This window comes from Bradyrhizobium sp. Arg237L, assembly GCF_029990105.1.
Lineage (GTDB): Bacteria > Pseudomonadota > Alphaproteobacteria > Rhizobiales > Xanthobacteraceae > Bradyrhizobium.
The window spans coordinates 1-56701 of record NZ_JAQMIL010000065.1; the positions used below are offsets into that span (position 1 = coordinate 1).

41 protein-coding genes and 1 pseudogene are annotated in these 56701 nt (G+C 61.9%); 15 read left to right on the plus strand and 27 right to left on the minus strand.

Annotation, left to right across the window (positions count from 1 at the left end; all coding sequences use genetic code 11):
- Positions 1–151 precede the first annotated feature (151 nt).
- Positions 152–769: a LysR family transcriptional regulator gene (locus OZ411_RS31520; RefSeq protein WP_282531083.1), complete on the minus strand. Its 618-nt coding sequence runs from the start codon at positions 767–769 to the stop codon at positions 152–154.
- A 155-nt stretch (positions 770–924) separates the two neighbouring features.
- Here OZ411_RS31520 and OZ411_RS31525 point away from each other — a divergent pair, with 155 nt between their 5' ends.
- Positions 925–2142: an MFS transporter gene (locus OZ411_RS31525; protein ID WP_282531111.1), complete on the plus strand. Its 1218-nt coding sequence runs from the start codon at positions 925–927 to the stop codon at positions 2140–2142.
- A gap of 437 nt (positions 2143–2579) precedes the next feature.
- Here the strand turns inward: OZ411_RS31525 and blh are convergent, their stop codons facing one another.
- From blh to OZ411_RS31545, 4 genes are all read right to left on the minus strand, one after another.
- Positions 2580–3905 (minus strand): bifunctional sulfur transferase/dioxygenase Blh, encoded by a 1326-nt coding sequence (gene blh, locus OZ411_RS31530; protein WP_282531084.1) that lies wholly within the window; start codon positions 3903–3905, stop codon positions 2580–2582.
- A gap of 77 nt (positions 3906–3982) precedes the next feature.
- Complete coding sequence (locus OZ411_RS31535; RefSeq protein WP_282531085.1) at positions 3983–4387, minus strand: hypothetical protein; 405 nt, start codon at positions 4385–4387, stop codon at positions 3983–3985.
- 62 nt (positions 4388–4449) lie between these two features.
- Positions 4450–5313, minus strand: a complete 864-nt coding sequence (locus OZ411_RS31540; protein ID WP_282531086.1) for an alpha/beta hydrolase — start codon at positions 5311–5313, stop codon at positions 4450–4452.
- A 79-nt stretch (positions 5314–5392) separates the two neighbouring features.
- The gene (locus tag OZ411_RS31545) at positions 5393–6181 is read right to left on the minus strand and encodes an SDR family oxidoreductase (RefSeq protein ID WP_282531087.1); all 789 of its coding nucleotides are present in this window, start codon (positions 6179–6181) and stop codon (positions 5393–5395) included.
- A gap of 105 nt (positions 6182–6286) precedes the next feature.
- Between OZ411_RS31545 and OZ411_RS31550 the strand changes: the two genes are divergently transcribed.
- Positions 6287–7183, plus strand: coding sequence for a LysR family transcriptional regulator (locus OZ411_RS31550; RefSeq protein ID WP_282531088.1), 897 nt, complete (start codon positions 6287–6289; stop codon positions 7181–7183).
- 395 nt (positions 7184–7578) lie between these two features.
- Here the strand turns inward: OZ411_RS31550 and OZ411_RS31555 are convergent, their stop codons facing one another.
- From OZ411_RS31555 to OZ411_RS31565, 3 genes are all read right to left on the minus strand, one after another.
- Positions 7579–7935: an MTH938/NDUFAF3 family protein gene (locus tag OZ411_RS31555; protein ID WP_130581670.1), complete on the minus strand. Its 357-nt coding sequence runs from the start codon at positions 7933–7935 to the stop codon at positions 7579–7581.
- A gap of 123 nt (positions 7936–8058) precedes the next feature.
- A complete protein-coding gene (locus OZ411_RS31560; RefSeq protein WP_282531089.1) occupies positions 8059–11679 on the minus strand; it encodes an autotransporter domain-containing protein in 3621 nt (1206 codons plus the stop codon).
- A gap of 92 nt (positions 11680–11771) precedes the next feature.
- A complete protein-coding gene (locus OZ411_RS31565; RefSeq protein ID WP_282531090.1) occupies positions 11772–12872 on the minus strand; it encodes a helix-turn-helix domain-containing protein in 1101 nt (366 codons plus the stop codon).
- 713 nt (positions 12873–13585) lie between these two features.
- Between OZ411_RS31565 and OZ411_RS31570 the strand changes: the two are divergent.
- Both OZ411_RS31570 and OZ411_RS31575 read left to right on the plus strand, forming a co-directional pair.
- Positions 13586–13672, plus strand: a pseudogene (locus OZ411_RS31570) (N-formylglutamate amidohydrolase); the annotation flags it as partial.
- 167 nt (positions 13673–13839) lie between these two features.
- Positions 13840–17202, plus strand: a complete 3363-nt coding sequence (locus tag OZ411_RS31575; RefSeq protein ID WP_282531091.1) for an adenylate/guanylate cyclase domain-containing protein — start codon at positions 13840–13842, stop codon at positions 17200–17202.
- Positions 17203–17270: 68 nt separating this feature from the next.
- On the opposite strand, the gene OZ411_RS31580 is transcribed toward OZ411_RS31575, so the two are convergent.
- Both OZ411_RS31580 and OZ411_RS31585 read right to left on the minus strand, forming a co-directional pair.
- Positions 17271–18563 carry a patatin-like phospholipase family protein gene (locus OZ411_RS31580; protein WP_282531092.1) on the minus strand — a complete coding sequence of 431 codons (1293 nt, stop codon included), beginning with the start codon at positions 18561–18563 and terminating at the stop codon, positions 17271–17273.
- 716 nt (positions 18564–19279) lie between these two features.
- Complete coding sequence (locus tag OZ411_RS31585; protein ID WP_130580644.1) at positions 19280–20893, minus strand: B12-binding domain-containing radical SAM protein; 1614 nt, start codon at positions 20891–20893, stop codon at positions 19280–19282.
- Positions 20894–21193: 300 nt separating this feature from the next.
- Between OZ411_RS31585 and OZ411_RS31590 the strand changes: the two genes are divergently transcribed.
- On the plus strand, positions 21194–22036 hold the full coding sequence (locus OZ411_RS31590; RefSeq protein ID WP_130580645.1) for an alpha/beta hydrolase: 843 nt from the start codon (positions 21194–21196) through the stop codon (positions 22034–22036).
- A gap of 47 nt (positions 22037–22083) precedes the next feature.
- On the opposite strand, the gene OZ411_RS31595 is transcribed toward OZ411_RS31590, so the two are convergent.
- Positions 22084–22749: a DNA alkylation repair protein gene (locus OZ411_RS31595; RefSeq protein WP_282531093.1), complete on the minus strand. Its 666-nt coding sequence runs from the start codon at positions 22747–22749 to the stop codon at positions 22084–22086.
- Positions 22750–23261: 512 nt separating this feature from the next.
- On the opposite strand from OZ411_RS31595, the gene OZ411_RS31600 reads away from it, so the two are divergent.
- A complete protein-coding gene (locus tag OZ411_RS31600) occupies positions 23262–26597 on the plus strand; it encodes an adenylate/guanylate cyclase domain-containing protein (RefSeq protein WP_282531094.1) in 3336 nt (1111 codons plus the stop codon).
- Here OZ411_RS31600 and OZ411_RS31605 read toward each other — a convergent pair.
- From OZ411_RS31605 to OZ411_RS31615, 3 genes are all read right to left on the minus strand, one after another.
- Positions 26594–26848 carry a hypothetical protein gene (locus OZ411_RS31605; RefSeq protein ID WP_282531095.1) on the minus strand — a complete coding sequence of 85 codons (255 nt, stop codon included), beginning with the start codon at positions 26846–26848 and terminating at the stop codon, positions 26594–26596. The genes OZ411_RS31600 and OZ411_RS31605 overlap by 4 nt on opposite strands.
- A gap of 291 nt (positions 26849–27139) precedes the next feature.
- Positions 27140–27349 (minus strand): PRC-barrel domain-containing protein, encoded by a 210-nt coding sequence (locus OZ411_RS31610; RefSeq protein ID WP_130580648.1) that lies wholly within the window; start codon positions 27347–27349, stop codon positions 27140–27142.
- A 45-nt stretch (positions 27350–27394) separates the two neighbouring features.
- Positions 27395–27595 carry a hypothetical protein gene (locus tag OZ411_RS31615; RefSeq protein WP_130580649.1) on the minus strand — a complete coding sequence of 67 codons (201 nt, stop codon included), beginning with the start codon at positions 27593–27595 and terminating at the stop codon, positions 27395–27397.
- Positions 27596–27946: 351 nt separating this feature from the next.
- On the opposite strand from OZ411_RS31615, the gene OZ411_RS31620 reads away from it, so the two are divergent.
- Together OZ411_RS31620 and OZ411_RS31625 are read left to right on the plus strand one after the other, a co-directional pair.
- Entirely contained in the window at positions 27947–28123 is a 177-nt protein-coding gene (locus tag OZ411_RS31620; protein WP_282531096.1) for a hypothetical protein, read from the plus strand.
- A gap of 564 nt (positions 28124–28687) precedes the next feature.
- Entirely contained in the window at positions 28688–30001 is a 1314-nt protein-coding gene (locus OZ411_RS31625) for a DUF5107 domain-containing protein (protein WP_282531097.1), read from the plus strand.
- Positions 30002–30010: 9 nt separating this feature from the next.
- On the opposite strand, the gene OZ411_RS31630 is transcribed toward OZ411_RS31625, so the two are convergent.
- The 3 genes from OZ411_RS31630 to OZ411_RS31640 all read right to left on the minus strand — a co-directional run bounded on the left by OZ411_RS31630 (position 30011) and on the right by OZ411_RS31640 (position 36504).
- Positions 30011–35641 (minus strand): DUF4082 domain-containing protein, encoded by a 5631-nt coding sequence (locus OZ411_RS31630; RefSeq protein ID WP_282531098.1) that lies wholly within the window; start codon positions 35639–35641, stop codon positions 30011–30013.
- Positions 35642–35791: 150 nt separating this feature from the next.
- Complete coding sequence (locus OZ411_RS31635; RefSeq protein ID WP_130581274.1) at positions 35792–36034, minus strand: hypothetical protein; 243 nt, start codon at positions 36032–36034, stop codon at positions 35792–35794.
- 293 nt (positions 36035–36327) lie between these two features.
- Positions 36328–36504, minus strand: coding sequence for a hypothetical protein (locus tag OZ411_RS31640; protein WP_165421322.1), 177 nt, complete (start codon positions 36502–36504; stop codon positions 36328–36330).
- A 555-nt stretch (positions 36505–37059) separates the two neighbouring features.
- On the opposite strand from OZ411_RS31640, the gene OZ411_RS31645 reads away from it, so the two are divergent.
- Positions 37060–37602, plus strand: a complete 543-nt coding sequence (locus OZ411_RS31645; protein WP_282531099.1) for an AAA family ATPase — start codon at positions 37060–37062, stop codon at positions 37600–37602.
- Between the two features lie 81 nt (positions 37603–37683).
- Here OZ411_RS31645 and OZ411_RS31650 read toward each other — a convergent pair whose 3' ends face one another.
- The 8 genes from OZ411_RS31650 to OZ411_RS31685 all read right to left on the minus strand — a co-directional run bounded on the left by OZ411_RS31650 (position 37684) and on the right by OZ411_RS31685 (position 50969).
- On the minus strand, positions 37684–38391 hold the full coding sequence (locus OZ411_RS31650) for an ABC transporter substrate-binding protein (RefSeq protein ID WP_282531100.1): 708 nt from the start codon (positions 38389–38391) through the stop codon (positions 37684–37686).
- Positions 38392–38600: 209 nt separating this feature from the next.
- On the minus strand, positions 38601–39800 hold the full coding sequence (locus OZ411_RS31655; protein ID WP_282531101.1) for an adenylate/guanylate cyclase domain-containing protein: 1200 nt from the start codon (positions 39798–39800) through the stop codon (positions 38601–38603).
- A gap of 218 nt (positions 39801–40018) precedes the next feature.
- Positions 40019–42202, minus strand: coding sequence for an ATP-binding protein (locus tag OZ411_RS31660; protein WP_130581278.1), 2184 nt, complete (start codon positions 42200–42202; stop codon positions 40019–40021).
- Positions 42203–42906: 704 nt separating this feature from the next.
- Positions 42907–45132: an alkaline phosphatase family protein gene (locus OZ411_RS31665; RefSeq protein ID WP_349017050.1), complete on the minus strand. Its 2226-nt coding sequence runs from the start codon at positions 45130–45132 to the stop codon at positions 42907–42909.
- Positions 45133–45393: 261 nt separating this feature from the next.
- Positions 45394–46470 (minus strand): LysR family transcriptional regulator, encoded by a 1077-nt coding sequence (locus OZ411_RS31670; protein WP_282531103.1) that lies wholly within the window; start codon positions 46468–46470, stop codon positions 45394–45396.
- A gap of 111 nt (positions 46471–46581) precedes the next feature.
- Complete coding sequence (locus tag OZ411_RS31675) at positions 46582–47049, minus strand: DUF1348 family protein (RefSeq protein ID WP_282531104.1); 468 nt, start codon at positions 47047–47049, stop codon at positions 46582–46584.
- 150 nt (positions 47050–47199) lie between these two features.
- The gene (locus OZ411_RS31680) at positions 47200–50079 is read right to left on the minus strand and encodes a winged helix-turn-helix domain-containing protein (RefSeq protein WP_282531105.1); all 2880 of its coding nucleotides are present in this window, start codon (positions 50077–50079) and stop codon (positions 47200–47202) included.
- Between the two features lie 272 nt (positions 50080–50351).
- A complete protein-coding gene (locus OZ411_RS31685; RefSeq protein ID WP_130581283.1) occupies positions 50352–50969 on the minus strand; it encodes a LysE family translocator in 618 nt (205 codons plus the stop codon).
- Positions 50970–51113: 144 nt separating this feature from the next.
- On the opposite strand from OZ411_RS31685, the gene OZ411_RS31690 reads away from it, so the two are divergent.
- From OZ411_RS31690 to OZ411_RS31705, 4 genes are read left to right on the plus strand one after another with little or no spacing between them, the layout of a single operon-like run.
- Positions 51114–51428 carry a metalloregulator ArsR/SmtB family transcription factor gene (locus OZ411_RS31690; protein WP_130581284.1) on the plus strand — a complete coding sequence of 105 codons (315 nt, stop codon included), beginning with the start codon at positions 51114–51116 and terminating at the stop codon, positions 51426–51428.
- Positions 51421–51882, plus strand: coding sequence for an SRPBCC family protein (locus OZ411_RS31695; RefSeq protein WP_282531106.1), 462 nt, complete (start codon positions 51421–51423; stop codon positions 51880–51882). The genes OZ411_RS31690 and OZ411_RS31695 overlap by 8 nt, the downstream gene beginning before the upstream one ends.
- Positions 51883–51901: 19 nt before the next feature.
- The gene (locus OZ411_RS31700) at positions 51902–52369 is read left to right on the plus strand and encodes an SRPBCC family protein (RefSeq protein WP_282531107.1); all 468 of its coding nucleotides are present in this window, start codon (positions 51902–51904) and stop codon (positions 52367–52369) included.
- A 32-nt stretch (positions 52370–52401) separates the two neighbouring features.
- Complete coding sequence (locus OZ411_RS31705) at positions 52402–52914, plus strand: SRPBCC family protein (RefSeq protein WP_282531108.1); 513 nt, start codon at positions 52402–52404, stop codon at positions 52912–52914.
- A 107-nt stretch (positions 52915–53021) separates the two neighbouring features.
- Here OZ411_RS31705 and OZ411_RS31710 read toward each other — a convergent pair whose 3' ends face one another.
- Complete coding sequence (locus tag OZ411_RS31710; protein ID WP_282531109.1) at positions 53022–54632, minus strand: AMP-binding protein; 1611 nt, start codon at positions 54630–54632, stop codon at positions 53022–53024.
- Positions 54633–55132: 500 nt separating this feature from the next.
- Here OZ411_RS31710 and OZ411_RS31715 point away from each other — a divergent pair, with 500 nt between their 5' ends.
- A complete protein-coding gene (locus OZ411_RS31715; protein ID WP_207234691.1) occupies positions 55133–55423 on the plus strand; it encodes a hypothetical protein in 291 nt (96 codons plus the stop codon).
- A gap of 65 nt (positions 55424–55488) precedes the next feature.
- Here the strand turns inward: OZ411_RS31715 and OZ411_RS31720 are convergent, their stop codons facing one another.
- On the minus strand, positions 55489–56016 hold the full coding sequence (locus OZ411_RS31720) for a DUF4112 domain-containing protein (RefSeq protein ID WP_282531110.1): 528 nt from the start codon (positions 56014–56016) through the stop codon (positions 55489–55491).
- Positions 56017–56224: 208 nt separating this feature from the next.
- Between OZ411_RS31720 and OZ411_RS31725 the strand changes: the two genes are divergently transcribed.
- Positions 56225–56440 (plus strand): hypothetical protein, encoded by a 216-nt coding sequence (locus OZ411_RS31725; RefSeq protein WP_130584061.1) that lies wholly within the window; start codon positions 56225–56227, stop codon positions 56438–56440.
- Positions 56441–56701 lie beyond the last annotated feature (261 nt).

The following is a 56701-nucleotide window of genomic DNA, read 5'->3' on the forward strand; positions in this document are numbered from 1 at the left end:
CGCTTTAGGTTATTGTTTGAGCATGATCTTTTCGGAAAACCGCTTCACACTTTTCCGGATCATGCTCTAGCAATCGGCGTCCAAGATTGAAGGCCGCCTTAGCTGGCGGCCTTCTTCATCACAGAGGCGTCTAAGGGTCCAGAACCGGACATCACCTGGCAAAGGGCAGAAGTGGCGCCTTGATTGTGGTAGCGGGCTCAAGCTCGACGGGGCCATGCAGGCAGGACCGCAGGGTTTCGATCTCCGGACAATCCGAGGTGCCAAGCGGGCCGATCAGGAAGCCGCTTTCCAGAGGCTCGCACCTGTAACCCGGATAGCGCTGCAACCTTTGCGCGATCACTACATCGACCTTGCCCTCGAGCAGCTCGTGCAGACCCGCCGGCTGGCTGAGGCGAATGGCTACCTGTGGCTGGGCCACGCGGAACTGCGCCAGGCGCGTCCGCAACCCATCGACGACGAAGCTCGCATATACCCCAATATGCAACAGACTAGTGACGCCCTCAGGCCTGAGTTCGGCAGTGGCGTCGGCGAGGCACCGAAACGCCTGGCGTACTCCCATGAGATAGGCTTCGCCGGGAGAAGTCAGGATTACCTGCCGCGTCCGCCGCTCGAACAGCTGCACCCCCAGCCGCTCCTCCAGTAGGCGGACTTGCTGGCTGACGGCACCGGCAGTGACGTGCAGCTCGTGGGCGGCCTGCTTGAAGCTGAGATGCCGGGCGGCGGCCTCAAAGGCGCGCAGGGCATTGAGTGGCGGCAGCAGATACGTCATGGCCGGCTCCGAGCGATGCGGTGGGGCGGGAGGATGCATGAGTTTCGCTCGCTCTACAAAAGAGAAATCCTGCTTTGTCGCCGGTGAAGGCGGGCGATACCCCATGGCTGACCTACACGCAAAGCCCGAGGAAACCTGCCGCAGTGCCGCCTGAAATGCCGTCGATCGAGACTTCGTATTCCTGGATTCGCCTCGTCGTCTCCATCACCCTCAGTACACTGGGCTGCGTCGGCATGTGGTCTCTGATCGTGGCGTTGCCAGCCGTGCAGGCTGATTTCAACGTGCCTCGCGCCGACGCGACTCTGCCCTACACACTCACCACCATCGGTTTCATGATCGGCGGCATCATTGTCGGCCGATTGGCAGATCGATTCGGCATCTTGCCACCCCTGGTCGGGGGCACGATCCTGATGAGCCTCGGCTACGTCCTCACTGCCTCCGCTCCGAACCTGTCTGTCATCGCGGTTATCTCCGGCGTCACGATCGGACTCGGCGGCGCAGCGAGCTTCGCGCCCCTGGTGGCCGACGCCTCGCTGTGGTTCGATCGGCACCGCGGCCTCGCCATTTCCTTGGCTACTGCTGGCAGCTCTCTTGCCGGAGTGGTCTGGCCACCAATCGTCCAACATTCCATCGCTGCGGTCGGTTGGCGGCAGACCCATGTCGGCATCGGCATATTCTGCCTGGCAACGATGCTGCCGCTCGCGCTGGTTCTGCGGCGGCGGCCGACATCCCACAAGGCTGCGCTCGAAGCGGCGAGCACCGGCAATACCAACCAAGCCATCGGCCTGGCTCCGAGTGTCACCCAAGGTCTGCTGGCCTTCGCAGGCCTGTGCTGCTGCGTCGCCATGTCGATGCCGCAAGTCCACCTGGTCGCCTACTGCGGCGATCTGGGATACGGCCCTGCGCGCGGAGCCGAGATGCTGGCGGTCATGCTCGGCTTTGGTGTGGCGAGCCGTCTGATCCTCGGCTGGGTGTTGAACCCCATCGGCGGCCTGCCGACCTTGCTGCTGGGCTCGGCGATGCAGGCCATTGCACTCGCGCTTTATCTGCCGTTCAACGGGCTGGTCTCACTCTACGTCATTTCCGCTGTTTTCGGCCTGGCGCAGGGTGGCATCGTGCCGAGTTATGCGGTGATCATCCGTGAGCTGTTCCCGGCGCAGGAGGCCGGCTTTCGCGTCAGCCTCGCCATCTCGGTCACTCTCGCCGGCATGGCGCTGGGGGGCTGGATGGCCGGCGCGATCTACGACTGGACCGGTTCCTACGCAGCGGCGCTGCTCAATGGCATCGCCTGGAACATCGTGAATATGGCGATCGCAGTCTGGCTGCTACACCGCAAGCGTCAGTGTGCTGTCGTCGCTTGCGCCGCGACCTAGACTGTACTTGCGACCTAGCCCGCGCGGTGAATACACGATCAAGAACGCTTGCGTTCAGAGGCGCAAATGCTCGGATCGAAGGCTGCAAAGACCGCAGGGACGTTTCCCTGTGCGAAGTCCTCGTAGGCTTTGCGAATAATCATCGCATTTGATCTGGTCACTGGCTTCTCCCTTGTGTTGGCTCATCTCCATTGCCGCATCCATCCGCCCTCTCGACCCAAGGTACGCTCTGCCTCGTTTATGGCGGGGATGCGGAAGGGGCGTAGGCGCGCCCCAATGTCCGGACGTGGCCCTTGTCAGACTCGCGGGTCCGACCGAATGTCCGCTTTGCGCCAAGAGCTGCTCTCCCCGCCGGGTCGCATTATGACCCCGAGCCGACCTTCACGATTCGGCCGCGTACGTTCTGCCTTTCGTCAAGCAATCCATAAATCCTGCGATCACTGCCCCCACTCCACCTCGCCCAAAGCACCCATCGGAATCTTGAGATAGCGGTGACCGTTGCTCTCGGGTTCCGGAAGTCGGCCCCCACGGATGTTGACCTGTAGGGCGGAGAGGATGAGCTTCGGCATCGGCAAGCTCTCGTCCCGTGCTTTACGGAGAGCGACGAACTTTGACTTACCCACTCCCGCGAGGTGGGCATTTCGCGTCTTCTGCTCTGCGACCGTACTTTCCCAGCGGGGCGCACGACCATCGGGCTGATAATCATGACCGGTAAAGATGCGCGTTTCCTCCGGGAGGGCAAGGATGGCCTGCAGCGAATCCCAGAGCTGCTCCGCATTGCCGCCCGGGAAATCGGCGCGTGCCGTGCCGGAGTCGGGCATGAAGATCGTGTCATGCACGAAGGCGGCGTCGCCAATCACGTAGGTGATCGACGCCAGCGTGTGGCCTGGTGAAAAGAGAACGCGCGCGTCGAGCGAGCCGATAGTGAAGCGCTCGCCGTTCTCGAAAAGATGATCCCACTGCGAGCCGTCGGTCTTAAGCTCGGGCCAGTTGTAGATGGACTGCCACAGAAGCTGGACATCGACCACATGTGCGCCGATCGCGGTCGGCGCGCCGGTCTTCTCATGCAGATAGTGAGCGGCGGAGAAGTGGTCGGCATGCGGATGGGTATCGAGAATCCACTGTACGGTCAGTTTCTCCTCCGCCACGTAGCGCAGGATGGCATCGGCGTTCACCGTGGCGACAGAGCCCGATTTTTCATCGAAATCCAGGACGGGATCGATGATCGCGCATTGTCCGGTCGCAGGATCCGACACGACATATTGCACGCTGAAAGTGCGCGGGTCGAAGAAGCCCTTTACGCGCGTCCGCCGCTCAGCCTCGCGTGCTAGCCATTGGGCGGCAACCGAAAGATCGACGCCCCATTGCCCGCCGAGTGCGGGCAGATTCTCGCGGGCCAGGCGCCCATCCAGCACCTCGCCGATGGCATGCAGGTTCGCGGAGCGGATACCGCTTCTGCAATGCGCGAAGACGGGGCCGGTGCTCTCGGACACCGCCTTCTGGAAGGACCGCACATCGGCTTCGGTGATCGTCGTTGCAGTCACGGGTATGAAATGGAAGGCCATGCCTCCCGCCTCGGCTGCCTGTTGCTCAGCCGCGGGGCTCGGCTGGTCCGGGTGTTCGCCGCCCGGCCGGTTGCTGATGACGCCCTTGAAACCGGCCGCGGCAAGATCGGGGAAGGCGCCGAGCTCCGGCTGGGGAGCAATGAAGAGCTTGTCGGAAATCTGCGTTGCGGACGCAACCGGTGTTACGGCGTCGGTCATTTCACCCTCCTGAGGGTACGGCCGAGCATCATTCGGCCGCTGCTATAAGTCTTCGAGCGTCAGGCAAAATGCCCCGGTCATGGAGAGCCGTCTGTGACGCCAGGGAGCTGCCGTAGAGGTGCGAGGGGGGCGAGCGGCAGGAGTTCGAACTGCATGAGGTGCGCCTGCCCTAGCGGCAGGGCTTCCAGCATCGCATGGGCTTCCTTGGGGTCCTTCGCGTTGAGGAGGAAGACAACGCCGTTCCGGTCGGCGAGCGAGAACCACTGTTCGATCTTGCCGGCCAGATAGAGCTTCACAGTCTCGCGGACCTCGGTAGGCAGAATGGCGCGAACGGAGGCAAGGCTGGTGCCCGGGGTGATCGTGCCGATCGCCAGGATGCGGGTGGTCGGCGCGGCGTATTGCTGAGTCTGCGCTTGGCCAGGCATGGTGGCGGCTGTCCAGGCCAGTCCGGCCGCAAGTGCGGCCCACAGCGTTCGTTTCATGGTGAGTCTCCTGCGATCAGGGAGCGCACGCCCGGCCACCAGGGACCGGGCGTCGCTTGTAATCAGGCATTGAGCATGATGCGGGCGGCTTCCTCGGCGGCGTCGATCTGCGGCCAGTGCCCGGCGTCTAGCGCATGGAGCGAGGCTTTTCGGAGCTGAGCCTGGAGGAACGCCGCTGTCGAGAGATGCAGGTAGGGGTCGTTGCGGCCCCAGATGAGCTGCACGGGCACCTCCGCGCGGCGCAGCGCCACGATACGCCCGGTATTTGCAGCAACCTCGTCCTTCAGCTGGCTGGTCATCTGCGCGAATGCGACGGCAGCGCTCGGCTGCTGGCGGAAGTTGGCGTCGATCAGCGGCCCAAGCAATTCCTGGTAGCGCGTCTGGCCTGCCGCCGCCGCATCGCCCAGCAGCAACTGGCGCTGGAACTCGATCAGCCAGGCGAATTGCTGCGGGCTCGCCAGGAAATGGTGCGCCAGCGCTTGCAGCGGTTTGTGCGAGAAAATTTCGATTAACTCCGGCACGAGAAGGCCAGGCGCCTCGCCGTAGAAGACGTTCATCAGCACGACGGATGCGACGCGCTCGGGATGTAGGAGCGCTAGGTTGAGGGCGGCCGGCCCGCCGGCGTCATGGCCGACCAGCACAACGCGGTCGAGCTGCAGGGCATCGAGCACCGCTTCGACGTCGCCGCGCTGCTGGGCGAAACTGTACTGTGCACCCTCCGGCTTGTCGGAGGCGCCGAAGCCGAGGAAGTCCACGGTGATGGCCCGGCGGCCGCCGGCGACGAGGTGCGGGATGAGATCGTCGTAGATGTGCCCGTTATCCGGGAAGCCGTGCAGCATCACGAAGGCAGGGCCGTTACCGGCATAGTCCCGCACATAGATGTTCCCGCCAGCGGTGGGCACGCGGCGTTGGGTGAAAGTGGTCATTTGCTGTCTCCATTGTCTGGCGCGGAAGGCCGTCCAGCCTCCACCGCGCGGTTCATTTCTTTTGTGCGAGAGGTCCGGATTACGCTGCCTGGCCGTAGCGAGCCGCTGCATGCTGGCGGGAGAGGTTGGGGCCAAGGCGGCTGCGGGCGGCATCGAAGCTGTCCCAATCGGCGCGGTCCGGCAGCGAGGGGATGGTGACATCTTCGCCCATGTCGAGGCCGGCGAGCGCAGCGTCCACCAGCTCTTCGGCTTCCATCACCATTTTGGCCGGCAGGGACTCGCCGGCGGGACCCCAGAAGGCGGTGCGGGTGGCGCCCGGAAGCACGGCCTGGACCTGCACGCCTCGGGGCGCCATTTCTTGGCGGAGCGAGATCGTGAGGTTCAGGATATAGGCCTTAGTGCCGCTATAGGCGCCGCTGAAAAGCTCCGGCGCTAGGGCGAGCGCCGAGGATATATTGACGATGGTGCCTCGCCCGGCGGCTGAAAAGGCGCTGGCAGCGGCGGCGGCCAGTCGGGTCGGCGCCGCCACGTTCACGTGGATCATGCGGTCCAGCGCATCAATATCGGCATCTGCGAGGCCCGGGGCGGCGCCAATGCCGGCATTGTTGACCAGCATGGAGATGGCGCTGTCTGTGCGCAGTCGCTCTTCTACGCGTCGGAGATCGGCCACCTTGGTCAAATCCGCGCGGATCGTCTCCACGGCAACACCATGGCGGGTGGTGGATTCGGCTACTGCGGTCAGCCGGCCGGCATCTCGGGCCACCAGGATCAGGTCGTAGCCGCGGCGGCCCAACCGATCGGCATAGACGGCGCCGATGCCGCCGGATGCTCCAGTGATCAGGGCGGCTTTGCGGGTGGAGGTATTCATCTTCGGCTTCCTTTCGGTGTTTCGATGAAAAGGAAGATAGACCCTCCTATCGGGCGCGATAATCATCTAAGATTGGCAATCATTTTCCTGTAGATTGGCACAATCATGGATCGGTTGGATGCGATGTCGACCCTGCTCGCGGTGGTGGAGACTGGGAGTTTCTCGGGCGCATCTCGCAAGATGCGGGTGCCGGTGACAACCGTGAGCAGGCGCGTTGCGGAGCTGGAGGCGCATCTGCGCACCAAGCTGCTGCAGCGCACGACGCGAAAGGTGAAGCTGACAGATGCCGGTGCACCCTATGTCGTGGCCTGCCGCAAGGTGCTGGAGCAGATCAGTGAGGCGGAGCGTAACGCGGCGGGCGAGTACCAAAGCCCCCGCGGCGAACTAACGGTGACGGCGCCCCTCGTGTTCGGGCGGATGCATCTCGTGCCTATCATCGCCGAGTTCATGACGCAGTTCGTCGATGTCCGGCTGAACTGCCGGTTCCACGACCGCAATCTCGATCTGCAGGACGAAGGCATCGACGTCGCGGTCCGCGTCGGCCCACTATCGGACAGCCGCTGGCGCGCCCGGCGCGTCTGCACCGTTCAGCGTGTCGTCTGCGCAAGCCCCCACTATCTTGCGCGGCGCGGCGAGCCCCTCACGCTCGCCGATATCAATACGCATGACTGCGTGAGCTTCCATGGTCTTGATCCGCCGGGAAGCTGGTTGTTCCCGACGTCAGAAGGCACCGCCTCAGTGCCGATCCGCTCCCGCATTATGTTCGATACAATCGAATCGGCGATTGATGCCGGCATTGCGGGAATAGGGCTGATCCGCGTCCTCTCCTACCATGTCCGCCCCGCCATCCGCTCAGGCCTCCTGCGAGAGGTGCTGGCTGAGTTCGCGCCGCCGGAGGCGCCGGTACAGATCATCCATCGCCATGACGAGCTGGTGCCGCTGAAGGTGCGCGCCTTCATCGATTTCAGCGTGCCGCGCCTGGAGACACTACTGGCGTTGTAAATTTCATAAGCTCTGCCCCCAGCACGTCTATCCATGGAATATGCTCGTGGTGCCCGCTTTCGAAGCGGTGCGAAGTCCGTTGACTTCTTCAGTTCGACTTCGAGAGCCTTCAGGCGGCCTTCTGCTTTGCGCACCACTTCCGTTATTGGCCCTTCTCAGACTCGCGGGTCCGACCGAATGTCCACTTTGCGCCAGGAGTCGCCCTCCACGCCAAGTCGCACTTTGACCCAAAGCCTCCTCTCGGGGCCGGCTCTGCTCACGTCAGTGCGGACATTGGTCAGGACCTGCGGACCCAGGCGATGGTCGTTTCCGCCGCCGATCGGCACGTACGAGGGTGAATCGATGCCGCTCTCGGACTTTTGCTCATCCCCAGCGCGGTCGCGGCCTGGCCCGATTCAGCAGGTCACGTGAAAAAGGCCGATCTTCTTCGCATGCGAGCTGTTGAACGTGTGAATCGCCTTGGGCGTCGGCTGCAGCAGGACCGTGCAGCCCTTTCTCGCAAAATACGCGTCAGCTTCCGGCGATAGATGCACATTGCCGAACTGGCCCGAGCCCAGAATGAGCTGCTCACATCCCTTCTCGAAGACGAACTTCGCTTCGTCCTTCGAGAGGACATGCGAGGTGCCGTAGTACTTCTTCGACAGCTTCTTCTTCCGCCTTGCCACTTCGCCGGACAGACGAATGATCACGTCGTGTTCATAGGTCTCTCCGTCAATCGTGATGGTGCCGAATGTAGTGCGTTCGATCTTCATGGACTGACCTCCTCATGATCTCGACACGAGGCCCCGACCCGGCAGACGAGCCTTATTCTACCTGATTGTATCAAGCCGTGCGTAGGTACTTGCGATGTCGCACGCGCGTCCCAGATCGGTCTCTCAGAACCTCAGCGTGAAGCGTCCCTTGACCATGTTGTTGGTGTCGGTCTCGGCAAGCTGGCCGGCATAGAAGATCGAGAGCGAGGTGTTGGCGCTAAACGCCATGTCGAGGCCCGCCTCGATAAGCGCCGCATCGCTGGCGATGGGCACCCCGGAGATGGCGAAGGGCGTCGTGCCGGGGCCGAAGGCGAATAGCGCCTGCGGCGTGATATCGCCGAAGGCGTGCTGCCAGGCGAGCCTGCCCTTGAAGGCCGTGGGGATGGGGCCGAGGAGGAAGGGCACGCTGATGCGGGCACCCAGGGTGGAATAGGTCACGCCCTCGCTGCCGCCGTAGCCGGTCAGCGCGGAGGAGCCGCCGATCTCGGTGAGGCCGCTGAGATCCACGTTGACGTAGGCCAGCCCTGCGAACGGCTCGAGGCTCACGCTGGCGGAGGAGAGCCCATAGCCCACCTCGCCGAACACCTGGCCCGTGCGGGCCGAGGTGTCGGCGGAAAGCGCATTATAGAAGCCGGGGAAGACCACGCTGCGGTCCGCGCTGATGTCCGCCCAGCTATAGGCCCCGCCGAACCGCACCCCCAAGGCCCCGAAGCTCGTTCCGCCATAGACCGCCACATGGGCATTGTCGCTGGAGAAGGACGAGGAGCGCGCATCCACGTGGTAGTTGGACGACGAGTAGCCGGCGGCGAAGCCGAGGCGCCAGTCGCCTGTCCCGCCGGAGAAGGTGCGGTCATAGCCGACGATGATGCCGGAGACATCGCCGGAGATGGTGGCGGCATTGCCGTTGCCGTCGATCCGGCCCCAGGTGCCGAAGCCCTGGGCCCAGAAGGCGTTGGGCGTGCCCGGCAGCTCGATGACGTCGGTGCCGGATCGGGCTTTGGTGGCATAAGCGAGCGGCGCGGCGGCGGGCGCCGCCACCGGCAGCCGAGCCCGGTCCAGCACCGCCCGGCGCAGGATCAGGCTCTCGTCCTGGAGAACGGACATGGCCGACGGATAGACCTCGCCGGAAAGCGCATTGAACACGCCGGGCACGCCGGAGACCGGCAAGGTGACGATAGCGTTGAACAGCGTGTTGCCGATCCCCAGAGCCTGGGCGGCATTGGCCACGGCAAACTCGTTGGCCGTGGTCGCATAGGAAGCGAAGCGCGGGCTGGAGCCGCCACCGCCGCCACCACCCCCACCATTGCTTCCGTCGTCATAGACCAGCGTCAGATAGACGTTCCGGGCGTCGTAACTGAGGGTCGGGGTGAGGAAGGCGAAGTCGGAGGACACCGAGCCGAAGGTGCCGCTCACTGCCCTGGAGGTGGTGAGGATGGCATAGGTGGTGTTGGGGCCATAGACGCCAGGCACGGCGAGCACCTGAACGCCGGCGCCAGTGTCGATGCTCACCGCCCCGGTCGAGGTGATGAGGTCGTGCTGGCCCTGGGGCGTCACATCCACCTGATAGATGGAGCCGGCATTAAAGCTCACGGCGCCGTTCACCGTGAGGGTGCCGGGCGGGTTGCCCGGCGCCACCATGCCACCGCTGCCCACCGACAGAGCGCCGATGGTGCCGCTGCCCTTCAGCAGGCCGCCGGAGAGCACGTTGACAGCTCCGGTTCCCGCCGCCGTCGAGCTGCCCAGAACCAGCGTGCCGGAGGACACCGTGGTGCCGCCGGAATAGCTGTTCGCGCCCGCGAGGACGAGCGTGCCGGCGCCTAACTTCGTGAGGCTGCCGGTGCCCGAAAGCACCTGGGCGATGGTGAAGGTATTCGCTGTATCCGCAATATCGAAGCCGCCGCCATTGGCGCCCAGATTGATGGCGCGGTTCGTGGAGGTGAATGCCGTTCCCGTCACCTGCAGCGTGCCGCCATTCAGCGTTATCCCGCCCGATGGGGCGCCAAGACTTTCGTTGGCAGAGACTGATACGCTGCCCGCTTCGATAAGGGTGCCACCCGAATAAGTATTCGGACCGCTGAGCACCAGCGTTCCGCTGCCGTTCTTTACCAGTGTGCCGCCACCGTCGACGATGCCTGTGAGGGTGAGCTGCGCATCTGTGAGGAATGTGCCGCCACCGCTGCCGAGGGTCACGTTGCGGCTCATGGAAAATGCCTGAGTGTTCTCCAGCGCACCGCCATCGAGGGTGAGCCTCGCGGCGGCACTGCCGATGCTCTCGCTGGCGGCGACGGAGAGCGTGCCACCTCTCACGGTGGCGCTGTTGAAGGCGTTGTTGCCGGAGACGATCCAGGTTCCGCCATCCACCACGAGCGCATTGAAGCCCACATAACTGCCGTCGTATTGGCCGGTGCCCGCGCCCAACAATTCCAGCGTCTTGGGACCGGGACCGGACAGGAGGCCGGCAGACACCGTGCCGTTGATGATGGAGGTCGTGCTGATCTTCAGCGTGACGTCGTAGCCGCTCAGTTCCACATTTCCATTGATGGTGCCGGTATTGATGAGAGCGGATGTGCCGTTGCCTTGCTGGGTTATCGCCATGCCGAGGGGACCCGTCCCCTCTATGGTGCCATGGTTCTCGATGGCGATGGTGCCGGTACCGATGTTGGCGTTTATGCCGGCTCCACCGCGGATGAGGCCGCCGACACCGTTGGTGATCGAGGTGCCGCTCCCGTTCACCCGGATGCCGTCGCCCTGAGGCAGCGTCGCGCCATTGAGTGTGGTGCCCAGGCCGCCCTGTCCTCCGGCTCCCCCTTCGATGGAGCCGGAATTGGAGAGGCTGTTGCCTCCGGCCATGAGAACGCCAGTTCCCCCAGCCCCGCCCGCTCCACCAAAGCCACCTCCCGGCGAGGTGCCGCCATCCGCGCCCGTATTGCCGCCATTGCCACCCGCTCCGCCGACAATCCGGCCGGCATTCATGAGCGTCGCATTTGCCGCGCCTTCCGGCGCTCCCAGCGTGACGCCCGCGCCGCCGGCGCCGCCGTTCCCCCCGTTGGCGCCCCGCGATATGCCTGAATTGCCGCCTATGGCTCCGGCTCCGCCCTCGCCTCCCGTAATGGTGCTCGAGTTGAGCAGCATATTGTTGGCATCGACCACGATGCCGTTGCCGCCGGCACCGCCGTTCCCGGCCTTTGATCCTGTTGCGGCGCCGTTCACTCCGCCTCCGCCCGCGCCGCCGGCGCCACCGGTGACAGACATGCCGTTGGTGAGGGTAATTCCGGTGTCGAGCCGCATGCCGACGCCGCCACCCCCACCATTGCCGCCCGCACCCGGAAGGGCACCCGTGCCTCCCATCCCGCCGGCACCGCCGGCGCCGCCATTCATCACGGCCTGATTGGTGATGCTGGAGGGGATCGCCTCCGAGAGAATGCCTCCCGTCCCGCCCATCCCGCCGGCACCGCCAGCGCCTCCGACGGGGAATCCCGTCGAACCGCCCGAGCCCGCGCCGCCGGCGCCCCCGGCATAGCTATTGGTCCCGCTGATAATGCCGGCGCTATCTATGATGACGGTTGGCGTCCCACCGGCTCCGCCACCCGGCGTGCCTGGCGCTCCGACGAAGTCATCCGCCGAAACGGGACCTCCAAGGACGACCAGAAAAGGTAATGCCACACCGCAGGACAGGGCTGATCGCTGTAACACGCGCGCGCGGAAGCTACCGACCCCAACCCTGCCCAGCCCAAACGCACTCATCACCAATTCCCTTGTGTCGATCGACGCAGAGAATCCTTTCTAGCGGCAAGGAAGGCGGCATCATTGATCGAGCGTCCCAACGCCTGGGCGCTTCACTCACAGTGACCCAGTTGGGAGATCCACCCCAGCAGTTCCGTCCTCCGCATGCCGGCCCAACTGAGGTCGAGGCTCGCAAAATGGCGCCTCGCAGGGTCGGCCGCATCGCGCACGTCGCCGGGTGTCAGGCCAAAGCTGCGTTGGAAGGCGCGCACGAAGGCGGCATCGCTGGAGAAGCCGCATTCGACGGCCACATCGATGATGCGGCGCTGGCGCAGACCCGGCGAGGAGAGCAGCGAAAAGGCATGCAGCAGCCGCCGCCGCTGGATGAGCCTGACCAGCCCGCCCTCAGCCTCGAGCGCGCGATAGAGGGCCGAGCGCGAAACGTTGAACCGCGCACAGATCGTGGCGACATCGAGAGCGCCATCATCGATATGACGCTCCACATGCGAGAGCACCTCCTGCAGGATCTTCGCGTTGCGCGGATGCGGCGTTTCGTCCGCGAACTCGGCGCGGGCGCCGAATGCCTGCGCTATGAGCGGCATTGCGGCTCGAACCTCGGCCGCGCCCTCTTCGAGCGTCATGAACCGGGCCCGTCGCCAGAGCGAGAGCAAAAGCCCGCCGACAAGCCTGGCCTGCGGCGAGCCCGCCGGGAGGATGGTTCCGCCGGCCGCGTCGGGCTCGCTCAACATGGGCGCCAAAAGGCATCGCGGCACGATGAAGACCAGCGAGTGAGCGAAGCCGCCATTCACGGGAGCCGTCGTCCAGTAGCGGCCGACATGCGTCATGTCGATGAGGCCGACGTCTCCCGGACGGACGGTGAAGCCGCGCCTTTCCGTTTCCGCGTGGGTCTGGCCTTGGAGATGGAATTGCAGTTGGTAATGATCGGCGCTGCCGCGCCTCACATGTCCTGGCGTCCGGTCATACAAGAGAGAGCTGACGCGCCCATCGACCAGAAGAGCCTGACCAAGGTGGGCCGTTGCTGTGACGTTGCCGAACTCCCCCGCCGCGCCTAGCAGAAAGAGGTCCGTCAGCTCTGCCGTCAGATCGCGCATGGCGGAAAAGCCGAGGGCCGAACGATCGAGGCGTGAAGCGGAAATGATGATCCCGTTTGGCCGCGCTTCAGCGGCGCCCCGTGGCACGTCCCTGTTCCTCATCTCAAATCTCTACATGGTGTCGTCCGTTCTAAATCTGCGGAGCGATCGGCGCCAGAGGCCTAATCCGCCAGCTTCCATTTCCTTTGCGCACCTTCGGCTCCGTGGGGCTAGACGCCCTGTGCGCAACGAAGCGGCATGCGATGGCAGATCGGGTCACGGCGTGAGGTCCGCGTCGCATTCCCTGAGCGAGACGCATCACCACTGTCCGATCATTGCGTTGCGGAGGGCCTCGGCTGTCTTGTGGGCACGTTCGATTTCGGCGACGCAAGCCGACGGTACTGGTGGCAACCTGCCGAAAGTGCATAGCGCGTGCGGGGCGCTTCGAGCAATTTCCAAACAGGAAACCATCAAAGCACATGAAGGGCAGTCGTCGGCCCGACCTTTCAATGTGGAGGCGTTCTTCCAAGGGCGCCCGCGGCCAAGAAATCAAACACACACGAATCGTCCGCGTTTGAGGGGGACCAACTCAGAGAGCAGGAAAGGCTCAAGGCGCGAAAATGACGGCCCCTTCCAAGCCAGCCCAACCATTCGAAGGAAGGGAGAGTCCCATGAAACGTCTATCATTGGTCATCGGCATGCTGGCCGCGCTCGCGGCTCCCGGTGCATCGGCTCAATCGATTGACTGACCGGCATCTATACGTGCGTCGACAAGTGTCGGGGAAGCCTGCCTGCCCATGTGACGCAGAACGGATATAGCGTGAATCTTTTGACCGCGTCCCTGGCCTATCGGCACGCTCTATCACCGCGACACCGTGCTGCCGCCGCGCCTCCTGAAGCGTTTGCGCAGCGAGGGCGACCTCGATCCCGCCTCTCGCCCTAACAGACATCGCTTTGCAGCGTCCACCCTTCGCCCGGTCCACTGTGTTAAATTGCGTGAGAAGTCCGGCGATCGGGGCTTCCGTCGACAGATGCGCCTTCGCAGGCCTCTCCAATGTGCTATTCTGATCGCAGAGGCCATAGGTATACCATGACGGGTATTGCAGAGTGGCTAGCATCGATCGGCTTGGGAGAGTACGCCCAGCGTTTCGCCGAGAACGCCATCGACCTCTCGGTCGTCGGCGATCTCACGGAGCAGGACCTCAAGGATCTCGGCGTCCTGCTTGGGCACCGGCGCAAGATTCTGCGCGCGATTGCAGAACTCAAGAGTGAAATCCCTGTATCGGCCCGAACGGGCGCCAAACCAGCGCCGCGGGACAGCGCCGAGCGGCGCCAACTCACGGTCATGTTTTGCGATCTGGTGGATTCGTCGGCACTTTCGGCGCGACTAGATCCGGAAGACTTGCGCTCGGTCATCAGCGCCTATCACGACTGCATCGCGGAGGTTATCTCCCGGAATGAGGGCGTCATCGCGCGATACATGGGGGATGGCGTGCTTGCCTATTTCGGCTATCCCCAGGCGCACGAGGACGATGCCGAGCAGGCGACACGCGCGGGGCTGGCACTGGTCGATGCCGTGGCCAACCTCCAGACGGACATCGGCACCAAGCTACAGGTCCGCATTGGTATCGCCACCGGCATGGTCGTCGTGGGCGACCTGACCGGTGAAGGTGCCGCCAGGGAGCAGGCGGTCATTGGTGAGACACCGAACCTGGCTGCTCGCCTGCAGCAGTTCGCCGAACCCGGTATGGTGCTGATTTCCGAGAGTACGCACCAGCTCACCGCCGGATATTTCGAATACCGCGACCTCGGCTCGATCGCGCTCAAGGGATGGGCGGAGCCAGTACCTGCCTGGCAGGTGCTCGGGATAAGCCGAGTGGAAAGCCGCTTCGAGGCGCAGCGCAAGACTCGATTAACACCGCTGATCGGGCGTGACGAGGAGATCGAGCTGCTGTTGCGGCGCTGGCAGCATGCCGCGTCAGGCGAAGGCTGCGTGGTGGTTCTAACTGGAGAGCCAGGCATCGGTAAGTCGCACATTGCGCTGGCGCTTCAAGAGCGACTCCGGACCGAACCACACATTACGGTACGCCATTTCTGCTCGGCGCACCACACCAACAGTGCGCTGTATCCATTCATCGCCAATCTCGAACGTGCTGCCCGGTTCGAGCGAGGCGAGACGCCGACGGAGAAGTTTGCCAAGCTTGAAGCTCTGCTCTTGCGGTCTGGCGCTGAAGCAGACCGTGTGGTGCCGGCTCTGGCCAACCTTCTGTCGCTGCCGCTCAGCGAGCGCTACCGCCTGCCCGAGCTGAGTCCGCAGAAGCGCAAGGAGATGACGCTGGCGGCGTTCCTGGCTCAGCTCGACGCATTGGCGGCGCGGCAGCCAGTGTTTGTCATCTTTGAGGATGCCCATTGGGCGGACCCGACTTCGCTGGAGCTGCTCGCGGTTACACTGGAAAGGATGCCGCGACTTCGCGTGCTGCTGCTGATCACCGCCAGACCAGAGTTCACGCCGCCCTGGCCTGGTCATGCACATGTGACGACGGTCCCGCTCACACGGCTGAGCCGGCGCAGCGGGGCGGCATTGGTCAAGCGCATCACAGCCGGCAAGACGCTCCCGGAGGAGGTCATGGACCAAATCCTCTCCCGTACCGATGGCGTGCCCCTGTTCGTCGAGGAACTGACCAAGGCCGTGCTCGAAACCGGGCTGCTGCAGGAGCGGGACGACCATTACATGCTCAGCCGTCCGCTACCCTCGATGGCGATTCCAACGACATTGAACGCATCCCTGATGGCCAGACTAGACCGATTGGCCCCGGTAAAGGACGTGGCTCAGATCGGCGCAGTTGTGGGGCGCGAGTTCTCTTACGAACTGCTGAGGGCCGTTACCGGGTTGCCGAGGCAGAGGCTTGAGGAGGCGCTTGCCCAGTTGGTTCGGGCGGAGCTGATATTCTGCCGGGGCGAGATACCTCGCGCGGTCTACACCTTCAAGCATGCGCTCGTGCGGGACGCTGCCGAAGCCGGACTTCTGAAGAGCCGACGCGCAGCGCTGCATGCCACCATCGCAGACGTCTTCGAGCAACGGTTCCCGGAAATTGTGGAGACTCAACCCGAGACTCTCGCACTCCACCTGACGGAGGCGGGACTGTTCGAAAAGGCAGGAGCATATTGGCTCCAGTCAGGCAAGAAGGCGGCGATGCGCTCCGCCAACCTCGAAGCCATCGCACACTTGCGGAAAGGCATCGAGATCTTGGCCCATTCGGCCGACGGCGCACAGAAGGACAGACGGGAGCTTGATTTCCAATTCGCGCTGGGACCATGCCTAATCGCGACCGAGGGGCCGGCCTCGCCACATGCGGTGGCGACCTTCACTCGTGCGCGCGAGCTATGCCAGCGCCTCGGAGATCCCCCCGAGGAACTACAAATCATGTTTTGGTTGACCACCGCGAGCGTCATGCGTGGTGAGTTGCCGGTCGCCGAGGAAATGATCTCGGCGCTGCTCGATCTCGCGGAGGCGCGCGGCGATCGACCAACATTGCTCAACGCGATGCGTGGGCAAGGGATGATTCGTCTTTTCATGGGACATCTTGCAGGCGCCCACGACGTGATCGAACGGGCCTTCGAAGCGTTCGAGGCGAGCAGCGAGCAGGACAGATTGGCGGCGCGTGCCGCCGGCCAGGATGCGGGCGTGGCCGACCTTGCCCTGATGTCATGGGCGCTCTGGCTGCTGGGCCGCGCAGATACGGCACTCGCACGCCTGAATGCCGCCATTCGGCGTGCCGACGCCATCAGTCATCCGCATTCGCAGGCCTATGGATGTTATTATGCGTCCATTCTCCACGCTCTTCGGGGCGAGTTCCTGACTGCACACCGCTATGCCGAACGCTGTCTCGCCTTGTCGGAGGAACACGGATTCCGGCAATGGCGAGGATTGGCGCGCGCCGTCCGGGGGATAAGCGCCACCTTTCTTGATCCTTCGTCCGCCGCGCTCGCGGAAATCCGGACTGCGATGAAGGAACATCACAGCGCGGGCTATCAGCTCGGCATCACAGCACTCTACGTGCTCCTCTGTCCGGCCTTGCTATCGAGCCAACAATGCGAAGCTACGCTGGAGCTTATCGAACAGGGCCTAGCTACAACCAGGCGTAATAGCGAACGGATATTTGAGGCCGAACTGTATCGACTGAAAGCGCGCGTGTCGCTCTTCCATGGCGTACCGGAAGCCGGCACCGAGGCGCAATCAATGCTCGATCACGCATTGACAATTGCAAGAAGCCAGCACGCCAAGGCCCTTGAACTTCGAGTTGCCGTAGACCTTGCCGCCTTGTGGATCGATCAGGGCGGCAGGCGCGAGAAAGCGCTCGAGCTGCTCGCGCCCATCTACGCCTGGTTCACCGAGGGCCTTGATACGCAGGATCTAAGGCAAGCAAAGGCATTACTCGACCGGCTGCGGTAATTTCGCTTGGACGACCGATATCGTGGCCTGGCTCAGAAGGTCGGCCGTAAAGCTACTTTACCTTGGCGTTAAGCCGCTCGCTTCTGACAATCATGATACGTATCTAGCACCTCCCCCCATCCCTGCGGGTCGTTCTTCTTCGGATCCTCATTTATGAAATGTGGCCCGGCATGCTCCGAAAGCCCTTTGTGTTTGTTGTATGCTTTGATTGCTTGTTCCGTAGCAGCCTTCCCCAGCTTTCGCCCCATATCCAGGTTGCTGTGATTCCATTTGAAACTGATGTGCCCCGGCACCCGAATCTCGACGACGGTGCCTTCCCACTTCTTGTCCCCGGGTTTTGGTGGGTCGTACCGCACATGGTATTTGAACAGCCTGACGTCATCTTCGCCAACGGTCGCAGCGAACAATTGGCAGAGATTTGCCAGCGCATCGTGAAGGTTTTGCGGCTTGCGGACTTGCTTGGCATCGACGATCCTGCTCACCCATATTTCGTGTAGCGGATCGTCTGGCTTATGGTGCTCCTCGAGCAAGCTCTCGAAGTTGACCGTGTCGACCAGGGCTCCTTCGCAGTATGTAACTCCGTCGATCCGTACGGTTTCTTCGACGAAGGGAAGGGCTGAACACGCACATAGGCTGGATGCGCTGATGGGCCCCTTGTACTCTTTCTCGTCGGCTTTCTGGGTCATTGGACGGTTGGAAAACAACGCAAGCTTATGTGCGTCAAGATTCCAGGCGTTGTGAAATATGCATGGCGTTCCAGGTTTTTTCAGCGCCTCGAAATTTATGCTCTTCATAAACTGGCTGTGCGGATAGTTGATCCTGGAGAGGCCAGTGACGTGGGACAGATACATCATGGACGTGAGATAACGAACGAAAGGATTAGGTGCCAGCACCTGATTGAGAATCCATCCGTTTACGTCTCCCCTGTCCAGGTTCGTAAACTTCTTCCCGCCGTCTGTGTCAGGCTGTTGAGCGAACCAGAGCGACATGGACTCCCTGTAGGCATTCATGATGCTGGATGGGCTCCATAAATCCTTATAGGTATTGGGATCTGTGACGAAGTTGGTCACAGCCTTGCCAATGCTCTCCCAATCCGGACCGAACACGGTGTTTATGGGAAAGCGCCTATAGCCTTCATCGTCTCGAAACACGCCATTCTTGAAGAACTGATAGGTCTTTTCCGCCCTATCTTTATTTGCAACGTGATCAAACTGATTGTAGACGATCCCAACCCAAGCGCCGATGCAGGACAATGCCCACACATCAAAGGTTATATCTGCGTCGGCAAGAGCTTCCAGAACCCCAATGTGCAGGCCTGCTGCCGGACCGCCACCGCCGAGCGCTATCGCTCTCTTCACCATTGGTTCCTCCATCTAATCTGTCGTGTGGCTCATTCTCCGATCGAATTTCTGAATTGCGTAGAGATGACGAGATCAGTCGTTCTTGGACAGGCTCATAGATCCAGAATTGCGAAACACCCAGAATTGCGAAACACGTGTGTGCGACGGAGCGGTGGACGTCGATGTTCGACGCTTTCTCGAACATGCTGATCGCACTGGCGCCCGTCGGACAAGAGCCGGCGTTAACGTATCGCGGTCTGGCCCATCCATCTGTGAACCGGTTCACGCAAGATATTTATCGCTGACGATAGTACGCAGTCCCTGTAGTCCAATCGCGGCTTCCGCTGTTGGCCTTCTGAAACAGACCGACCTCTCCCAAATGTTCGCTCTGAGAAGTAGACCAGACCTCTTTCCGTGGAATCCCACCGCCGGCTTATGACCCGAAGCGGCCTCCGGAACATCAAACAACTTTGCATCTGCCTGTTGCCATTTCAGAAGCGTTGGGCCGATGCGCTCGCGGGGCCGGCTATCACCATCATTCAAATTCGGTCACACGGGTCGGCAAGGCGATATTCTCGAATGACACGTTCTAGTTTTGGTTGTGTCAAGATAAAAATGCATGTAGATTAATTTTATTGCGCTTTCAGATGTAAAGCGGAGCGAGCTCGGGGTGGCGTCGAGCACTCAATTTGCCTTGTGCAGCTTGTTAGATCTGCGTCCGCCGCATCTCGCGGGCGTCAGGCTCTGTTCTCGGCCATCGCGATGTTAGCCGTCGAATTTGAGGGTGGCCCATCCAGAATGGCCAGACGACGATCGATGGCGCTGATGACCTGGCGTGAAAAAGGTCCAAGGTGCGCGTAGGCCGCAATCATGGCTACCGCGATTCGTGCCGAGGACGAGTCTCGCTTGGCGCTGTTGAGGAAGGTTCGCCAAAACGGATCGTGCGCTTCGGGAATGGCGGTGACGACGCGATGCACGGTCTCCAGCGCCCGCACCTTGCCACGGATGTCACCGACAGGCAGTTCCTGGCGTTGCCTCGAACGGTCGAGCATCGTCATCAATCGGTCGACACGGCTCGCATACGCGGCAGGGTGATAGACGCTCTCCAGAATTTGTCTGTAGTCCATCAGGATGTCGCGCATCGGACGCGTCGGATCGAAATTGATGCCGTCGGTGCACTGATCGCCGCCGATGGTTGGCCCCATATCATGATTGGGGTGCAGCCGACCCTCGCGGGCAAGGCGGCGTGTGAGCTGCGTGTTTGGCAAGGCATAGAGCAGGCCAACCATGCAGACGGGGATGGCTGCCTCCTCGATGAAGTCGACCATGGCGCCCGCGATCGAGACTTTCTCGCTGTCGAAGCCCACGATGAAGCCCGCCGTGACGAGCATCCCGGCGCCGTATATCCTGTGAATGCTCTCCGCGATATCGCGCCGGGTGTTCTGCTTCTTCTTGGTCGCGGCCAGGGTCGCCGGGTCCGGACTTTCGATGCCGACGAAAATGCCGAAGAAGTTGGCCGCGGCCATCATCTCCAGGAGTTCCCGATCATCGGCCAGATTGATCGAGGCTTCCGTCGAAAACTCGAACGGATAATCGTGCGCGCGTTGCCAGGCGGCGAGTTCCGGAAGAAACAGCTTGAGCGACTTCTTGTTGCCGATGAAGTTATCGTCGACGAAGTCGAGATGGCCGCGATATCCCATCTCGTAGAGCGCATCGAGCTCGGCGAGCATCTGCGGGGTGGTCTTGGTCCGCGGCACCCGTCCGTAAAGTTCGATGATATCGCAAAACTCGCAGGTGAAGGGGCAGCCGCGCGAATACTGCACACCGAGATAGAGATAGTCTTCAAAGTTGAGCAGGTCGAAACGCGGCACTGGCGTCTTGGTGACGTCGGCCTGGAACTTGGGCGCTGTGAACACGCCCGATCGGGCGCCGCTCTCCCAAGCCGCAATGAACTCGCCAATAACACCCTCGGCCTCACCGAGCACCTGAAAGTCGGCTGCGGCATAGATGTGCGGACTGGAGGTCGGGTCGGGGCCACCGACAGCCACCGGCTTGCCCTGTGAGCGACAAAGCTCGATCAGCCGCAGCGTGTCAGCCTGTTGCGGCAACATTCCGCCGGTGAAGACGACGTCAGCCCAGGCAAGATCATCGTCCGAGAGCGACGCCGTATTGCAGTCGACCAGGCGCACCGTCCAGTGGCCCGGTAACATCGCGGCGACGGAAATCAGGCCGAGGGGAGCCGCGGGGCGGCGAACGCCCATCAACTTGCAGGATTCGCCAAAGCTCCAGAACGAGTCCGCGGCGAAGCGCGGATAGAGCATAAGCACGTTGCACGTACGCGGCGTGTCCATGTTTCCTAAGATGGCGTGTCCTAAGATGGCCCATGTCTCGGCCCATCCCCTTACGAGACGAACCTAGCCCCGGCAAGGGCGTACTGGAGCTAAGCTGATGATTCTTACGGGTGCAACAACCGGCTCCGGAGCCAGCAACTGCTACGATCCTTTTTCCAAGGACGTGGCAGAAATGGCACGCAATTGAGCGATTTTTGTGTTCGCGCAGGAGTGATACAGCAGCTCTTGAGACTCAATTTTGGAACTCGCACTCTCCTGCGGCAATCTGCCGTCCACGGTCCGCTTCGCGGAGCATAATGCATGACCGACCTTACCTTGGCGAACGGCAATGTACGACTTGCCGCATCAGTCGATGGCCCGATGGATGCGGTGCCTGTCTTGTTCCTGCATGGGGCAAGCGTAAGTCGTGATACGTGGGACGAAACCAGGCAACGATTGATCGATCGATATTGCGTTTGGACGCTCGATTTTCGTGGTCACGGCCACTCCGATCGCGCGCCGAACTATGACCTTGCGGGTTACATCTCCGATGCCGAGACTGCTCTGGCGGCGATAGGCCGTCCGGCAATCGTCGTTGGGCATTCGCTGGGCGCGTGCGTGGCCGGTGTGCTCAGCCAAACCAATCCGAACATTCGGGCCGTATTCCTTGAGGACCCGCCGTGGTTCCTGGGACGTCTGGAGGAATGGAGCAACTCGATATTCTCGAAGTTGTTCTCACTCTTGCTGTTGCGGCTGACGAAATGGCAGCAGGAGCCTCCGCCGTTCACAACCTATGTCGAGTTTCTTTCCAATGGGCCTGACCGCTTGGGAGGTGTCGTCAAGGACCACATATCGGCCCGCCATTTGCTCAGCCACGCTTCCGCGATACAGCGCGTCGACCCGCGTTGTCTTCGTGATGACTGCTTGAAAGAGGCGTTGTCATCGATATCAACCGAGCGACCGTTCTTGTGCCCAGCAAAGCTCGTTCGAGGCGAAGAACGGTTCGGAGGAGCATTTTCGGATGAACACGCCGGCAGTCTGCTGGCGACCAATCCCCATCTTGAAGTTGTCCAATACAAACAGTGCGGCCATCATCCGCATCGCATGCTGGGGTTTGAACAGCGGTTCTTTGATGATCTTGAGGACTTCATTGCGAAGACCTGAACGGCGGTAGCGACAGTCGATCGCAAGCGCCGCCGTACGGCACGCCTCTAGGCCAACGCCTTTTGGCGACGCACCATTTCAGCAATCCAGACGGGCGCGTAAGGCGGCGTACAGCCCGGCGACGCCGGATAGTCGACGAGAACCTGAAGCTTTTCGCCAATGCCGATGGCGCGAGGGCGGTATCTGCGGTGACGGATGCCAATCTCGGCAAGGCAGTGGTTCATCGACCACTGCTTGGGTGCAGGCGCATCCTTCATCTCCATCTCGATTTGGTCCAGCAGGCCGCCCAAGTCCAACCCATCAGCACGCTTGATCACGCGATCAGTCGTTAAGCTCCAGCCGGCCCGTCCGACCAGATCCGTGCCGTCCTTCCAGCGTAGACGCAGCTCTTCAGCATGCTTCCCAGGCTTGACGATGTTGGTGATAAACCAGTCCAGGAGCTTTGGCGCGCCAATGTCGTGGATCATCGCGTCGAGCTCATCGGCGGAGAAGGCTTTTGGCCTGGCGATCAGGGTCGCCAGCAGCCGTGCAGCCGTGTCACCGGTGGCCCAGAGCTCTTTTGCCAGCTCATGCTGGGTCTTCACGCGCTTGGCGACCGCACGCACTGCAGACAGATTGACGCCATGATCGTCGCCGCGTTCTTCATTGGTTGCGCGCAGCTTTGGATCTTCCAGCAAGGCCAGTTCGGCCATGACGTCGGTAGCTGCGGACATGCAGTTCCTCCATGATCGCCTAAGCATAAGTAATTCTCGGACGTAGACCTATATATCGGACGTAGACCTATATAACAGGTTGTGGTCGCCGACGACCAGAGAGCCGCGAACCACCCTCGAAATACCCGCTCTACAGTCGACGAGAGCGCAGTTTCGGACAGACTTGGTTGGAGGTTCCCTCCGATTCTCGACAGGTCGCAGCGATGCTGCGCATAACCGCTTCAGGTTCGCCCATTCAGCCCACCTGCGCTCATGAACCTTTAGCCAATAGGCAGAGACGTACCAACAGATGATTGTGCCTGCTGCCCGGCCTCCTCCCTCACCCGGGGCGCGCTGGCGGTTTTTCTTTCTACCTCGGCAGGAGAAAATTCGGTCCTATTGTCAGCGGCCTCACATTTCGTTTCAGACCGGCCGGGCTATCAGACTTGAGGGGATCGGTCGGCAGGCAGATCGTGGTCGGAGCATGGTAATTCAGTTCGGCTAGCCGCCAACCAGAGGGTGGGTGGTGCCCAATGCAGCAGATTGCGGACTGGCTCGATAAGCTTGGGCTTGGGCAATACGCGAAGCGTTTTGCCGAGAACGGGATCGATATTGGCATCCTTCCCGAACTGAAAGATGAGGACTTCGACAGGCTCGGAGTGCTGCTCGGCCATCGCCGTAAAATGCTCCGTGCGGTCGCCGAACTCGATCAAGCCGAACTCATCACCGGCTCGGCGCATCGGCACGACGCCGAGAGACGCCATCTCACCGTTATGTTCTGCGACCTGGTAGGCTCGACTGCGCTCTCGGCGCGCCTCGATCCCGAGGACATGTGGGAGGTGATCAGGGCCTACCGGGCTGCCTGCGCGAGGGTCATCGCCGCCTATGACGGCATGATCGCCAGGTTCGTTGGCGATGGAATCCTCGCCTATTTCGGTTATCCCCGCGCACACGAGGATGACGCGGAGCGCGCAGTGCGAGCGGGCCTCGATATCATCGCCGCAATGGGAAAGCTCGAAACGCGCGTGGAAGAACGGGTCGAAGTGCGGATCGCGATCTCGACCGGGCTTGTGGTGGTCGGCGACCTCATCAGCGGGGGTGCGTCGGAGGAGCAGGCGATGGTCGGTGATACACCGAACCTCGCTGCCCGGCTCCAGAGCCTGGCGGAGCCGGGGGTGGTTGTGGTTTCTGCTTCAACGCGCCGGCTGCTCGGCGACCTCTTCACTTTTCGCAATGTCGGCGACCGCGAGGTCAAGGGGATCTCCGATCCCATCGCGGTCTGGGCGGTCGAAGGTGCAGCGGCATCGGAGAGCCGCTTCGAGGCGGTGCGCACGGCGCGCTCGATTGGCTTTGTCGGCCGCAAGGCGGAAATCGAATTCGTGCTCTCGCGCCAGCAACTGGCATGGCAGGGCCAGGGTCAAGTGGTGTTGATTTCCGGTGAGGCCGGAATCGGCAAATCGCGCCTTGTGGCAACGCTGGCCGAGAGCCTCGCGCTGGGGTCGCACCGCCGGGTGCGGTATCAGTGCTCGCCTTACCATACCAACAGTGCGCTTCATCCCTTCATCGCTCAGCTCGAGCGGGCAGCCGGCATCACGTCACAGGACACACCCGCGCAAACGCTCGACAAGCTTGAGGCAATGCTGGCGCTCGGAACGCGGCAGGTGGCGAGTGTGACGCCGCTTATTGCCGCGCTTCTTTCGATCGCAACCGGCGAGCGCTATCCGCCGCTCGGCTTGACCCCAGCACAGCAGCGGCGACAGACATTCGCTGCGCTCCTCGACCAGCTTGAGGGCTTGGCACGGCAGCAACCTGTGCTGATTGTCTGCGAGGATATGCATTGGGCTGATGCCACGACGCTCGAGCTGTACGACCTCGCGGTCGATCGGATCAGGGGACTGCCAATCCTCGTGCTCATGACATTCCGGCCCGAGTTCGAGCCGCCTTGGGCGGGCCTTGCCAATGTCAGCCTGCTGCGGCTCGATCGGCTTGACCGGCAGGACACGCGCGCACTGGTCGAGCAGGTGGCCGTCGGTCGACAGGTGCCGTGCGAAATGATGACGCAGATCATCAACAAGACGGATGGCATCCCGCTCTTCGTCGAGGAATTGACCAAGATGGTGCTGGAGTCCGGACTGCTCGTGGAAGAAGCCGGGCGCTATCGCCTCGATAATCCGCTACCGCCACTCGCCATTCCCGCGACGCTGCACGACTCGCTCATGGCGCGGCTCGACCGGCTGGCGCCGGTCAAGGAGGTTGCCCAGATCGGCGCAGCCATTGGCCGCGACTTCTCATACACGCTGCTGCGATGCGTAGCGGGGCGGGATGAGCTGACGCTGAGCGCCGCGCTGGCGCAGCTCGAACAGGCCGAACTGCTGTTGCGCCGCGGGACGCCACCCGAAGCGAGCTATAGCTTCAAGCATGCACTCGTTCAGGAAGCGGCCTACGAGAGCCTGCTCAAGAGCCGCCGGCAACTGCTGCATAAGCACATTGGCGATGTCCTTCGCGATCAGTTTCCGAGCATGGCCGAGACCGAGCCGGAAGTCGTGGCATATCACTTTACCCAAGCGGGCTTGAGCGGGGCAGCCCTTGAGTGGTGGCGCAAGGCCGGCCAGCAGGCGTTGAAACGCTCGGCCTATTCCGAGGCGATTGCACATCTCGGCAAGGCCGTTGCCATTGCCGATGAACTGCCTGCTGAGCCTGATCGGATGATGAGCAGGCTCCATCTTCAAATCGCATATGGCCGTGCGTTACGAGGCAGCCTCGGGCACAGTGCTCCCGAGACGGTGGCCGCATGGACGCGCGCCCGACAGTTCGCGGCCGACACCAATGATCCGGTTGAACTCGCGCCGATCCATTCGGGCTTGTTCAATGCGTGCCTCACTCACGGCGAGATCGCGCCGATGCGGGAGTTGGCGGATGCGATCATTGGTGCCGCCGACCGACGGCCGGAATCGCCGATAGCCGCCATTGTCGCACACTGGACCAGTGGGGTGACCTGCTGGTTCGCCGGCGAGTACTTGAACGCAAGAATGCATCTCGAACAGGCACTCGCGATCTATGGTGCCGAGCCGGATCCCGCGACGTTCAGGGCCTCCGCGCTCGATCTGCCGTTCGTTATCATGAGGTTTCTTGCCCTGGTGCTTTGGCCGCTTGGAGCGATCGATCGCGCGCGCCGGCTCGCTGCAGAAGCGGTGAGTGGTTCAGGTGAAAAGCGAGCGCTTGCTCAAGCCAATGCGCTCGTTCATCGGGCTGTTTTCGACGGACTATGCGGGGGCATGCTGGAGCAAACCGAGACAATCCTGGCCTTGGGTCTGGCGCGCGACCATACGATGCCGCTGTATGTGGCGGCGGGCACTTATCTGAACGGCCTGGCAAAGTGGCGTGCAGGCGAGCGAATGGTTGGGCTCACGGAAATGCGCCGAGGCTGGACGTTGCTGCACGAGAATGATTGCTATCTCTGTGAACCGTTTTGGGGGATGCATGTTGCCGTGGCGGATGCAGAGGCGGGCCAACCCGAGGCCGGGTTGGAAACTTTAAGGGAATTGATCGGGTGGGCGCAGCAATCCGGCCAGCATTGGCTTGATGCCGAACTGCATCGCGTTCAAGGTGAACTTTTGTTGCGTCATGACGCTGCGAACCTTTCCAGTGCCGAAGATGCCTTCAACAGAGCCCTGGAAATCGCCCGACACCAACAGGCAAGGACGTTCGAGCTACGCGGCGCACTTGGACTTGCGCGCCTGCACAACACAAATGGCCGACCTGGGGCGGTATCCGCAGTGCTCGCTCCCGTCCTCGCTGAATTCGACGCGGGGTGGCAAGATCTCCCCGAAATCAAAGAAGCCGAAGGGCTGCTCAAGGATAGGCATTAGTCAGTCTGCCATTTCGTAACGCTTCTGGAAAAGGAAGAGAATGCCAGTTGGATTAGCTCACGCTGACCGAGCCGGTCGACAGCCGGATCCTGGAGGACGCTTGGCGACCTGAGCAGGCGCTGAACCTCCACCAGCAGCCGGTGAACGGCGGCATCCTGCATCGCGACCCTGGTCAGGGCGGCGTTGTATTTGAGCCGCCTCTCCAAATCTGCCGGGCGTTCGCCGCGCGTCTCCGGATAGCCGGCTGTCAAAACGGCGATTTTGACCCTTTGCGGACTTCGCCTTAAGGCCGCCGATGCCGGTCGACGCTCGGCAGCTCGCTTTGTCCGCGTTTGGAACCGAAACATTTTCTAGCCTGACTGATTTACTCCCGGGGCTTCGCAAGATGCGAGGCATTCATGGACCCTCTCTCGGCGAGCGACGTGTTCCTTACGATCACGATCATGTCCATCACTTTCCTGATCGAGGTCGGCTTTTTCATCTTGATTGGAATGCTCTGAAAGGAGCGCGCGCTCTGGGCAGTTAGCAGCCGATGCGACGGTCTAGTCCTCTGGGAACTTGATGGTTGAGACCGGCCATCTTCCATCATGACCTTCGATCGAAATCCGAAGCCCGTGCAGTTCATCCAGCCAAACGTTCTCGACCGTGCCTGCCTTTCCGTCGGTAAGGACGACGGCGCTGCCGATCAATTCGGATTGCGCCGCACCATACTCACTCAAAATTCTTGACGCACGGAGCTTCACCGATGGCATTGCTCGTCCTGTTCGGCCGAGCCGGGTGTGCTGTCCCAAGGCGGCTCAACGCAGACGTTTGTCCCAGCGCTCAACATCGGGAATGATTGATGGCGACTGCTCTTCCAATTCGCGGAGCCGGTCGATTTGTGTTCTAAGGCGCCCCGGTAGTTCCGGCTCTTCCTTCAGTAATGCGCGCAGTCTCTCCCCAATCTCTTGAACGATTGCTCGGCTGTGTCCGTGGTCTATGTCAATGCGGTTGCGCATAGCGCGGCCTCATTCGGGCAAGAAAAAGCGCCAGCATCGGAGACCCAGCGCGCCTACCCCTCCGGCAGTTCTCCCGCGTGCAAACGCGGCTGGCAATTTTGAACGGAACCGGAGACCGCCGCTTTTGGCTATCTGCGCGAGCGCTTCTTTTAGAACAGCGGGCCCCGCAGCAGGAACCTTTGGCTATCCCGCGACATGCGCCATGTAGTTAACGGCGAGCGACGGTCTCGTGCTTCTAAAGTCTTGACCGGAGCTTTCGTTCCCTGACTTCTGATCGGACGCCGTTCGGACGGTGGAACCATTTCAGAGAATGTCCGGTTAGTCCGTGGGGCCGATGGAGGAAACATCGCCATGAGGATCAAATATTTTGTTGCAATTGCGATAGCCGCCTTTGCCGCTGGTACTGGACTGGCGGTCCATTCTGTCGGCTCGCTGCCGCCCGAAAAGCAGTCCCCGCCTGCCGCCGCCCAATTGGCGACCCAGTTAGCTGAGTCCGTGGATCCGTTCTTGGTTCGGTCCGGCGGCTGACGGCTGGCGTAACTCAAAACGCCGGCGCTGCCAAAGTCATGGGGGATCGCACCCGTTCGGCAGAGCGATCGGCTCGTCGAATTCACGGCCGAAGCCCACGCGCAGCGATACTTAGCGCCTCGTCCAGCAATGCTGTAACGCCTTTGCCTCACATCCCATGGTGCTCGCATCCATACGTCGCGTTGCTCGTCCGTCGGATTGAACGCGAGAATAGGTCCGCTGCTTCTGCCTGCCGCAACGTCGCGTCCAGTATTTCCGATATTGGGCCCATAGCCGACCCGGCCACTCGAGCCGTCGGCGTCCGCTTTCAGATCTAAAGCGGAACGAGCTTGCGCAGTCCCTATCGTCGGCGTTTGACCCATTGCGGTTTTGGCGTTCCGTTTCGAGGCGACGCGCACTAGAATTCTGCCTGGTGCTCATTCAAAGGCGACGTAGATGCCGGTCGGGGTTCCCTCGCGTGCTCTTGCTTGTTTCGGAATAGCAGCAGTTTCGGCGCTCTGTGCGTTTCACGTCGTGCGTGCAGCTTCGCCGGCGCCAGACAGCGCGTCTCTCAGAGAGACGGCGATGACGTGGAGTACGCTCAAGTACGCGACCGATGCGGAGAACGGATTTCTCAGCGGGTCGCTCGACAAGAACACGATCGTCGATCGCACGTTCAGGGCTCACGTGCTCGAGAATCGATATCTGAAGGTAACACTCGTGCCCGAATTCGGCGGGCGCATTCTTTCCATCATTTACAAGCCGACCGGCCACGAACAACTCTATCGCACGGATGTCGGCGTGCCCTACGGGATCAAGGCCGGAAATTTCTACTACGACTGGCTGATGGTATACGGCGGCATCTTCCCTACATTCCCGGATCCCGAGCACGGCAAAACGTGGCTGAAGCCGTGGGCTTTCGAGGTGGTGAAGGAGAGCGCCGACGAAGTGACGGTCGCGATGTCGCTTAAAGACAATTTCGATTATTCCGCGCGGCCTGATAAATTCAGGAGTTCGACCGGGATCGAGGCGACCTATTATGTCACGCTCAAGGCCGACCGGGCCGCACTCGATGCGAGCATGGTGTTGAAGAATCCGCACGACAAGGCGATCCAGTACGAGTACTGGACATGCACGACGCTCGCTCCGGGATCGGAGCCGAAAAGCCCCAAAACGACCGCCGGCGCCGAAATCATCGCGCCGATCCGAACTTACAGCACGCCCGCCTGGTCGGCCAATCTGGCAGACGGCGACGAGAGCGCGGGCATGGGCACGCGGCGCTTCGAAAACCTGCGCTTCTTCAAGAACTGGCCGACGATGGGCATCGCCTACGCGGCACCCGATATGCAGGGCGGGAATTTCTGGGGCGTGATCAACCATGACAACGAAGAGGGAATTATCCGCATCGCGGACAACACGCTGACGCCGGGCTTGAAAATGTGGACGTGGGGATTTCACGCGTTCACCAGCGAAACCGATCCCCGCAAGGAGCCGAATGAGTGGCGACCCTACGTCGAATTATGGGCGGGCGTGTCAGACCAATTTTTCCATAGCGCTGACTTTCCCGCGCTGGGTGAGGTCTCGATCCCGGAGACCTACAGTCCGACTGTCGGCATGAGCAACGTGACGCATGCAAATGAGAATATCCTGATCAATCTCTCGGCCAAGGCGTCTGGCGCAACTCTTCAGTTCTTCAGTATCGAACCGGCCACCCCGTTGCGCGTAACGTTGAAACGCGGCGACGCGGCACTGTTCGACGACATCGTGAAAGCCGATCCGAAAAATGGAAATCGCATTTCGGCAACGATTCTTGACGGCAGCAGCGGCGGCCAGGTGAAGCTGACGATCAGGACCACGGATGGAAAAGAACTGATCGCCGCCGAGACGACAATGAATTGACTCCTTTCCTCATGCCGCGAGTTGTGGACGGAACAGCACGTCGACGCCGTAACTCGTCGCGTTGTAGGTGTTGGTCGGGAACAGGCTGCCCGATCCATACGCATACACTCCATTGCCTCCGATCGAAGCCGATGATGGTGCAGTCAGCGGCCCGTTGCTGACCGCCGAGCTGAACAGGTTGGGATCGGCGGAGTAGTTTCCCGGGGTGTGATAGGACGCAACATACGTCGTCCCTGCAGTGATAGTGACCGGCGCAGCGAAGTTGACTTGCTGCCAGCCGCTGGCCGTCTCGCTGGTGAAGGTGGCGGTGGCCAGCAGGGTGCCGGTGCTGCTCCAGAGATTCGCAGTATGGGTGCCGGTGTTCGATGGGCCCTTGTAGAAGCGCAGCCCGGTGATGTCACCGGCGCTGGACGACTGGAATTTGAACCCGAGCTCCACCGATTGCGGATCATTGACTGACACCACGCTCGGTGTCGGATCGGAGCCGAACAGGCTTGTGATGCTCGCGGATGCTGCGTTGACGGTCAGGGAGGCGGATGCGCTCGCCGTCCCGCCCTGGCCGTCGGAGACGGCGTAACTGAATGACGCCGGTCCCGTATAGCCGGAGTTAGGTGTGAAGGTGATGGTGTTGGTCTGAGCGTCGAAGCTTGCGGTGCCGTTGACGCCGTTGCTGACGCCCGTGATCGTCAGGGTATCGCCATCCGGATCGGTGTCGTTGGCAAGCAACGCGGAGGCTGCAATCGAGATCGGCGAGTTTTGAGTGGCGCTGAAGCCGGAGTCGTTTGCCGCGACCGGCGTCTGGTTGGCAGCGCCGCCCACCGGGCTGAACAGCACGTCCACCCAGTAGTTAGTCGCACCGAAGGTGCTGGTCGGGAACAGGTTGTCAGTGCCGTAGGTATAGACACCGTTGTTGCCGCCGGATGCGGTGAGCGGGCCGTTGACGCGCGACGTGGTGAAGTAGTTGCTGGTCGACGCGTAGCGGCCGTTGCTGTGGAAGCTTGCCACGTAAGTCGTGCCGGCGGTGATCGAGACAGGATTGCTGAAGGTCACCGTCTGCCATCCACTGCTGGTCTCGTTGGTGAATGTGGCGGTCGCCAGCAGCGTGCCGGTGCTGCTCCACAACGAACCTGTGTGGGTGCCGGTGTCACCGGCGCTCTTGTAGTATTTGATGCCGTTGATGGTGCCGGACGCAGAGGACGTGAACCGCATCCCCAGATTGACCGGGGCCGGGTCGGAATCCGAGAGAATCGCCGGCGTGTCGGAGCCTGAGAACAAGCTCACCGACGGCGGGATCACTGTCAAATTGGCTGTTGCAGTCGCGGTGCCGCCGCGCCCATCTGAGATGGCGTAGCTGAAGGACGCAGCGCCGGTGTAGCCGGCGTTCGGCGTGAAGGTGATCACATTGGTCTGGGCGTTGAAGCTGACGGTACCGTTGACGGCGCCGCTCACACCGGTGATGGTCAGCGGATCGCCATTCGGATCAGTATCATTGGCAAGCAGGGCTGACGCGGCAATGGTCAGAGCCGTATTCAGCGCGGCGTCGTAGCCGCTGTCGTTGTTCGCAACCGGCGGCTGGTTGGCTGCCTGATTCACCGTCAGACTGACCGTTGCAGTGGCCGTGCCGCCCTGTCCGTCGGCGATCTCGTAGCTGAAGGACGCGGGTCCGGTATAGCCGGCGGTCGGCGTGAAGGTGATCGTATTGGTCTGGCTGTTGAAGCTGACCGTGCCGTTGACGGCGCCGCTCGCGCCCGTGATTGCCAGTGTGCCGCCGTCCGGATCGGTATCGTTGGCAAGCAGCGCCGCCGCCGCAATCGTCAGCGCCGTGTTCTGCGTGGTGTTGTAGCCGCTGTCGTTGTTGGCAACCGGCGGCTGATTGCTGGCGCCGCCGGACGGCGCAAACACGACATCGACCCAATAGTTGGCGGCGTTATAGGAACTGGTCGGGAAGATGCCGGACGTGCTGGTGCCGCCATAGGAGTAGACACCATTGCCGCCGGCGGCAAGGCTGGAAAGCGCGGTCAACGGGCCGTTTGTGATGGCCGTGGTGAAGTAGTTGTTGGTCGCCACATAGGCGCCGGTGGTGTGATAGGACGCGACATAGGTGGTGTTGGCGTCGATCGAAACCGCTGACGGCAGCATGACGGTCTGCCAACCGCTGGCTGACGTATTGGTGAAGGTGGCGGTGGCGAGGCGAGTGCCTGTCGACGACCAGAGATCGAGGGTGTTGATGCCGGTGTCGCTCGCGCTGCGATAGAATCTGAGCGCCGTGATCTGCCCGGCGACCGAGGACGTGAACTTCATCCCGACTTCGATCTGGGATCCGTCATTGAGGTCGGTCAGAGCCGGCGTGCTTGACGCGCTGAACAGGCTGACGGGAGCCGCTCCTGGCGGTACCACGGTGAAGCTGACAGTGGCCGATGCCGTGCCGCCGCGCCCATCTGAGATCGTGTAGGTGAAGCTCGCCGGACCGGTGTAGCCGGCATCGGGCGTAAAGGTGATGGTGTTGTTCTGCGGATTGGGCTGCGTGTTGAGCACGACCGTGCCGTGCGTTGCCGCACTCACGGCGATGACGCTGACCGCATCCCCATCGGGATCACTGTCGTTCCCGGTCAGGGACGACGCCGCGATCGTCAGGGCCAGATCGCGTGTCGCAATCGGTCCGTCGTCGTTGGCGGCTATGGGCGCGCTGTTGGCGGCAGAAGGATTGAACATGACGTCAACCCAGAAATTCGTCGCCGCGAACGTGCTTGTCGGGAACGCGATATTGCTGCTGTAGGCATAGACGCCATTGCCACTGGCGAGAGCGGTCAGCGGACCGCTCGTCACATTGCTCAAGAAGTAGTTCACGCTGGAGGAGTAATGGCCCACGCTCGTGTGATAGGAGGCGATGTAGGTGGCTCCAGGCGTCAGCGAAATCGGGTTGGAGAAGGTCACGCTCTGCCAGCCGCTTGCGGTTTCGTTTGTGAATGTGGCGGTTGCCAGCAAGGTGCCGGTGCTGCTCCAGAGCTGGCCGGTATGGGTGCCGATATCCTGGCTGCCCTTGTAGAAGCGGATGCCGCTTACGGTGCCGGCAACCGACGTCTGGAATCTCACGCCCAGTTCGACGGCGCTTGCATCCGTGGTGTTGACGGTATCGGGGGTGGCCGAGCCCGGAAAGAGCGAGATGTAAGTCGGAGCCGCGACGGTCACCGTGCGACCCACGGAAGGCGTTTCGAGATTGATGCTGTCGTCCACCGCGCGCGACATGATGGTGTAGGTCCCGGCGACCTGCGGAGACCAGCTATAGGACCATGTCTCGTCACCAATCGCCGGATGCCAGCTCAAGCCGCCGTCCGTCGATACTTCCACGCCGGCGATCACGCCGCCGCCGAAATCCGATGCCGTGCCGAAAATCGTGACCACGTCTCCGGCACTGATGTTTGCCAGCGCGTTGACGCTCGAGGTCGGCGCGGTCTGGTCCGTGGAGCCGGTGGAGGCGACCAAGTCCGGCTGCAGCGTTCCCGGCTGAATACCCATATCGGCGAGCAGGTTGACCATCGACTGTTGCACGCGCACGTCGGTGGGCGTTGGCGTCAGGTCGTGATTGTCGCTCAGACCCCAGGCCCAGTAGACCGTTCCGGCGGCGAAGACCAATGCGCGACTCGCCGCGCGATAGAGCGTCAGGTTATGGGTCGAGATGGCGCTTCCGGTCGTGTTGCCGTAGTCAAGGAGATAGGAGGTAACCGGGACTGTCGTCGAGGAGAGCCGGACGAGGCCGGCGGGATCGAATCCATTGTCGACCGCTTCGTCCCACTCATAGCCGAGATAGTTCCTGGTCAGCGTCGCCGTCTGCTCGGGCTGAAGCGCCGCAACGCTGGTATTGCGCCAGAAGCGCAGATTGGCGTCGTCGTAGGGAATTGTGATTGCCTGGAGGCCGCTGCCTTGGCCGACATCATCGACCTGGAACATCTGTCCGATCAAGGCATTTTCCGGAATCCCTCCACCGAGCGCCGGCGGGCTGAGACGGGGATCACGGAACGTTCCGGTCCACTGCTCGCTTGGATCGATCGACGCGTCTGGCGACCAGGTCTCCTTGTAGGAGATCAAGGTGCGGTAGGCCGTGGCGTCGCTGCTGATGCTGTTGCCCCAGCGCGTGCGCCAATACATCTCGTTGCCGCTCCAGAACGCCAGATTCACGCCGGCATCGCGGGCCGCCTCGACATTGACGCGCTGTTGCCCGGACCAGTACTCGTCGTGACCCGCGTCGAGATAGAGCTTGTGATTGAGGAGCAGACTGCCGTAACGGTCCGTGTCAATGCCCGACATGTAGGAGACGTCGTAGCCGTTCTGCTCCAGCCAGTAGATCGCCGCGTATTCAGCGCCGAACAGATAGTCCTGCGGACCTGCAAAGCTTCCAACGCTGCCGCGGGTGGCAATCGGCCGATTGTAGCTCACCGCGTAGGCGCGTCCGGCACCCTGACCTGTGGCAGGGCCGTTGCCGCCATAGAAATTCGCGCCGCCCCAGCCGTTATAGGCCTGCCAGGTCGTGTCGGAGGTCTGAAAGACGACATCGCTCGTGCTGCTGTCATCCCTGACGATGAACGGGATGTGATTGGCGCCTTCAACGCCGTCCTCGCGTACGAGCTTTGCGATATAGACGCCCGACACGGCATCTTCCGGAACATCCCAGGAAGCCGAAACGGACCAGTTGCCGGCATCGACAAGGCCGGTCATGTCGTCACGCAGCGGCGCCGGCTGGTTCTGCACGCCCGTGTGCTGGATGGTCGCGACCTTTCGCGCTCCCATGCCGCCATAATAGCCGAGGCGGTAGATGTCGATCCGGTAGTTTGAAGAATCCGTATTGATCTTGAAATCGATCTGGTTGCCACGATTCACGCTGATGTCGGTGGCAAAACCTTCGATATTCGAGCTGCCAGCACCCTCGATATCCCATTCGCTTTGCGGGTTTCCCAGCTTCTGGTTCTCGAGCACGATTGGATTTGTAGAAGTCGCGGTGGCCGCGAGCACGTTGGGCGACGCGGTTGTGTTGGACTGCCGCGCGGCAGGAGAAAGCTCTGCAGTCGTCACCGAGCCTGAGAGAATTCCGATTTCACCCTTCCCCGCGCCGGTACCAGTCTCTCCGCCGCCCGGCAGCATGCCCCAACTTCCGATCGCCCCTCCGCCTGGTAGTGCATTCCAATTTGCGAGCGGCGCAACGTTCTCCAAGGACATGGAGACACTGGTAGAGGCGCCCATGACCCCGGCGCGGCCGGTCAACACGAAATCTGCTCCGCCAGACACGCGGCTGCCATGCAACTGCGCCGACGCCGCATTGGCTGCTCTCTGATCGAGCAATTGTGTTGGGGCAATGAAGTAGCCGCAGCCACAAACCTGCGCGACTGCTGGAGGTGTGGAAGATCCGAAAATGTTCGGGGTCGCAGTCGAAGGAACGTGACCAAGGATGACGACAGGATTTGTCGGCGCTGGTTCGGCCGCCGCGGAGGTCGGCGTCCGGACTTCGGTCGTCAACGCTGCAAATCCGGCGTCCGACGTTGCAGTGGATGCCGACGCCGCGGCACCTGAGGCACTCAGGCCCAGACCTTCCTGCAAATTCCGCGCGGCGAGCAGCGACAGCGACTCGTCTTCGTCTGAAGCTGACACTCGGACATTTCTTCGCAGAAGCGTGCGTGGCCACGTCTGCACTCCGAGAGCCATGCGGCCCAAACCGGACTCTTCGTATAACTGCCTCATGCTATGACACCGTCTGAAAATGTTTAATTTTCGCAAATTAAATATTAGTCGTGATTTAATTCAATTTGCTGTTGTGTCGCACCCCAGCCCTTTGCTGAACAACCAGATGTCGATCTTCGTCAAACCAAACGTGGATAGTCGTGATTTTCTAATGAGTTGAATCCGGCCGAACGTCTCTTCGCGGCATAAATAAATTTCAAATCGGGGGATATTCAATTTGCGCTTGAATGGAGCAGGCAAGGCGCCCGCATGCGAATTGCATAGCGCCGCCTGCCTGGCGGCATGCGCTGCATGGTCGCGCAACTCATCGCTGCGCGAACCAGTGCGTCTTTTGGACTAATCAGTTCGATGCCGGCCGATCCGCTCGACGCGCGAGACAACGCCGTCACGCGTGACGGGTTTCGCATGCCGAATTCAGATCGAGCTGGTCGCTATCGAAACGACACATGCATTGCAAGGCAAGGCGGATGCGCGCTGACGCGAACGCCTTGCATCGACGCGATGAAGCTATCTATCTAAGATATGGGCCGAGCCGCGCGGAGACGGAATCGGCCTACGCATTCCCCATCGCGAGCCTCGCAAGCAGGGATGTCAAGCTACTTGGTGCTCAGTGAAATGCCGAGGGCCGATGCTTTCACGGTCACCGCTGCGGGCGACCTCTTGAGAGACTTTGCGATTTTGTCTCGACCACGCTTCTCTTTCGCCATGGTCTTGAGCGTCTTCAGGTCGTCCTTCGACCATAACACCCGCGTGGCTTTCTTTTTCTTCGCCATTACAACTCCTCTTCAAGAGCCCATGTTTTACGAACCCAGGCTAATCCGGTCAAGGAACATTGACTGCAGGCATTGGAGCAGTTGGATACGGTCGATAAGCACCGTGGTGCGTTGCAGCCACGATCACGAAAAGAACAGCAAATACGATGATGGCACGCATGGTCAGACTCCGCATGAAACCTATCTAACACTCAATGATCTCGGGCATTGTGAACTAGCTCACCAGTTCCAGTGGATCGCAACGTTCATGACGCCTATGCTGCACATGTGCTGGAGGACAGTCGATTAGCGCAACCTAGCTGATGGCTGGAGTGCGGTTGCCGGACTCGTCATCGGTGGTATGCCCCTCGCCTTCGCCGGCAGCATGCTGAGCGTGAAGCCGCTGCCCTACTTCAAGCAAATAAGCCGGACGTCGGGCCCTCCACTCGGCTCCCCCTCCACTCTTGAGCCAAAAGCGATATTCACGAGCATGATCTTTTTCGGAAAACCGGTCTCCACTTTTCCGGATCATGCTCTAACGCATGAAGCACGGGCGACTTGAAAGCAACCGGTTAGATGGAAAACTTCGTATCAATTTCAGGCTGCTCCGGCGGTGGCAAATCGACCCTGCTGGCAGAGCTTCGACAACGTGGTTTCGCTACGGTCGACGAGCCGGGCCGGCGGGTGGTGGCCGAGGAACTCAATTGCGGTGGGAGAGCGCTGCCGTGGGTGGATGCGGTTGCCTTTGCCCGGCGCGCGATAGAGGTGTCACTCGCCGATCGGGCCAAGGCTGAAGTCACGGCTGAAGCCGGCGCCCGCTGGATTTTTTTTGATCGAGGCTTGATCGATGCTTGCGCTGCGCTCCAGCACCTGACGGGGGAGCCGGTCCTTCAGAGTCTCGGTCTGGTTCATCGTTACAACAAACGCGTGTTCATCACGCCGCCCTGGCCCGAGATCTACGCGACAGACCGGGCACGACGGCACAGTCTCGCTGAGGCCGTTGCGGAATACGAACGATTGATCAGCGTCTATCCGTCCCTGGGCTACGACATCCGCGTGCTGCCGAAACTGAACGTCGGCGAGCGAGCCGACTGGATTCTAACCTCACTCGAGTGCTGACGCTCCTGTTGAGCCATACGCATCGAGTCCGCCCACCGACACGTGTCCTCTTCCTCGGCCAGCGGGAGCATGCGGCGATGTTCACGATGGCAGCGTGGCCCCGGCTCCGAGCCACTGTTTGACCAGCATGGCCAACGTGCCGTCGGCTGCAAGCGCGGCCTGCGCACCGCTAATTGCATCGCGCAGCGCGATGTCTCCTTTGCGGACACAGATGCCAAGGCGCTCCACAGTGATGCCGGTCTCGACGACCCCAAGCCTCGGCCGGCCGCGCACGAGCCAAGCCGTGACAGGTGCGAGTTTCATGAAGGCGTCACAGCCTCCGCTTGTCAGATCGTCGAGCGCTTTCTCGATCTCGTGATAAGCATAGACGCGCACCCGCGCAGCACGTTTCTCCGCAACCAGTTTTTCAGCAACTGGCTGGCTGGTGTTGCCCTGCTGCACCCCGACGACCAGACCTTTGAGATCGGCGATGCCATGTACGTTCGGATTGCGGATGACATCGACGACAAGTGATTGGCCTGAGATCGCATAGGGCCTGCAGAAATCGGCCTTTGCCTCCCGGCCCGGCGTGATGGTGGTGCCAGAGGCGACGCAGTCGTAACTGCCGGCATCCAGACCGGCGAAGATGCCGTTGAAATCGGAGCCCGTGTACGGGACCAGCCGCCATTGGCGGCCGAGCATCCCGGCGATGCGTTGCACCAGCGCGATGTCAAATCCCGCCGGGCCATCGCTCGTCAAGAACTCGAATGGCGGATCGGGAAGCGCTGCCCCCACTCTCAAGGTTGGCACGGCTATGACCTTTGATACGCCAAACTGAGATGCTGCAGCCGCCCTACCGAGGACGTTGAAATCCTGCGGCGTCTCAGAGGATTTTCCCGGGGCTTATTGCTTTGAACCCTTGAGGCTATCACAGCCGACTGAACGTTAACAAGGCAGCGCTAATCTGGCAAACTTCGCGACGCAGGCGGAGCGGCTCGCACCCGGCGATAGCTCCGCATTCAGCCATGATAGGCAAACAGCTCGATTGGCTCGCTGAAGCCTCGCACCGGATATTCGCCGACGCGTTCGAGATCGAAATCGCTTTTGACGAAGTCGGCGAACGCGCGGGACAGCAGCACCTTTCTACCCAATTGTTTGGTCAGGGTTTCGAGACGCGAAGCCATGTTAACCGCGGGACCGATAACGGTGAAGTCGAGGCGTGTGCGCGACCCGATATTGCCGTACATGACGTCGCCGACATGGACGCCGATACCGTAATTCAGCGGCTCACGACCGGTTTCGCCATTCTTTTCGTTCAGGGCAATCACGGCCTGACGGGCTTCGGCCACGGCGCGCAACAGATTTGCGCAGGCCGACGGCTGGCTGAGCGGAAAGATGGCGAGCAGACCGTCGCCGATGAATTTCAGTATTTCCCCGCCATGTCGCGCGATCGGCTCCGACATCGCGTCAAAATAGCCGTTCAGAAGATCGATGACGTCATCGCGCGGCCAGTTATCGGAGATCCTGGTGAAATCACGCAGATCGCAGATCATGATGGCGGCGCGTACCGTCGTCCCGCTGCCGCGCCTGGTGGCGCCGGCCAGAATCAATTCGCCGGCATGCGACCCGACATAGGTTTCGAGCAGCGTTCGCGCCAGCCGGTTCTTGATACGGATTTCGCTGACCAGCGCCAGGATCGGCAACAGTTTTAGCAGGCTGGCGATATGCGCGTCGTCGAAACCTCCGATCCGGTCGGTTGCAAAGGTCACGATATGCCGTTTGCCGAGCGTATGATACAGCGGCCAAGCCACATAGTCGGTCAAGCCTTTGGCCCGCATCTCGTCATAGATGGCATGCTTACGGCCCAGCGAGGCATCGCGTGCGAGGTTTTCGCGCACCTCGGTGGCACCATCGCGAATTTCGTTTGCTGGACTGCCGATGTATTCGGATCGCCCCACGACATCGTAGTCGACTCTCTGAATCTCGGCCTCGCGCATTCCATCGACCCACATCATCCGGGCGCCGAGCCATTGAGGATGGTGGATCAGGATGTGAAGCGACGCCCGCTTGACAGGAATGCCCGCTCGCTGAAGGCGAATACACATCTCGGCGAAAATATTGTCGATGAAGCGCTCATCGCGCGTGTCGTTGGTCAGCCAGTGCACAACGTCGTTGTCGGAATACACGGTGCCGGGATCGATGTTTGGCGGCGGGTTCATAGCTTGTTCCTCGGTGGTGACCTGGATCGACGGTACAGGATATGTCGTATCCCCGCCCGACGGCGTCAACGAAGCCCGCCGCAATTTGCTTGCGCGCGTCGGGTTGTTGGGGGGTTGCCGCCTGCCCGGCGCGGGAGGCCGCAGGGGTAGCGCCCACCGCCGGTTCTGACCCCCGTAGCGGACCGCTGCCGATCCGGAAGCAACGGCGCGAAAGCCGCTCAAGCTTCGTGCAGGATTGACCGCAAGCGCGCCGCCAATTCTGACATGCGGAACGGTTTGTCGATAATCGGAAATTCGCCTACCGCCTGATGTCGGTCCAGCGCGTCGCCCGCATAGCCCGAGGCAAGCAGGATCTTGATGCCTTTGTTCAATTTCCTCGCTTCGCGGGCAACCTCAATGCCGTTGATCCCGTTTGGCATCACGATGTCGCTCAGCAGGAGGTCAAATTCCTCGCTCCGGAGCAGCCGAAGCGCTTCCGTGCCATTGCGAGCGCAACGAACCTGATAGCCCGACCTGGTCAGCATCGCCGACGTGAGGTCCAGAAGATCGTCGTTGTCCTCGACAACCAGGACTCGCTCCGAACCGGCCGGAAACGCTTGGGATCGGACGTCGTCCAGTTCGACGGAAGGCGTTTGCGTGGCTCTCGGCAAGTAGAGAGAAACAGTGGTCCCCTTTCCCAATGCGCTTTCGACGGCAATGTGCCCCCCGGACTGACGGACAAAGCCGTAGACCATGCTAAGGCCGAGCCCGCTGCCCTTGCCGACCTCCTTCGTTGTGAAGAATGGCTCGAACACCCGGTTCCGCACCTCGGGAGGCATTCCAGAACCAGTGTCCCTAACGGACAGCCTGACGTACGATCCGGGCAAGCACCCCGCCACGGCTCCTTCGCCCACGACGACGTTCTTCATCTCGATGTCGAGCACGCCGCCATTGGGCATGGCGTCGCGCGCGTTCAGCGCCAGGTTGAGGAGAGCGGTCTCCAGCCGCGCCGGGTCGACATGGCACAGCCACAATCCTTCACTGGTCCACACCTTGACCCGGCATGCCTCCCCAACCGCCTTGCGAATGATTCCCTGGAACTCGGAAACAAGCTGGTTTGTGTTGACCGGCCTCGGATTCAATATCTGCCGTCGCGAGAAGGCGAGAAGCTGCGCCGTCAGCTTTGCCCCCCGATCGACAGCACGCCGTGCAGCCGCGGCGAAGTGCCGGATCTTGCCGATATCATCGCCCGCCTCGATGAGTTCGAGGTTCGCGGAGACCACCGTGAGCAGATTGTTGAAGTCGTGCGCGACGCCGCCGGTGAGCTGACCGACGCTCTCCATCTTCTGGCTCTGATGGAACTGCTCCCTCGCTTCGGACAATTCGTGCTCACGGTGCTTCAGCGCATCGGCCATGGCGTTGAATGCCCTGGCGACCCGTGCGATTTCCGAATTGCCCGGGATGTCCAGACGCCGGCCGAATTCGCCGAGCCGCCATCGGTTCGCAGCGTCAACCAATTGTGCAAACGGGCGCTGGATGAACCGTTGGGCGCCCCACGCCGTCAGGATCAAAACGACCAGGGCGCCCATGAAGATGAACAACACGTCGCGCTGCGTGCGATGTTCGATCTTGGTGAAAGTCTGCGCCTTGCCAAGGCCGTAGCTGACAAGAAGATCTTCCCCCACAGCGGCGAATCCGACAATTCTTCGCACGCCGTCAATGTTGACCATATCCTCTACAGTCCCGTTGGAGAGCGTCGGATCCTTCCCGGCGGGCAGCTTCTTGCCGACGAACAGGGCATTGTCAGGATAGCGAGCGAGACAGATGCCGTTGCGGTCCGTGATGGCAAGCGCGGCTCCCGTGGGAACGCCCTTTTTCGCGATGTAGTCAGCAAGCCAATCGAGGCTGAGAGCCGCTACGACGATGCCGCCCATGCGGTCCTGATCGTCGTAGAATGGCAGCGCAAACTGGAGGACGTTGCGACCGGTGGTTCGGCCGACTGCGAACTCTCCGACCGTGAATTGTCCGGTTTTTACGACGCTGGCGAAGTAGGCACGTCCAGCGGCGGTAGATGGCTTATGCTCTCTGGTTGAGTCGCAGAAGGAGTTGCCATTGATGTCGACCACGATAAAGACGATGAACTCCGGGTATCGTTGCTTGATCCTGGAAAGGTAAGCGTTGCATCCCTGGACGTCCTTCTCCTTTATCGCCGGAAGCTCCGAAAGCGCAGTCATAGCCTGACGAACTCCCAGGACGATCTGCTGCTGCTCAGCGGCGGCGAGCTTGGCGAGCCCCAATACCTCGTCCTGTACTTCAACTTGGCGCGTACGACGCAGGTCGATTTCATTGTACGCCTGTATCGCGATTGCGGGCAGTATGGCGACTGCCACCAGCGCGAATAAGCGTGATAACAGGCTGCTCATTTCGACCTTTTCCTACGCATGATCGGTGGCATCAGACCGACCGTGCCCAGTCCACCGACAAGCGCCATTGCATGAAGAGTTCTCCGAACTGCAATCGGAAATAACGCCATCAAGCTGTGGCGCTATTCCGAGCCTTCATTGACCAGTTCGTCGCGGAGAAGTGGCACCCACGGCCGTGAAAGCAGGTTGGCCCATGTCGATGCCAGGGATGGCAGAGCGACGAGAAGACTGGCGGCGGGTGAGCCTATGGCGGCACGGGTAACATTCAACAGCCTCACGAACCATTGAACCCTACGGCCCAATGCAGCGTCCTCAGACTGGGCGCTCGACATCGCTGGAGTTGGCCCCGCAGGTCCACGGCTCCGCGGGGACGAGGAAGGCCGATCTATCGGTCGGGTTGGCCCTTGGCACGTCAGGGCGATAGAGCGATTCTCATTGAACTGCTGTCCCGCTACCAATCTTCTGCCGTAAAAACTGAACCGGCCGCATTACAGAGCTGTTTCAGTCCGCCGGGAAACGATTGCGATTGTAGGCGAGCGGCCAAAAAATTGGCGAAGAGAGGCCAGGACGTGCAGCAACGAGGAACCCGCTTCCACGCGTATGGAGCAGGGCCTCGGAGAAACGGCTGAGCTGCACAACGAGGCCAGTTCCGATGGGCGCTGGTCGGCGCCCATCGGACGAGTTTGAGGATCGCGCGCCGGTTTTCAGCGCAGGATCTCGCGCAGCACCTCGCCGTCGACGCGGTGGGGCGTGACTCCCAGGATCTGCATGACGGTCGGCGCCACGTCGGTGTTGCGCATGCGGCGGATCGTGGCGTCCTTGCGGATCTGCGGGCCGGCGGCGATGAAGGTCGCGCTCATCACCGGCAGCTCGGGATCGTGGCCATGGGCGCCGTAGAAGTTCGGCATCGACAGCATGGTCGTTGCCGCATTGAACGGCGCATCGCCGAGGCGGGCGACGCCGGGGTTCTGGATGCCGTCGAAGTTGTAGCCCGGGGCCATCAGCGCGAACACATCGCCGAAATCCTGGCCGATGGTCTTGCTGGTGCACTCCCCGGTCCCTTCCTCGCACTGCAGCGGCCGGGTCTCGACCACGGTGAAGATCCGCCCGTCCTTGAGCGAAAAGTTGAACTTCGGGTTGGGATCGGTCGCGTTCTTCACCGCGTCGGTGATCTGCGTTACCAGCGCCTTGTAGGCCGCCAGATCGACGGTGCCGCCCAACTCGCGGTTCTGCAGGTTGACGTAGATGTTGGCCGCCGGACCTGAGGTGCGGATCGCGATCTTGGTGGTGTCGATGCCGGCATTGCGCAGGATGTTGGTCAGGCTGACCGAGGTGTGGAACGGCGCGAAGCCGTGGTCCGACACCACGATGACGTTGCTGTCGCGGCCCGCCGCATCGGCGATCTGCTTCACCGCCTTGTCGGCCGTCTGATAGGCGAAGCGGATGTACGAAGCGTACCGCGCGACCTTGGCCGGATCCTGGTTGGCGCCGATCGAGTTCGGGTCGGTCGGGTTGGTGCCCTGGCGGCGGTCGGTGAGCAGGAACTGATGCTCGGAGCCGTCGGGCTGCTCGATATAGATCATCACCAGGTCGGCGTCGGGATGGTTCCGGATCGCGCGCTCGCCAATGTTCGCCTGGTAGCGCACGAAGGTCTTCACCATGTCCTCGAACATCGTCTCGATCTCGAGGTCGGGGAAGTTGGTGAAGCCCGGGCTCAGCCGCTCCGGAATGCGGAAGTCAGCCTGCGGACGCCAGAACCCGACATTGTTGTTGATGTCGTCGACATCGGCCAGCACCGCCGCGTTGCGCGGGATGAAGTTGGCACCGTAGCGGGCGAAACGCACGACCGAAAGATCGGGCGCCAGCGCCGAGACGAAGTACGCGGCGCCGACCTTGGCCCCGCTGCCTTCGAAGAAGAACGGCGCATTCTCGCCGCCGAGCTTGACGTAGGCCGGTCCGGTCGACGGGGCGTGGAACGGTCCTGCCGTGATACCGCGGGCCGTGTCGAAGAACACCAGGGTGTCGTAGTTCACCTTGCGGTCATTGGTGGTGTCGAGCGCCGCCACGCGGATCGCATACTTGACGTCGAGCGTCGCCGCATTGGTGCAGGTCGCAGTCGACGCCGAGGAGCACGAGAATGTCTCGACCGGCGCCGAGGTCACCAGCACCGGGCTGAACGAGAAGTGGCCGGCCGCCTGGAGCGCCGTGACAACAGCCGGATCGGACGTGAAGTCCCCCCGGGACAGCGAGAAGCCCTGGGCTCCGATGCCGCCGAACGCCCCGAACGGCACGGTGAAGTCGGTGACGCGGATCGGCTGGGCCGGTTGCACCACCGTGTTGTTGATGGAGATGTCGGCGCCGTCGCCGCCTGGCCACGTCGCGGTGATCACCTTCTTGCCCTGTTGGCGCAACTGCACCCACAGCGGCAACGCTGTCGGCCGCGGCGAAGGCCCGAGCGGGCTCTCGCGATAGCCGCCGATCGGTGCCGCAAATCCGCTGATGCTCGATGAGATCGGCCCGACGATCGCCTGGAAGGTGTTCGACGGGATGTCGTTGTGGACCGCCGTCGAGCCGGTGGCGATTTCGATGTGCGACACCGCGGTGAGCGACGGCGACGCCGTCACGTTCTGCTCCGCCACCGCGCCGCGGCGGCTCAGCCGCGCCAGGCCGCCGTCACGCGGCAGCACGCCCTCGTCGATGAACTGCCGGATGAAATCGGGCTTGGCGCCGTCGAGCGAGATCACCACCACTCGCGGCGACTTACGGCCATGATGGTTCCCGTCCTGATCGCCGTCATGATCATGGTCGCGGTTGTCGCCGTGGTCGCGGTTGCCGCCGTCGTTATCGGCGTGCGCCGGCGCGGCAACGCCGGTCAGCGATGCAGCGAGCGACATTGCCAATATCAAGGAGAGAAAACTCTTCAAGTTCATATGGACGCCCCATTTTCGCTGCGCAATCAGCGCTAGTTTTGGTCGGAAACGACGCAGCGATTATCGGGCTTGGCTGACGACGCGCATGTGACGCTTCGGCGACACGTGTAACGTTGCGGCGACAACGCCACCATGATGCTAGCACGAGCGACTCGAGGGCGACCTTCCCGTGATTGACCGCGCAAAATCCTCAGGCGCACGACCGAAGAGCTCAGGATTCCGATCATGCCGGCCTCGTGGGAAGGGCAGTTCCGTCTGCATTCATGCCCCTGCTACTTCGCCGGCGCGCGATGATATCGGTGCAACAAAGCGCGCAATCGAGGTCGCCGGAGGGGGATGGACGCATGGCCGCTGATGGGAAACAGGACTTGCGCGCAGCGCCCCGGTTGCCCGCCTCAGCACCTCGCGCAGCCACTGCTGCGGCGCATCGTTCGTATTGCGTTCATGCCAGAGAACGCCAACGTCCACCAAGCTCGTCTTGTAGGGCAGCTCGTACGTCGATAATAGGTGGATGCGGGCCAATGACCTCGCGAGTGGCCGCGGTACGATCGCGGCGAGCTCGGTATCCTCGAGCAGAGCGGGCAGCGCGAGAAAGTGCGACAGCGAAATCGCGATACGCGGACCTCGCTGCGATCCGGCGAAGGCCTGTTCGAGCGCCGCTCGATCGTACATTTCGGGCCGGCGAGCCAACCCACGTTCGGATACGAAGCCGTTCACGAGCCCTTCGTGCTCGCCGTGCAGCGACACCGCGGCGATGGATAGGCCGGACAACGCTTCGAGCGACAGCCTGCCAAGCTTCCGCGAAGAATGGGCGATGAGAACATCGTCATACGCGAACAGCGAGCTCGACTGGAAGCGTGCTGGAACGTCCGGGAAAGTTCCGATTGCGGCGTCGATCAGTCCGAGATCGATCTGCTCGGTCAGGTCGATCCGACAGTCCGGACGGATCACGAGGTCGACAAACGGCGCCTCTTGCGTCAACAAGCGGAGGAGATCAGGCACCATAACCATGGTCACAAAATCGCTCACCGCGATCGTGAACCGCCTGGCCGATCTGCCGGGCTCGAATCTCGGCAGGCCGATCGCCGTTTCCAGTGATTTCCATGCTTCCCGGATCAATGGCGCCATGGCAAGCGCACGCGCAGTCGGCTGCATTCCAGCCGCCGTGCGGACAAACAATTCGTCGCCCAGCATTTCCCGCAACCGAGCGAGAGCGTGACTGACGGCCGACTGACTAAGGCAAATCCTTTGACCCGCGCGTAACACGCTTCGTTCCTCCATGACAGCGTCGAACACGCGCAAGAGGTTCAGATCAAGCCGGTTGAACTGTGTCGTCATCGCTGGACCACTCAGATGATTGCTTCGGCTTTAGCTCGGCGGATCCAATCTCAGGCGGGGAGGAGAACGAGCAGGATCCGCCTGTTGTCAGAAAGCTGCGCTCCAAGCGTCTCAAAAGTCGAAATCGCTGAGCTCAGGGTGGTCATTGGGCCTGCGTCCCAACTGCCACAGGAACATCCGGTCGGCCTCAGCGATCGGCTGCTCGCTGATGCTGGCGATACGCCGGCGTATCAGCCCATCCGGATCGAGCTCCCAGTTTTCGTTTCCATAGGCCCTGAACCAGTTTCCTTCGCTGTCGCAATATTCATAGGCAGACCGCGCCGCGATCCGATTGTCGGCAAAGGCCCACACTTCATTGATCAGCCGGTACTCCAACTGCTTTACCCACTTGCGCGCCAAAAACGCCTCGATGGCGGCGCGTCCGGAGAAAAATTCGAGGTGATCTCGCCAGAAGCTGTCGACCGTGTAGTCCAGTGCCACCCGAACGGGCTCGCGGCCATTCCAGCAGTCCTCGATAGCTCGGACCTTCGCTATCGCGGTGTCCCAAGTAAAGGGTGGCAAGGGGAAGCGTGGTGACATGGCCGTTGCTCCGCGGACGACAGGAACGCAGAGTGGAGCAGCACCGGACTGGCTACGAGTTTATTGGTGTAAGAAACTGTAAAACTCACGTTTGGCGATGATGCTGCGCTGCAACATCGGACGTGGCTGGCCTCGCGAGAACGAAGTACGTCAAGGATATGACATCCGGGCTCCGACAACGCGAAGCTGACGTTCTGCCTCTTTCAGGTCAGCGGTTTCGAATCCTTCCGTAAATTGTCCGTACACGTCGCCCAGCAGCGATCGTGCTTCGTCCACGCGCCCATGCTCCATCCACAGGCGCGCCAATGCCATCGCGGAACGCAGCTCCCATCCAAGAGCGTGCTGTTGCCTGGCGCAGTCGAGCGAGTCCTTGAGCGATGCCTCCGCCGCCGGCCAGTTCGCTGGTGACGCCGCGAGCAGCACCGTCGCGCGAGCCCGCAGCAAATCGGGCAGTTCGAAGGTTCCGGAGCCGCGCAATGCGTTGGCTACGGCCGCATCGATAATGCTGGTGGCTTCTGCCGAGTTGCCGGTGCGGGCGAGACCTTCGGCCAAGGCGCGCGAATTGGATGGCAAGAGGATGTTTCGCTGCTCGGTTCGCAAGGTGGACAGAGCTTCACGCAGGGTCTTGATGCCAGGCTCTGTATCCCCTCTCTCCAGCATAAGCGCTCCACGCAAGCCCAGGCCGCCGGCCCTGTACATGGCGAGCGAGTACCTGCCAGCGTAGGTAATGAGTCGTTCTACGAGCTCTTCCGCGATCTGCCGATCTCCCCGCCACAGAAACACCGGCGCGACAAAGACTAGGCAGATGCAAAGCGAGATAGGATGCTCTTTCCTTTCGGCGACCTCGATAGCTCTATATGCAAATTGAGCCGCCTGATCCGGAAGGCCGCAGTCCCACAATGTCCGCGCGTAACCGACAAACGCTCGCACCTGATGATCGTATCCGAAGGAATGCAGCTCGCTCACGCCGGCAGCCGCTGCGTGCTCGAAGCCTCTTTTATAGCTTTGCTGGGCAGCCGCCTGCTCTCCTACCAGATGATAACTCGCGCCAAGCATCCACTCGGCCATCACGACTTCCCGCGGCCGGCCCAATTCCCTGGCTATGGCAGCGTAACGTTGCGCTACCGCCAACGAGCCGCCAGAATCCGCGAGCCGAGCGCGATAAAGATTGAGACCGGCCAGAAATTCCAACTGGTAGTCGGCATCGCCCATGGAATCGGCAAGGCTCAGTCCCCGCTCCAGTGCTGTCCCCACCTCCACGCTGTCACTATGAGCGTGGATCGATGATGTCGCCAATGGCAGTTGGAGCCTCAGTTCGAGCTTTGTTCCGCGATCCTCCTCTGACAGTGCATCTATCGTTTGCAGGCACCACCAGCGACATTCGCTCAGCATCGACATTCCAAGGAACAGGGGCACCGCGCCGGCGCCCAACGCCACACCAACCGACCTGTCGCCTGACGGCGAAAAACTCCACTCGAGTGCGGCTCTGATGTCACCTATCTGTCGCGAGTAAGGCGTTAGATCGCGATCCCGCAGCGTGCTGCCCCGGAGTCCCGCGAGGCGTTCGGCGTAGTAGAGTGCATGTCGTCTTGCAGTTGCGTTCGCTGCCCCCAGCTCCTTCAACCTGACCGCGGCATATGCCCGCGTCGTATCAAGCAGCCGATACCAGCTTGCGCCTCCCGTCAGCGAGACCGAGATCAACGACTTGTCGACCAGGCTTGCGATGGTTGCAAACTGCAGCTCATCGCGGTCCGCTTCTGCCACGACGGCTTGCGCCATTTCCATCGTAAAAGCACCGACAAAGACGGATAGCGCGCACAATATCGCTTTCTCGCGATCCGACAGGAGATCGTAGCTCCAGTCGAGCATGGCCTGCAGCGTCTGGTGCCGTGGCACACTGCGCCGCCCCTGCCAAAGCAGCATCAAGCGGTCGCCGATCAGCTCTGCCAGTCCGCCGATGCCGTAAGTGCTCGCCCTGCTGGCCGTCAGTTCGATCGCCAGCGGCATCCCGTCAAGCTGGCGACAAATATCGGCGACGATGGGCGCGTCCTCGTCGGTGAGCTCGTCCCGATATCCGCCGGCGGCGGCCCGGTCCATGAAGAGCCGTACAGCAGGAGAGGCCAGTGCCTTGGCCGCTGTCAGCGCCGTCCCGCTCGTTGGACTGTCGAGAGAGCGAAGCGGATGAACGTTCTCGCCTTCAACGCGGAGGGATTCGCGGCTGGTCGCGATGATGTGGATGAGCGGCGCTTGGCGGAACACGCCCTCCGCCAGGATGGCGACAGCCTCAATCACATGCTCGCAGCTATCGAGAACCAATAGAAGGCGCTTGTCGGCAAGAAATGCGAGCAGCCGCGATAGCGAGTCCTGCGTATGCGCGAGGCATCCAACCGCTGAAGCGACGGCCGGAACAACGAGCGCACGCTCCTGCAGCGCGCTGAGGTCCACGAAGCAGACCGCGTCGCGGAACTCGTCCGCCAGCCCATGCGCGACGGCGACAGCCACCGTGGTTTTTCCGACCCCGCCGGGCCCGACAATGCTGACGAACCGCCGGGACATTAGTTCCAAGCGCAAAGCTTCGACAGTCTCGTCGCGACCAATCATCCGCTGCAAACGCGCAGGCAGGGTCTGGATCCTGCCACGCCCGACAGGCGTAGCCGTGGACTGGCCGCCCTGCACCAAGCGCTGGACCGGTGCAACAAAGCAATATCCGCGGCCGGGAACGTTGGTGATGTAGCGTGCACCGTCGCGACCATCCCCGAGCGCTCTGCGGATCCCTGCAACGGAAACCCGAAGGCTGGCCTCTTCGACGATGACATCCGGCCAGACCCGCTTGATCAATTCCCGGTGGCTCACGACCTCCCCTGCCCGTTCCACCAAGGCAATCAGGACATCGAGCGCGCGGCTGCCCAGCGACACCTGAACGTCACCGTTCATGAGCAGCCTTTCGGACACGGCCAGACGAAACGGCCCGAACTGGAACGCCTCACCTTCGTTGGCGCGTTGCTGCAAGGTAGCGACCTCGACCTTCAACCCCACCGCTCGATCTGCTCCGTTGTCCGCTCGCGGATCTACGGCGCTCCGTCCGGTGGAGCAGTTGCTCACGCACACCTGGCGGCATGCCCTCTGCCGATGGAACTAGCCGCCTATTAACACGCCCTAACCGCACGCGAGGACAAGTATACGATGGTGTCAATCAAGGCACGCGACAGCCGTCGCCGCTCGCCTCGATCCGCCGGGCTGGGGAACCCGCGTGAAGCTCGGAAACAGATTCGCAGATTCGAATTCGTCAAGTCCAAGGCGCGCTAGCGCGCCCGCGTCAACGCGAGCCAGATGCCGCCGCCGATCATGAAGCCGCCCGAGACACGCGAGACCAGGCGCGTCCGCTGCTTGGAAAAGAATTTTCGCGCGCGGCCGGCGAGCAATGCGTAGATCATGTCGCTCATCGCCGCCGTCACCATAAAGGTCACGCCGAGCAGCGCCACTTGCGGGAGGTGATCCTTGTTCAGGTCCACGAACTGCGGAATGAAGGCGCCGAAGAACACCAGCACTTTCGGGTTCGACAGCAGCACCAGAAATCCTTGCAGGAAGAATCCGCCGCGCGGCGGCGGTGGCGGCTCATCCGCGCTCAGGTCCTCGACCGGGGAGCGGATCAGCTTGATGCCGAGCCAGACCAGGTAAGCCGCGCCGGCAAAGCGCACCCAGTCGAACCAGTAGCCCATGGTCGCCATCAGCGAGGTGAGACCGACGGCGACGACGCCGATCACGATCGCCAGTCCCGCCTGCGCGCCCAGCACATTGGTCAGCGCCGCGCGGGTGCCGTGGCGCAGGCCGTTGGCGATCACCAGCGTGACGATCGGGCCGGGCAGCAAAGCGAGCGCAATGCAGGCGGCGACGTAGGCGAGATAGGCTTGCAGGGACATGGCGGAACTGCTCGGAGCGGGAACTCGGGTGTCCCCGTTCTAGCGCAAGCCACACCCGATAAGAAGAGCGAAGAGCTGCGCCATCCGACTGCTCGATGACGTCGCGCTTGACATGCAACCATTTGGTTGCCTATTGTGGCGCACATGGACGAAGTCTTCAAAGCGCTGGCGGACGCATCGCGGCGGTCGCTCCTGGACAGGCTTCACGCCAGAAACGGACAGACGCTGAACGAACTGTGCGAAGGCCTCGCCATGACGCGGCAGGCGGTCACCAAGCACCTTGCGATTCTCGAACAGGCCAATCTCGTCACCACGTTCAAGCATGGCCGCGAGAAACTGCACTACCTCAACCCGGTTCCGATCCATCAGATCGGCGAGCGGTGGATCAGGAAATTCGAGCGCGCCAAGCTGGTCGCGCTCGGCGAATTGAAACGGCAACTGGAGGAGCGCGATGAGTAAGCCGGAATTCGTCTATGTGATCTATATCGAAGCTTCCTGCGAAAAGGTCTGGGATGCGCTGATCGATCCGGAGATGACCAAGGATTATTGGGGCAGGCATCGCAACAGCTCCGATTGGAGCAAGGGCGCGAAGTGGCAGCATGAGGATTACGACGATCCCTCCAAGGTCGCGATCGCCGGCACCGTCATCGAGCGCGAGCGTCCGCACCGGCTCGTGCTGAGCTGGGCGCGGCCGGAGAATCTCGGCGATCCCGACAAGGTCTCCCGCGTCACCTTCACGATCGAGGAACAGTTCGGCTCGACCAGGCTGACGGTTGTGCATAGCGAACTCGACGACGAGATGCTGCGCGGCGTCAGCGCCGGCTGGCCCCCGATTCTGTCGAGCATGAAAACGCTGCTGGAGACCGGCGCGTCAATGCCGATGACGCGCCGACGTTGGAAGAGCGGCGAGTAGCTTCGCGGGAGGGTTCAAGATGTCCAAACCGGAATTCATATACGTCACCTATATCGAGACCACGCCCGAGAAAGTGTGGGAGGCGCTGACCAATAGCGAGTTCACCAGGCGTTACTGGTTCAACACGGAAGTGAAATCCGACTGGAAGGTGGGCTCCCCGTTCGCGCTGGTCACGAACGGCACCACGACGGATGTGGGCGAAATCCTCGAGGCAGACCGGCCGCGACGTCTCGCCTACACCTTCAAGCATCAGCTCGATGAGGAGATGCGCAAGGAGCCGCCAACCAAGGTCACCTTCACCATCGAGCCCCACGGCGACCTCGTGAAGCTGACCGTGACGCATGAAGGCTTCGCCAAAGGCAGCAAGCTCTTCGATGGCATTTCCAAGGGATGGCCGGCGATCCTCTCGGGGCTCAAGACCCTGCTCGAGACCGGGAAAGTGTTGGCGATCCCGCCTCGTGCGCTTGAGATCGAAGGGTTCGAATAGAAATGAAGATCTATCGGAGGATTCGAGAGGACATGAATATCGAGAAATTCAAGCCGGCGATCGTCTACACGATCTACATCGCGTCCACACCGGAGAAGGTCTGGGAGGCGCTGACCAGTGCCGAGTTCAGCCGGAAGTATTTTTCCGGCAACGCGGTCGAGGTCGATCTCCGCGTGGGCGGCGCATTCATGGTGCGTACGCCCGATGGCGCGCCGCACATCACCGGCGAGGTGATCGCATGCGAGCCGGCGCGGAAGCTGACGGTGACCTTCAACGTCAACTGGCCGGCGCTGGTGGAAAAGCTCGGGCCGACGCTCGTGACCTATGAGATCGAGCAGGCCGGCGACGCGGTCAAGCTGACGCTCCTGCAATCGCACGACCGGCCGCTCAGCGACGATATCCTCTCCGGCGGCCGCGCCGGCTGGCCCGCGATCCTCTCCAGCCTCAAGAGCTTGCTGGAAACCGGCAATGCCCTCGTCATCCAGATGCAGCCGCCGGCACGGATGCTGGCGGCGCTGAAGGAATTGGGAATCGCGACGCCGTAAGTCGCGACGGTCCCGTAGCCCGGGTGGAGCGCCAGCGTAACCCGGGGCCGCTCGCAAAACCGAGACCGGCGTCCCGGGTTGCGCTTCGCTCCACCCGGGCTACGACGTTACCCCCGCGCCCGTAACTCGCGGCGCAGCACCTTGCCGGTCGCGGTCATCGGCAACGACTCCGCGAACTCGACGAAGCGCGGATATTCGTGGGCGGCGAGTTGCACTTTGACAAAGTCCTGGATCTCGCGGGCGAGCGTGTCGCTTGGGGCATAACCGGGGCGGAGCACGATCCAGGCCTTGATCGACTCGGTCCTGATCGGATCGGGAATGCCGACCACGGCCGACATCGCGACCGCCGGATGTTTCATCAGCGTGTGCTCGATCTCCGACGGGCCGACGCGATAGCCGGCTGTGGTGATGACGTCGTCCTCGCGGCTGACGTACCAGAAATAGCCATCCTCATCCTGCACGCCGAGATCGCCGGTCAGGAGGAACTCGCCGGCATATTTCTTCGCCGTCGCTTCCGGATTGCGCCAATATTCGATCATGGTGCAGGGGCACGGCTGCCGCACGCCGATGATGCCGCGCGTCCCCCGCGGCAGCTCCTCGCCTCTGTCGTTGACGATGCGCACGTCGAAGCCGGGTGTCGCCCTGCCCATCGAACCCGGGCGGATCGGAAACAGGTTCGAATTGCTGCCGATCACAAGGTTGCACTCGGTCTGGCCGAACACTTCATGGGCGTCGATGCCGAAGGTGTCGCGCACCCAGCCCAATAGTTCGCCGCCGAGCGACTCGCCGCCGGTGAAGATGCTGCGCAGCTTCACGCCCGAATTCTTCACGCCCGCCTGGCGCATCAGCTTCAGCGCGGTCGGCGGCAGGAACACGTTGCGGATTCCGAGGTCGGCCATCATCTGCATCGCCGCCTGCGGCTCGAACTTGCGCGCGCGATGGCCGACCATGGGAATGCCGTGGTACCAGAACGCGAACAGGCCGTTGATCAGGCCGCCGATCCAGGCCCAATCCGCGGGCGTCCACATCAGGTCGCCGGGCCGCGGCAGGAAGTTGTGGCACATCTCGACATTCGGCAGGTGGCCGAGCACGACGCGGTGCGCGTGCAGCGCGCCTTTCGGGTTACCCGTGGTGCCCGACGTGTAGATGATGAGTGCGGGATCATCGGCCGAGGTGTCGACGCTCGCAAACTCCGGCAAGGCCGCACGCAGCGAGGGCCAGAACGGCCTGGTGCCTGCGGGGACTTCCTCGCCGACCACATAGACGTTCTTCAACTCGGGCAGGCGGTCGCGGATCTTCGCGAGCTTCTCCCAGCCGGCCGCGTCGGTCACGATCGCCTTCGCTTCGGAATTCGACAGGCGAAATTCCAGCGCATCCTCGCCGAACAGCGCGAACAGCGGGATCGAGATCATCGCGGAGCGGAAGGCGGCAAGATGCGCGATCGGCAATTCGAGCGATTGCGACAGGAACACCGCGACGCGGTCGCCGCGCTTAAGACCGTCAGCCTTCAGCACATTGGCGAAGCGGCGCGACATCTCCGCGACCTCGTCGAAGGTGGTGCGCGTCTGGGTGCCGTCCTCGTCGACATAGACAAGCGCGGGCCGGCCCGAGCCGTCGGCATGGCGGTCGCAGCAGGCGGTCGCCATGTTGAAGCGCGCCGGGACGTCCCAGCGGAAGTTGCGGGTGAGCTCGTCGTAGGTTGCGGCTTCCTTGAGCATGATCCTCGGGCGTTCCTGACGTTTCCTCGCGAACCGGCGTCGCGATGACCGGTCGCTCTGTTGTTACTGTCAGTTTTAAAGCGCCGCGCGCCCCGCACAAGCCTTCGCCCCTGCACGTCGCGGCTTATGCGCTGCCGGCCGCGTCAACGCGTCGCGATGCGTGCAATCCTTGCAGGCCGTCGTTCCGCCTGTCCTTCGCCGCGCCGCGGAATAATGCGCGGACGAGACATCGGCCGATCACCTCAGATTTCTTTCCTTCCGGCGGGCCCGGGTGCGCAGGAACTCAGCTAATCAATTGATTCAATTCAGCTTATTCGAGTTTCCTTACTGCCATGCGCGGATTCATCATGAGGTCTGTCGGCACCGTTCAGGGGTCGCAATTTTGTCAAATAAGCCTATATTAGGGGACGAAATGACTTGTGCGGCGCGCCGCCGGTTGTGGCGTGCCGTCCCCAACCCCCAATCGCGCTATCGCTAAGAAGAGTAAGAGGTCGTCGACCATGCGTCCTATGCGTCCGTTCAACTTTAACACCTCCGCCGAACTCTTTCCCGCCGCCATTCGCAAGAAGAAGCGGGCCGGTTTCGCCTATCGGCGCTTTGGCACCGCGGCAGAAGCCGTGCAGTATGCCATGGAAGAGCTGCCGGCGGATTCGCTGAACGGCGCCTACCTGCAGGTCGAGGAAGCCCGTTTCGACCAGAACGGCATCCGCACGCTCTATGAGAGCGAGGCGTTCCCGCTGCCGCGTCGTCCGCGCCCGGTGCAGACCAATACCGACGCCGACGCCGCTTAAACCAATCCGTCCCTGACCCAAGCGAAAAGCCCTCGGGATGATCCGGGGGCTTTCTCTTTTTGCGCTCATAGCCGCGGCTGCTTGTCCAGCCAGCGCCTGAGCATGCGCACGTTCCGGACATTGGCGCGGAACATGACGTCGAACGCGTCGCCCGCGAGCGGCACCAGGCCGACCGCGCCATCGAGCGCGACATTGGCGAGCATCCGCGCGGTGATGTGCCAGGGCGCGCCCAGCGCACGCGCTTCTCGCACCAGCCACAGCGAGATCGCCGTCGTGATGATGTCGCCGACCACGGGGATCAGACCAATCAGGCCGTCGATGCCGTAGCGGATCTTGGTGCCGGGTACGATGAAGGCGACGTCGAGCAGTTTCGCGATCGCCTCGAGCCGCGCCAGCCGCTGCTCACGGGTAAGAGTGCCGAACGGATTGGCGGTCTCGAAATCAAGCCGGAACGCCTCGAACTGCGGATGCAGCGCCGCTTCCGGAATCTCGCGTCCGTCCTGGTCGATGATTTTCCCCCGCGGCCTGGCGTCGCGGAACGGGCCCTGCGAGCGGGCGCGGTTGGGCACGAAGATGTCGTCGGGCATGAGCATTCAGATGGTAACGCAAGGACGCGGTACAAGTTGCGTCACATTACCGCTCTGTCACCTCGCGGCAGGGCCGCACACTCGCCGTGATTCCGTCGTTAGCAGTGTCTCATTCGCGATACCAGTTAAAAGCATTGCCGCGATTTAACTGGTGGATCTTGTCGGCTCAGGCCAACACCGGCCGCTTTAATCCCGCGAGGGCTTCCATCAAGCGATGCCGAATATTGAGATCACTGAGGAGTGCCGCGCCCTGATTGAGAGCGCGGTTGAGCCCCCGACCGGACGGCGCTTGCCAAACGGCAACTGGCTCATACCGGTCAACGAGGTGACATGGGAGCGACTGCAGCAAGTACGGCGGCAAGGCGAAACGATCTCGGACTGCATCATTCGCGTCATGATCGTCACCTTGCATAAGAGCGGCTTGCAATAGGGCATTGCAGCCTAGGACTGTTAGATAGTGCTGTAGGGTGGGCAAAGGCGCACTTGCACCGTGCCCACCATCCAGCGCCGTGCTCGGGATGGTGGGCACGCTTCGCTTTGCCCACCCTACAGCATTGCCGCGAGTTGTGATTCAAATTTCAAACAGCGTGAGGGATGTGAGTCCGCATTCTCGCGGCGCTTTGCGTCCGAGCTTTGCGTACCTTTCCACCCTCCTCGATATCAGAGGGCGCAGGGAAAGCCGGGTGCCGGT

What these genes read in the sequence shown, in the direction of transcription:
- OZ411_RS31665 (WP_349017050.1), bottom strand. Translation starts at nt 45,132, where the DNA reads ATGAACTTGAAGAGTTTTCTCTCCTTGATATTGGCAATGTCGCTCGCT.
- OZ411_RS31610 (WP_130580648.1), bottom strand. Translation starts at nt 27,349, where the DNA reads ATGCCATCGGTGAAGCTCCGTGCGTCAAGAATTTTGAGTGAGTATGGT.
- blh (WP_282531084.1), bottom strand. Translation starts at nt 3,905, where the DNA reads ATGACCGACGCCGTAACACCGGTTGCGTCCGCAACGCAGATTTCCGAC.
- OZ411_RS31700 (WP_282531107.1), top strand. Translation starts at nt 51,902, where the DNA reads ATGTCCAAACCGGAATTCATATACGTCACCTATATCGAGACCACGCCC.
- OZ411_RS31660 (WP_130581278.1), bottom strand. Translation starts at nt 42,202, where the DNA reads ATGAGCAGCCTGTTATCACGCTTATTCGCGCTGGTGGCAGTCGCCATA.
- OZ411_RS31520 (WP_282531083.1), bottom strand. Translation starts at nt 769, where the DNA reads ATGACGTATCTGCTGCCGCCACTCAATGCCCTGCGCGCCTTTGAGGCC.
- OZ411_RS31535 (WP_282531085.1), bottom strand. Translation starts at nt 4,387, where the DNA reads ATGAAACGAACGCTGTGGGCCGCACTTGCGGCCGGACTGGCCTGGACA.
- OZ411_RS31705 (WP_282531108.1), top strand. Translation starts at nt 52,402, where the DNA reads ATGAATATCGAGAAATTCAAGCCGGCGATCGTCTACACGATCTACATC.
- OZ411_RS31585 (WP_130580644.1), bottom strand. Translation starts at nt 20,893, where the DNA reads ATGGACACGCCGCGTACGTGCAACGTGCTTATGCTCTATCCGCGCTTC.
- OZ411_RS31690 (WP_130581284.1), top strand. Translation starts at nt 51,114, where the DNA reads ATGGACGAAGTCTTCAAAGCGCTGGCGGACGCATCGCGGCGGTCGCTC.
- OZ411_RS31575 (WP_282531091.1), top strand. Translation starts at nt 13,840, where the DNA reads ATGACGGGTATTGCAGAGTGGCTAGCATCGATCGGCTTGGGAGAGTAC.
- OZ411_RS31525 (WP_282531111.1), top strand. Translation starts at nt 925, where the DNA reads ATGCCGTCGATCGAGACTTCGTATTCCTGGATTCGCCTCGTCGTCTCC.
- OZ411_RS31580 (WP_282531092.1), bottom strand. Translation starts at nt 18,563, where the DNA reads ATGGTGAAGAGAGCGATAGCGCTCGGCGGTGGCGGTCCGGCAGCAGGC.
- OZ411_RS31565 (WP_282531090.1), bottom strand. Translation starts at nt 12,872, where the DNA reads ATGAGGAACAGGGACGTGCCACGGGGCGCCGCTGAAGCGCGGCCAAAC.
- OZ411_RS31670 (WP_282531103.1), bottom strand. Translation starts at nt 46,470, where the DNA reads ATGACGACACAGTTCAACCGGCTTGATCTGAACCTCTTGCGCGTGTTC.
- OZ411_RS31600 (WP_282531094.1), top strand. Translation starts at nt 23,262, where the DNA reads ATGCAGCAGATTGCGGACTGGCTCGATAAGCTTGGGCTTGGGCAATAC.
- OZ411_RS31540 (WP_282531086.1), bottom strand. Translation starts at nt 5,313, where the DNA reads ATGACCACTTTCACCCAACGCCGCGTGCCCACCGCTGGCGGGAACATC.
- OZ411_RS31645 (WP_282531099.1), top strand. Translation starts at nt 37,060, where the DNA reads ATGGAAAACTTCGTATCAATTTCAGGCTGCTCCGGCGGTGGCAAATCG.
- OZ411_RS31545 (WP_282531087.1), bottom strand. Translation starts at nt 6,181, where the DNA reads ATGAATACCTCCACCCGCAAAGCCGCCCTGATCACTGGAGCATCCGGC.
- OZ411_RS31725 (WP_130584061.1), top strand. Translation starts at nt 56,225, where the DNA reads ATGCCGAATATTGAGATCACTGAGGAGTGCCGCGCCCTGATTGAGAGC.
- OZ411_RS31550 (WP_282531088.1), top strand. Translation starts at nt 6,287, where the DNA reads ATGGATCGGTTGGATGCGATGTCGACCCTGCTCGCGGTGGTGGAGACT.
- OZ411_RS31555 (WP_130581670.1), bottom strand. Translation starts at nt 7,935, where the DNA reads ATGAAGATCGAACGCACTACATTCGGCACCATCACGATTGACGGAGAG.
- OZ411_RS31615 (WP_130580649.1), bottom strand. Translation starts at nt 27,595, where the DNA reads ATGCGCAACCGCATTGACATAGACCACGGACACAGCCGAGCAATCGTT.
- OZ411_RS31710 (WP_282531109.1), bottom strand. Translation starts at nt 54,632, where the DNA reads ATGCTCAAGGAAGCCGCAACCTACGACGAGCTCACCCGCAACTTCCGC.
- OZ411_RS31595 (WP_282531093.1), bottom strand. Translation starts at nt 22,749, where the DNA reads ATGTCCGCAGCTACCGACGTCATGGCCGAACTGGCCTTGCTGGAAGAT.
- OZ411_RS31620 (WP_282531096.1), top strand. Translation starts at nt 27,947, where the DNA reads ATGAGGATCAAATATTTTGTTGCAATTGCGATAGCCGCCTTTGCCGCT.
- OZ411_RS31625 (WP_282531097.1), top strand. Translation starts at nt 28,688, where the DNA reads ATGACGTGGAGTACGCTCAAGTACGCGACCGATGCGGAGAACGGATTT.
- OZ411_RS31720 (WP_282531110.1), bottom strand. Translation starts at nt 56,016, where the DNA reads ATGCTCATGCCCGACGACATCTTCGTGCCCAACCGCGCCCGCTCGCAG.
- OZ411_RS31590 (WP_130580645.1), top strand. Translation starts at nt 21,194, where the DNA reads ATGACCGACCTTACCTTGGCGAACGGCAATGTACGACTTGCCGCATCA.
- OZ411_RS31640 (WP_165421322.1), bottom strand. Translation starts at nt 36,504, where the DNA reads ATGGCGAAGAAAAAGAAAGCCACGCGGGTGTTATGGTCGAAGGACGAC.
- OZ411_RS31560 (WP_282531089.1), bottom strand. Translation starts at nt 11,679, where the DNA reads ATGAGTGCGTTTGGGCTGGGCAGGGTTGGGGTCGGTAGCTTCCGCGCG.
- OZ411_RS31655 (WP_282531101.1), bottom strand. Translation starts at nt 39,800, where the DNA reads ATGAACCCGCCGCCAAACATCGATCCCGGCACCGTGTATTCCGACAAC.
- OZ411_RS31685 (WP_130581283.1), bottom strand. Translation starts at nt 50,969, where the DNA reads ATGTCCCTGCAAGCCTATCTCGCCTACGTCGCCGCCTGCATTGCGCTC.
- OZ411_RS31715 (WP_207234691.1), top strand. Translation starts at nt 55,133, where the DNA reads ATGCGTCCTATGCGTCCGTTCAACTTTAACACCTCCGCCGAACTCTTT.
- OZ411_RS31675 (WP_282531104.1), bottom strand. Translation starts at nt 47,049, where the DNA reads ATGTCACCACGCTTCCCCTTGCCACCCTTTACTTGGGACACCGCGATA.
- OZ411_RS31695 (WP_282531106.1), top strand. Translation starts at nt 51,421, where the DNA reads ATGAGTAAGCCGGAATTCGTCTATGTGATCTATATCGAAGCTTCCTGC.